At 56.0% G+C, this 54194-nt stretch carries 55 protein-coding genes (1 of these 55 running past the window's edge); 22 read left to right on the top strand and 33 right to left on the bottom strand.

Annotated elements, in window-relative coordinates; all coding sequences use genetic code 11:
• The 9 genes from INF77_RS12855 to fkpA all read right to left on the bottom strand — a co-directional run.
• Window positions 1-102, bottom strand: a 102-nt coding sequence (locus tag INF77_RS12855) for a GTP-binding protein (RefSeq protein ID WP_029364778.1), incomplete at its 3' end; no start/stop codon positions are given.
• Window positions 103-171: 69 nt separating this feature from the next.
• Window positions 172-2286: an elongation factor G gene (gene fusA / locus INF77_RS12850; RefSeq protein ID WP_028014637.1), complete on the bottom strand. Its 2115-nt coding sequence runs from the start codon at window positions 2284-2286 to the stop codon at window positions 172-174.
• A gap of 96 nt (window positions 2287-2382) precedes the next feature.
• Window positions 2383-2853, bottom strand: a complete 471-nt coding sequence (gene rpsG / locus INF77_RS12845; protein WP_003861706.1) for a 30S ribosomal protein S7 — start codon at window positions 2851-2853, stop codon at window positions 2383-2385.
• A 96-nt stretch (window positions 2854-2949) separates the two neighbouring features.
• Entirely contained in the window at window positions 2950-3324 is a 375-nt protein-coding gene (gene rpsL, locus INF77_RS12840; protein WP_000246815.1) for a 30S ribosomal protein S12, read from the bottom strand.
• Window positions 3325-3448: 124 nt separating this feature from the next.
• On the bottom strand, window positions 3449-3736 hold the full coding sequence (gene tusB / locus INF77_RS12835; RefSeq protein WP_193532534.1) for a sulfurtransferase complex subunit TusB: 288 nt from the start codon (window positions 3734-3736) through the stop codon (window positions 3449-3451).
• 7 nt (window positions 3737-3743) lie between these two features.
• Window positions 3744-4103 carry a sulfurtransferase complex subunit TusC gene (gene tusC / locus INF77_RS12830; RefSeq protein ID WP_028014639.1) on the bottom strand — a complete coding sequence of 120 codons (360 nt, stop codon included), beginning with the start codon at window positions 4101-4103 and terminating at the stop codon, window positions 3744-3746.
• Window positions 4103-4489 carry a sulfurtransferase complex subunit TusD gene (gene tusD, locus INF77_RS12825; RefSeq protein ID WP_028014640.1) on the bottom strand — a complete coding sequence of 129 codons (387 nt, stop codon included), beginning with the start codon at window positions 4487-4489 and terminating at the stop codon, window positions 4103-4105. Before tusD ends, tusC begins: the two co-directional genes overlap by 1 nt.
• A complete protein-coding gene (locus INF77_RS12820) occupies window positions 4489-5211 on the bottom strand; it encodes a transcriptional regulator (protein WP_014885489.1) in 723 nt (240 codons plus the stop codon). Before INF77_RS12820 ends, tusD begins: the two co-directional genes overlap by 1 nt.
• Window positions 5212-5376: 165 nt before the next feature.
• The gene (gene fkpA / locus INF77_RS12815; RefSeq protein WP_193532535.1) at window positions 5377-6198 is read right to left on the bottom strand and encodes an FKBP-type peptidyl-prolyl cis-trans isomerase; all 822 of its coding nucleotides are present in this window, start codon (window positions 6196-6198) and stop codon (window positions 5377-5379) included.
• A gap of 238 nt (window positions 6199-6436) precedes the next feature.
• On the opposite strand from fkpA, the gene INF77_RS12810 reads away from it, so the two are divergent.
• Entirely contained in the window at window positions 6437-6655 is a 219-nt protein-coding gene (locus tag INF77_RS12810) for a protein SlyX (RefSeq protein WP_028014642.1), read from the top strand.
• A gap of 51 nt (window positions 6656-6706) precedes the next feature.
• Here the strand turns inward: INF77_RS12810 and slyD are convergent, their stop codons facing one another.
• The 4 genes from slyD to kefG all read right to left on the bottom strand — a co-directional run bounded on the left by slyD (window position 6707) and on the right by kefG (window position 9956).
• Window positions 6707-7291: a peptidylprolyl isomerase gene (gene slyD, locus INF77_RS12805; RefSeq protein ID WP_022649596.1), complete on the bottom strand. Its 585-nt coding sequence runs from the start codon at window positions 7289-7291 to the stop codon at window positions 6707-6709.
• Window positions 7292-7385: 94 nt separating this feature from the next.
• A complete protein-coding gene (locus INF77_RS12800) occupies window positions 7386-7586 on the bottom strand; it encodes a YheV family putative zinc ribbon protein (protein WP_003861689.1) in 201 nt (66 codons plus the stop codon).
• A gap of 13 nt (window positions 7587-7599) precedes the next feature.
• Entirely contained in the window at window positions 7600-9405 is a 1806-nt protein-coding gene (gene kefB, locus INF77_RS12795) for a glutathione-regulated potassium-efflux system protein KefB (RefSeq protein ID WP_193532536.1), read from the bottom strand.
• Entirely contained in the window at window positions 9405-9956 is a 552-nt protein-coding gene (kefG, locus tag INF77_RS12790) for a glutathione-regulated potassium-efflux system ancillary protein KefG (RefSeq protein ID WP_006812200.1), read from the bottom strand. Before kefG ends, kefB begins: the two co-directional genes overlap by 1 nt.
• Before the next feature lie 132 nt (window positions 9957-10088).
• Here kefG and INF77_RS12785 point away from each other — a divergent pair, with 132 nt between their 5' ends.
• From INF77_RS12785 to INF77_RS12770, 4 genes are all read left to right on the top strand, one after another.
• On the top strand, window positions 10089-11993 hold the full coding sequence (locus tag INF77_RS12785; protein ID WP_028014644.1) for an ABC transporter ATP-binding protein: 1905 nt from the start codon (window positions 10089-10091) through the stop codon (window positions 11991-11993).
• 111 nt (window positions 11994-12104) lie between these two features.
• Window positions 12105-13127, top strand: coding sequence for a hydrolase (locus INF77_RS12780; protein ID WP_045259342.1), 1023 nt, complete (start codon window positions 12105-12107; stop codon window positions 13125-13127).
• Entirely contained in the window at window positions 13124-13342 is a 219-nt protein-coding gene (locus INF77_RS12775; RefSeq protein ID WP_013099053.1) for a YheU family protein, read from the top strand. The genes INF77_RS12780 and INF77_RS12775 overlap by 4 nt, the downstream gene beginning before the upstream one ends.
• 30 nt (window positions 13343-13372) lie before the next feature.
• Window positions 13373-14242, top strand: a complete 870-nt coding sequence (locus INF77_RS12770; RefSeq protein WP_028014646.1) for a phosphoribulokinase — start codon at window positions 13373-13375, stop codon at window positions 14240-14242.
• A 66-nt stretch (window positions 14243-14308) separates the two neighbouring features.
• Here the strand turns inward: INF77_RS12770 and INF77_RS12765 are convergent, their stop codons facing one another.
• A complete protein-coding gene (locus INF77_RS12765; RefSeq protein WP_008503018.1) occupies window positions 14309-14713 on the bottom strand; it encodes an OsmC family protein in 405 nt (134 codons plus the stop codon).
• 311 nt (window positions 14714-15024) lie between these two features.
• Between INF77_RS12765 and crp the strand changes: the two genes are divergently transcribed.
• Window positions 15025-15657, top strand: a complete 633-nt coding sequence (crp, locus tag INF77_RS12760) for a cAMP-activated global transcriptional regulator CRP (RefSeq protein WP_000242758.1) — start codon at window positions 15025-15027, stop codon at window positions 15655-15657.
• A 57-nt stretch (window positions 15658-15714) separates the two neighbouring features.
• Window positions 15715-17802 (top strand): YccS/YhfK family putative transporter, encoded by a 2088-nt coding sequence (locus INF77_RS12755; protein ID WP_193532571.1) that lies wholly within the window; start codon window positions 15715-15717, stop codon window positions 17800-17802.
• Here INF77_RS12755 and INF77_RS12750 read toward each other — a convergent pair.
• The 4 genes from INF77_RS12750 to ppiA form a co-directional block, all read right to left on the bottom strand.
• A complete protein-coding gene (locus tag INF77_RS12750; RefSeq protein WP_193532537.1) occupies window positions 17799-19019 on the bottom strand; it encodes an aspartate aminotransferase family protein in 1221 nt (406 codons plus the stop codon). The genes INF77_RS12755 and INF77_RS12750 overlap by 4 nt on opposite strands.
• 86 nt (window positions 19020-19105) lie before the next feature.
• Complete coding sequence (gene pabA / locus INF77_RS12745; RefSeq protein ID WP_182035562.1) at window positions 19106-19669, bottom strand: aminodeoxychorismate synthase component 2; 564 nt, start codon at window positions 19667-19669, stop codon at window positions 19106-19108.
• Window positions 19670-19699: 30 nt separating this feature from the next.
• Window positions 19700-20284, bottom strand: coding sequence for a putative adenosine monophosphate-protein transferase Fic (locus tag INF77_RS12740; RefSeq protein WP_028014650.1), 585 nt, complete (start codon window positions 20282-20284; stop codon window positions 19700-19702).
• Window positions 20285-20389: 105 nt separating this feature from the next.
• Entirely contained in the window at window positions 20390-20962 is a 573-nt protein-coding gene (ppiA, locus tag INF77_RS12735; protein ID WP_041911929.1) for a peptidylprolyl isomerase A, read from the bottom strand.
• Window positions 20963-21240: 278 nt separating this feature from the next.
• On the opposite strand from ppiA, the gene tsgA reads away from it, so the two are divergent.
• The 5 genes from tsgA (at window position 21241) to INF77_RS12710 (ending at window position 27375) form a co-directional block, all read left to right on the top strand.
• Window positions 21241-22425, top strand: coding sequence for an MFS transporter TsgA (gene tsgA, locus INF77_RS12730; protein ID WP_028014652.1), 1185 nt, complete (start codon window positions 21241-21243; stop codon window positions 22423-22425).
• Window positions 22426-22684: 259 nt separating this feature from the next.
• Entirely contained in the window at window positions 22685-25228 is a 2544-nt protein-coding gene (nirB, locus tag INF77_RS12725) for a nitrite reductase large subunit NirB (protein ID WP_028014653.1), read from the top strand.
• Window positions 25225-25551 (top strand): nitrite reductase small subunit NirD, encoded by a 327-nt coding sequence (nirD, locus tag INF77_RS12720; RefSeq protein ID WP_045259347.1) that lies wholly within the window; start codon window positions 25225-25227, stop codon window positions 25549-25551. The genes nirB and nirD overlap by 4 nt, the downstream gene beginning before the upstream one ends.
• Before the next feature lie 135 nt (window positions 25552-25686).
• Window positions 25687-27060 (top strand): siroheme synthase CysG, encoded by a 1374-nt coding sequence (cysG, locus tag INF77_RS12715; protein ID WP_193532538.1) that lies wholly within the window; start codon window positions 25687-25689, stop codon window positions 27058-27060.
• 144 nt (window positions 27061-27204) lie between these two features.
• A complete protein-coding gene (locus tag INF77_RS12710) occupies window positions 27205-27375 on the top strand; it encodes a YhfL family protein (protein ID WP_008503029.1) in 171 nt (56 codons plus the stop codon).
• 72 nt (window positions 27376-27447) lie between these two features.
• Here the strand turns inward: INF77_RS12710 and trpS are convergent, their stop codons facing one another.
• The 12 genes from trpS to INF77_RS12650 all read right to left on the bottom strand — a co-directional run bounded on the left by trpS (window position 27448) and on the right by INF77_RS12650 (window position 37416).
• Window positions 27448-28452, bottom strand: coding sequence for a tryptophan--tRNA ligase (gene trpS / locus INF77_RS12705; RefSeq protein WP_028014657.1), 1005 nt, complete (start codon window positions 28450-28452; stop codon window positions 27448-27450).
• A complete protein-coding gene (gene gph, locus INF77_RS12700) occupies window positions 28445-29206 on the bottom strand; it encodes a phosphoglycolate phosphatase (protein WP_041911923.1) in 762 nt (253 codons plus the stop codon). The genes trpS and gph overlap by 8 nt, the downstream gene beginning before the upstream one ends.
• Entirely contained in the window at window positions 29199-29876 is a 678-nt protein-coding gene (gene rpe, locus INF77_RS12695) for a ribulose-phosphate 3-epimerase (RefSeq protein ID WP_023333698.1), read from the bottom strand. Before rpe ends, gph begins: the two co-directional genes overlap by 8 nt.
• A gap of 41 nt (window positions 29877-29917) precedes the next feature.
• Window positions 29918-30730, bottom strand: coding sequence for an adenine-specific DNA-methyltransferase (gene dam, locus INF77_RS12690; RefSeq protein ID WP_028014659.1), 813 nt, complete (start codon window positions 30728-30730; stop codon window positions 29918-29920).
• A 67-nt stretch (window positions 30731-30797) separates the two neighbouring features.
• A complete protein-coding gene (gene damX / locus INF77_RS12685) occupies window positions 30798-32099 on the bottom strand; it encodes a cell division protein DamX (RefSeq protein ID WP_041911922.1) in 1302 nt (433 codons plus the stop codon).
• Window positions 32100-32191: 92 nt separating this feature from the next.
• The gene (gene aroB, locus INF77_RS12680) at window positions 32192-33280 is read right to left on the bottom strand and encodes a 3-dehydroquinate synthase (RefSeq protein ID WP_041911921.1); all 1089 of its coding nucleotides are present in this window, start codon (window positions 33278-33280) and stop codon (window positions 32192-32194) included.
• Between the two features lie 57 nt (window positions 33281-33337).
• Window positions 33338-33859 carry a shikimate kinase AroK gene (gene aroK / locus INF77_RS12675; protein WP_003861630.1) on the bottom strand — a complete coding sequence of 174 codons (522 nt, stop codon included), beginning with the start codon at window positions 33857-33859 and terminating at the stop codon, window positions 33338-33340.
• Between the two features lie 286 nt (window positions 33860-34145).
• Complete coding sequence (gene hofQ / locus INF77_RS12670) at window positions 34146-35384, bottom strand: DNA uptake porin HofQ (protein WP_193532539.1); 1239 nt, start codon at window positions 35382-35384, stop codon at window positions 34146-34148.
• Complete coding sequence (locus INF77_RS12665) at window positions 35296-35700, bottom strand: HofP DNA utilization family protein (protein WP_136344094.1); 405 nt, start codon at window positions 35698-35700, stop codon at window positions 35296-35298. Before INF77_RS12665 ends, hofQ begins: the two co-directional genes overlap by 89 nt.
• Window positions 35690-36145 (bottom strand): HofO, encoded by a 456-nt coding sequence (locus tag INF77_RS12660; protein ID WP_193532540.1) that lies wholly within the window; start codon window positions 36143-36145, stop codon window positions 35690-35692. The genes INF77_RS12665 and INF77_RS12660 overlap by 11 nt, the downstream gene beginning before the upstream one ends.
• A gap of 3 nt (window positions 36146-36148) precedes the next feature.
• Window positions 36149-36643, bottom strand: a complete 495-nt coding sequence (locus tag INF77_RS12655) for a PilN domain-containing protein (protein ID WP_048957368.1) — start codon at window positions 36641-36643, stop codon at window positions 36149-36151.
• On the bottom strand, window positions 36640-37416 hold the full coding sequence (locus INF77_RS12650; protein WP_193532541.1) for a DNA utilization protein HofM: 777 nt from the start codon (window positions 37414-37416) through the stop codon (window positions 36640-36642). Before INF77_RS12650 ends, INF77_RS12655 begins: the two co-directional genes overlap by 4 nt.
• Before the next feature lie 120 nt (window positions 37417-37536).
• Here INF77_RS12650 and mrcA point away from each other — a divergent pair, with 120 nt between their 5' ends.
• Window positions 37537-40089: a peptidoglycan glycosyltransferase/peptidoglycan DD-transpeptidase MrcA gene (mrcA, locus tag INF77_RS12645; protein ID WP_028014665.1), complete on the top strand. Its 2553-nt coding sequence runs from the start codon at window positions 37537-37539 to the stop codon at window positions 40087-40089.
• A 79-nt stretch (window positions 40090-40168) separates the two neighbouring features.
• On the opposite strand, the gene nudE is transcribed toward mrcA, so the two are convergent.
• Window positions 40169-40729: an ADP compounds hydrolase NudE gene (gene nudE, locus INF77_RS12640; protein ID WP_193532542.1), complete on the bottom strand. Its 561-nt coding sequence runs from the start codon at window positions 40727-40729 to the stop codon at window positions 40169-40171.
• A 322-nt stretch (window positions 40730-41051) separates the two neighbouring features.
• On the opposite strand from nudE, the gene INF77_RS12635 reads away from it, so the two are divergent.
• The 5 genes from INF77_RS12635 (at window position 41052) to pckA (ending at window position 47214) form a co-directional block, all read left to right on the top strand.
• Window positions 41052-43187 (top strand): intracellular growth attenuator family protein, encoded by a 2136-nt coding sequence (locus INF77_RS12635; protein ID WP_028014667.1) that lies wholly within the window; start codon window positions 41052-41054, stop codon window positions 43185-43187.
• Between the two features lie 67 nt (window positions 43188-43254).
• Entirely contained in the window at window positions 43255-43938 is a 684-nt protein-coding gene (gene yrfG / locus INF77_RS12630; RefSeq protein WP_028014668.1) for a GMP/IMP nucleotidase, read from the top strand.
• On the top strand, window positions 43935-44336 hold the full coding sequence (gene hslR / locus INF77_RS12625; RefSeq protein ID WP_028014669.1) for a ribosome-associated heat shock protein Hsp15: 402 nt from the start codon (window positions 43935-43937) through the stop codon (window positions 44334-44336). Before yrfG ends, hslR begins: the two co-directional genes overlap by 4 nt.
• Window positions 44337-44354: 18 nt before the next feature.
• A complete protein-coding gene (gene hslO, locus INF77_RS12620; RefSeq protein WP_161495995.1) occupies window positions 44355-45239 on the top strand; it encodes an Hsp33 family molecular chaperone HslO in 885 nt (294 codons plus the stop codon).
• Between the two features lie 355 nt (window positions 45240-45594).
• On the top strand, window positions 45595-47214 hold the full coding sequence (gene pckA / locus INF77_RS12615; RefSeq protein ID WP_193532543.1) for a phosphoenolpyruvate carboxykinase (ATP): 1620 nt from the start codon (window positions 45595-45597) through the stop codon (window positions 47212-47214).
• A 90-nt stretch (window positions 47215-47304) separates the two neighbouring features.
• Here pckA and envZ read toward each other — a convergent pair whose 3' ends face one another.
• Both envZ and ompR read right to left on the bottom strand, forming a co-directional pair.
• Window positions 47305-48651, bottom strand: coding sequence for a two-component system sensor histidine kinase EnvZ (gene envZ / locus INF77_RS12610; protein WP_028014672.1), 1347 nt, complete (start codon window positions 48649-48651; stop codon window positions 47305-47307).
• A complete protein-coding gene (gene ompR, locus INF77_RS12605; RefSeq protein WP_001157751.1) occupies window positions 48648-49367 on the bottom strand; it encodes a two-component system response regulator OmpR in 720 nt (239 codons plus the stop codon). Before ompR ends, envZ begins: the two co-directional genes overlap by 4 nt.
• 228 nt (window positions 49368-49595) lie before the next feature.
• Between ompR and greB the strand changes: the two genes are divergently transcribed.
• The 4 genes from greB to feoB all read left to right on the top strand — a co-directional run.
• Window positions 49596-50069 carry a transcription elongation factor GreB gene (gene greB, locus INF77_RS12600; RefSeq protein ID WP_014885539.1) on the top strand — a complete coding sequence of 158 codons (474 nt, stop codon included), beginning with the start codon at window positions 49596-49598 and terminating at the stop codon, window positions 50067-50069.
• 86 nt (window positions 50070-50155) lie between these two features.
• Window positions 50156-52486 (top strand): Tex family protein, encoded by a 2331-nt coding sequence (locus INF77_RS12595; RefSeq protein ID WP_193532544.1) that lies wholly within the window; start codon window positions 50156-50158, stop codon window positions 52484-52486.
• Window positions 52487-52786: 300 nt separating this feature from the next.
• The gene (gene feoA, locus INF77_RS12590; protein ID WP_006177893.1) at window positions 52787-53014 is read left to right on the top strand and encodes a ferrous iron transporter A; all 228 of its coding nucleotides are present in this window, start codon (window positions 52787-52789) and stop codon (window positions 53012-53014) included.
• A 30-nt stretch (window positions 53015-53044) separates the two neighbouring features.
• A protein-coding gene (gene feoB / locus INF77_RS12585; RefSeq protein ID WP_193532545.1) for a Fe(2+) transporter permease subunit FeoB crosses the window boundary here: on the top strand, window positions 53045-54194 show its start. The gene runs 1169 nt beyond the window's last position; 1150 of the gene's 2319 nt are visible here — the first part of the coding sequence; it begins with the start codon at window positions 53045-53047; its stop codon lies off the right edge, out of view.

Here is a 54194-nt window from a genome sequence, read left to right as displayed (position 1 = left end):
GGTAGTGATTGCAGCGGTCAGGGTAGTTTTACCATGGTCAACGTGGCCGATAGTACCAACGTTGACGTGCGGTTTTGTACGTTCAAATTTTTCTTTAGACACGGCTATATTCCTTACTATAGTGCTCTCCCCTCTGGAGAGAGCACGGGACTTAGGTTTTAATCCTGTGGATTACTTACCACGGGCTTCAATAACGGCCTGAGCAACGTTGTTAGGCGCATCATCATACTTCAGGAATTCCATGGTGTATGATGCACGACCTTTGGTCAGAGAACGCAGCTGAGTTGCATATCCGAACATTTCAGACAGCGGAACTTCAGCGTGGATCTTAACGCCAGTTACTTCGGATTCCTGACCACGCAGCATACCGCGACGACGGCTCAAGTCACCGATAACGTCACCGGTGTTCTCTTCAGGAGTTTCTACTTCAACCTTCATGATTGGCTCAAGCAGAACTGGTTTTGCTTTCTTAAAGCCTTCTTTAAAGGCAATAGACGCAGCCAGTTTAAACGCCAGTTCAGAGGAGTCAACGTCGTGGTAAGAACCGAAGTGCAGACGGATACCCATGTCAACAACCGGATAGCCAGCCAGAGGGCCCGCTTTCAGCTGTTCCTGGATGCCTTTATCAACGGCTGGGATGTATTCGCCAGGAATTACACCACCTTTGATGTCGTTGATGAACTCGTAACCTTTCGGGTTAGAGCCCGGCTCCAGTGGGTACATGTCGATCACAACGTGACCGTACTGACCGCGACCACCAGACTGCTTAGCGTGTTTACCTTCAACATCGGTAACTTTCGCGCGAATCGCTTCGCGGTAAGCAACCTGAGGTTTACCCACGTTCGCTTCAACGTTGAATTCACGCTTCATACGGTCAACGATGATGTCCAGGTGCAGTTCACCCATACCAGCGATGATGGTCTGGTTAGATTCTTCATCAGTCCATACGCGGAATGATGGGTCTTCTTTCGCCAGACGGCCCAGAGCCAGACCCATTTTTTCCTGGTCAGCTTTGGTTTTTGGTTCAACCGCGATGGAGATTACCGGCTCAGGGAATTCCATACGCTCCAGAATGATCGGGTGATCCGGGTCACACAGGGTGTCACCAGTGGTCACGTCTTTCAGACCGATAGCTGCAGCGATGTCGCCCGCACGAACTTCTTTGATCTCTTCACGTTTGTTAGCGTGCATCTGTACGATACGGCCAAAACGTTCACGCGCCGCTTTCACGGAGTTCAGGATGGTGTCACCAGAGTTAACCACACCAGAGTAAACGCGGAAGAAGGTCAGGTTACCCACGAATGGGTCGGTAGCAATTTTGAACGCCAGTGCAGAGAACGGCTCGTCATCACTTGCGTGACGCTCAGCCGGAGTATCTTTACCGTCGTCCAGGATGCCGTTGATCGCAGGAACGTCAACCGGGGATGGCAGGTAGTCAACTACCGCATCCAGCATCGCCTGAACACCTTTGTTCTTGAACGCAGAACCACAGGTTACCAGGATGATTTCGTTGTTCAGAACGCGCTGACGCAGAGCTTTTTTGATCTCTTCTTCAGACAGTTCTTCACCACCCAGGTATTTCTCCATCAGCTCTTCAGAAGCTTCAGCAGCGGATTCGATCAGGTTCTGGTGCCATTCGTCAGCCAGGTCCTGCATCTCAGCCGGGATATCTTCGTATTCGAAGGTAACGCCCTGGTCTGCATCGTTCCAGTTGATGGCTTTCATTTTCACCAGGTCGATAACGCCGGTGAAGCCTTCTTCAGCACCAATTGCCAGCTGCAGCGGAACAGGGTTCGCGCCCAGACGGGTTTTGATCTGGCCAACAACTTTCAGGAAGTTAGCACCCATACGGTCCATTTTGTTAACGAACGCGATGCGTGGAACTTTATATTTGTTCGCCTGACGCCATACGGTTTCAGACTGTGGCTGAACACCACCAACTGCGCAATAAACCATTACCGCGCCGTCAAGAACACGCATGGAACGTTCTACTTCGATGGTGAAGTCAACGTGGCCCGGGGTGTCGATGATGTTTACGCGATGCGGTTCGTACTGCTTAGCCATACCTGACCAGAATGCAGTAGTCGCTGCGGAGGTGATGGTAATACCACGCTCCTGCTCCTGTTCCATCCAGTCCATGGTGGCTGCGCCGTCATGAACTTCACCGATTTTATGGTTTACACCGGTGTAGAACAGAATACGTTCGGTAGTAGTGGTCTTACCGGCGTCGATGTGCGCACTGATACCGATGTTACGGTAGCGTGCGATGGGTGTTGTACGAGCCATTTGATTCCTCGTTTGTTTCTTTAGGCGTTCAGTTAAGTTACCCAGAGCGGGCAGCTTCTCTGAAGCGCCCGCCTGGTGACTAATACTCCGAAGGGATTACCAACGGTAGTGTGCGAACGCCTTGTTGGCTTCTGCCATACGGTGAACGTCTTCACGTTTCTTAACTGCAGTACCTTTGTTTTCTGCAGCATCAGAAAGTTCGTTCGCCAGACGCAGAGCCATGGATTTATCACCGCGTTTACGAGCAGCTTCAACGATCCAACGCATTGCCAGGGCATTACGACGAACCGGACGAACTTCAACTGGAACCTGATAAGTAGAACCACCAACGCGGCGGGACTTAACTTCTACAGTTGGGCGAACGTTGTCGAGAGCGACTTCGAAAGCTTCCAGTTCATTTTTACCAGAACGCTGAGCCAGGGTCTCCAGCGCGCTGTATACGATTGCTTCTGCAGTAGATTTTTTACCATCTACCATCAGGATATTTACAAATTTTGCCAGCAGTTCTGATCCGAACTTCGGATCTGGAAGAATTTTACGCTGACCAATGACGCGACGACGTGGCATGGGAATACTCCGTTGTTAATTCAGGATTGTCCAAAACTCTACGAGTTTAGTTTGACATTAAGATAAATCAGTTTGGCCTTACTTAACGGAGAACCATTAAGCCTTAGGACGCTTCACGCCGTACTTGGAGCGAGCCTGCTTACGGTCTTTAACACCTGAGCAGTCCAGCGCACCACGAACGGTGTGGTAACGAACACCCGGAAGGTCTTTAACACGACCGCCACGGATCAGGATCACGGAGTGCTCCTGCAGGTTGTGACCTTCACCACCGATGTAGGAAGTCACTTCGAAACCGTTAGTCAAACGCACACGGCATACTTTACGCAGTGCGGAGTTTGGTTTTTTAGGAGTGGTGGTATATACACGAGTACATACGCCACGTTTCTGCGGGCAGGCTTCCAGCGCAGGCACGTTGCTTTTTGCAACTTTGCGTGCACGTGGTTTGCGTACCAGCTGGTTAACTGTTGCCATTAAATAGCTCCTGGTTTTAGCTTTTGCTTCGTAAACACGTAATAAAACGACCTCATACAATATGAGGACGCGAAATTTTAGGGCTACGTCGAAAAGGTGTCAAGAAATATACAGCGATCTCAAATCACCAGTTCATTTGACTGGCGTGCGTCACAGTAAGATTGACGAAATCAGTATAGCCAACCACGTCAATTTTGGCTGAAATTTGACCAGAAAGACCCCGCGCATCCAGATCGTCCTTCAGCGCAGAGACCGTTATGGGGGCATTCGTGAGAATTTCAACGAAACGTCCACCTTCAAGTGCAGCGAGCACGCCATCCTGAATCAGCAGCAGATCGTCACCTTCGCGCAGCATGCTCAACAGCGTGTCGATATAACATTGCCATGGTGAATGGCTGAGAATATGGAGCATGGAAGCCTCAGAAAGTCAGAATGGTGTCGTAGTGGGATAGTTGTTCACGCAGTGCTGCGGCAGGTAAGGTCGTCACATCCAGCACAAAAGGCGTCTTATCGCTTAAACCGCGCGCCGTTAAAGAGTCGGCACAGACATAGCAGGTTTCGATATCGTAAAGCGGCAGCACTTTGAAGGTAGCGATGTAGTCGCGCGCCAGAATGGCCTGCGGCTGTTGGCCCGCCAGAAGCTGAAGCACGCCGTCCCCCAGAAAGAAGACACCGATATCTTCTGTTAACGCCGATGTCGCAAGCAGCGCATCCAGGCCTTCGCGGCCAGAGGTGCTGCCGTGCGGCGCAGAAGTAAAAACAAATGCCACACGCTTCATCAGAATTGCACCACTCTGTCGCAGGTTAACGCCGCCTGAGCCAATGCGCCCAGACCACTCAACGAAAAACCAGGCTGCAGGTTAGCGCCTGATAATCCCAGGCGCTCGGCTTCCGCTGCATCCGTCACGCCGCGACGCAGCGCCGCCGCCACGCAGATATGCAGCTCAACGCCCTGCTTTTCATTTAACGCCTGCCAGGCGCGGACCAGATCAAACTCGTCGCTCGCCGGCGACGTAAACTGGTTCGCGTTATACACCCCTTCCCGATAGAAGAAGACGCTCGCCAGTTCGTGTCCGGCCGCCAGCAGCGCATGCGCAAACTGCAGCGCGCTGCTGGCCTGTTGAGTCCCATACGCCGGGCCCGTCACCATTAATGCAAAACGCATTACTTATCTTGCCCCACGAAATCGCCGCTTTTGAACTGACGGATGTAGAGGTAAACCGTATGCTTGGAGATGTTCAAACGATCGGCCACCTGGTTGATGGCATCTTTAATGTCGAAAATCCCTTTCTCGTAGAGATTGAGTACGATCTGGCGATTCTTGGCGTTGTTCGATACGTTGCGGTCAGCATTGACCTCTTCAATGGTGAACTCAAGCGTCTGCGTGACGAGATCTTCAACGGAGGAGGCAAAGTTAACAGAAGAGCCAACGTCTGGCGTTTCTGGCGGAATAAAGGTGCTCATGATCTGCGAGAATGGCACATCAAGGTTCATGTTGATGCACAGCAGCCCAATCACACGATGCTCGCGATTTCGAATCGCGATGGTTTCTGATTTCATCAGCACGCCGCTTTTGGCGCGGGTGAAATAACATTTTGAGACGCTGCTGTCCGCGCCGGTCATGTCATGCAACATACGCAATGCAAGGTCGGTAATTGGCGAACCAATTTTACGGCCGGTATGCTCACCATTAGCAATGCGGATGGCGGAACACTTCAGATCTTGCAGGGAGTGCAATACGATTTCGCAGTGGGAACCAATGAGCATCGCTAACCCGTCCACTACCGCTTCATAGGATTTCAGAATATCGAAGTCGGTCTGGTCAAAAGGACGTTGATCCAGCAAATCAAGTTCACTGGTTTCGTTGGTTAAAAGCGACCTGGACATGAAAAAAACACTCCTTTTCAGGAGCCTGTCGTTAGGTTTTCAGGGCAGGCTCATTATCTACACGGACAACTAAATTAATACAGCGTGCCTAACGCTTTCCAGTGTTAATTATATCTGCCCCACAATAAAAAACCGCCGCCTTAAAAGGCGGCGGTTTGCATCACATTACTTCTTAGCGTCTGTCGCAGCTTTCTGATCTGCCTGCGCTTCCGGTTTCGCATCCGCTTTCGGCGCTGGTTTGATGTCCAGCAGCTCTACGTCGAAGACCAGCGTGGAGTTAGCCGGGATACCCGGGACGCCAGTTTTGCCATAGGCCAGATCCGGTGGGATAACCAGCTTGATTTTGCCGCCTTTTTTGATGTTTTTCAGGCCTTCAGTCCAGCCTGGGATCACACCGTCAAGACGGAAGGAAAGAGGTTCACCACGGGTGTAAGAGTTGTCGAACTCTTTACCGTCGATCAGCGTACCTTTGTAGTTCACCACAACGGTGTCGCTGTCTTTAGGCGCATCACCGGTACCTTCTTTCTCAACTTTGTACACCAGACCAGTAGAAGAGGTTTTCACACCCTTCTCTTTAGCAAAGGTCTCGCGGTAGGCTTTGCCTTTCGCTTCGTTGTCTTTAGCGTCCGCTTCCATCTTGGTCTGAGCGGCACCCTTCACGCGCGCTTCGAACGCCTGCAGAGTCTGTTCGATTTCCTGGTCAGACAGTTTGCTCTTATCAGCAAAGGCGTCCTGAACACCCGCGATCAGCTGGGCTTTGTCCAGTTTGATGCCCAGTTTCTCTTGTTCTTTCAGAGAGTTTTCCATGTAGCGGCCCAGAGATGCGCCCAGTGCGTAGGCGGATTTCTGGTCGTCATTTTTGAACGCCGCTTTGCTGTCTGCAGTGGCAGCAGGCTTCGCAGCAGTATCAGCAGCGAATGACAGCGGCGCGTTCAGTGCAACAGCCATCGTCGTCGCCAGCAGCGTTACTTTAAACAGTGATTTCATCCATATCTCCAGGGCCTGGGGACTCTCACCCCAGCGTTAAACGTAAATGAGTGACGTACTATAAAACGTTGCGGAAGAAATCTACAGACAGACACTTCCAATTCTCGCCACTTTTCAGACTATTTTTGTTTAAATAAGTTTCTTGCCAACGGGATAGAGACTGCACTTAAGGATAAACTCAGTTAAACTGCGCCGCCGCTGGGCCAATATGGCGTATCAGATATAAACGAGGTGAATGATGAAGGACACAATGATAGAAGCGAGAATGGCTGAGCTGGAAAGCCGCCTGGCTTTTCAGGACATCACCATCGAAGAGCTTAACCAGACCGTGACCGCGCACGAACTCGAAATGGCGAAACTACGGGATCATATGCGCCTGCTGACGGAAAAGCTGAAGGCGACGCAGCCGTCAAATATTGCCTCTCAGTCGGAAGAAACGCCACCACCTCATTATTGAGGCGTAAAAAAAGCGGGATTATCCCGCTTTTTTATTTTCCGCATGACGGAATTAGTGGCAACCGCAGCCGCCGTTGCCGCAACCACCTTTACCGTGGCCGTGGTCATGACCATGGTCGTGGCCGTGACCACCGCAGCAGCCGTCGTGGCCGTGATCATGGTCGTGACCATGCGCACCGTGAACGTGGCCATGAGCCAGCTCTTCTTCGGTCGCTTCACGGATCGCAACAACTTCTACGTTGAACTTCAGGTTCTGGCCAGCCAGCATGTGGTTGCCGTCAACCACGACGTGGTCGTCTTCAACTTCAGTGATTTCAACAGGAACCGGACCCTGGTCAGTTTCAGCCAGGAAGCGCATGCCAACCTGCAGCTCGTCAACGCCCATGAACACGTCTTTAGGAACGCGCTGAACCAGGTTGTCGTCATACTGACCGTAAGCGTCGTTCGCGCCTACAGCAACGTCGAATTTATCGCCAACTTCATGACCTTCCAGCGCAGTTTCCAGGCCGGAAATCAGGGAACCGTGACCATGCAGGTAGTCCAGCGGCGCACTCACCGGAGACTCATCAACCAACACACCGTCTTCTGTACGTACCTGATAGGCCAGGCTGACCACCAGGTCTTTTGCTACTTTCATGATATCTCCTGAGCGTGGGAAAATTGCTGGCGCAGATTGTAGCGGAAATCTGCACCCGTGTACCCTTAAGCTTAAAAAAACTCAGAGCATATCGCTAGTCTGGATGAAAAATGCCGATCACTTGCTCTTCTTTGCGAACGTGATCGCGTGCTTCTTTGTCGGCCTCACGCATCTGGTGACCGCACTTAACGCACTCAACTATATCAATATTATTTTCGCGCCACATGGCCAGCGTATCTTGAGCCTGGCAAGACGGGCACTTTGCACCCGCGATAAAGCGTTTACGTACAGCCATCTTTCGTTACCTTTTATTCAAATTCATCCCAGCCGTCGAGCTGGCGTCGTTCCTGCTGCATCTCTCGCTGAAAGATCTCCTCCAGCTCGCGCCGCGCTTCCCGCACGCGGGAGATCTGCGCCGTATCGCTATGTACAGGCATTAATTCGCGCAGCATGCGCATATCCAGCCGGCGGAAGTGCATCTGGGCGCGCTGCGCCTGGTGAGGATGCATCCCCAGGGAGATTAACGCCTTGCGCCCCAGTTCCAGCGCACTGGAGAACGTCTCACGGGAGAAGTGTTTCACACCTGCCTGCAACAATTCGTGAGCTTCAACACGCCCCCGGGCACGCGCCAGAATATTCAGGTGTGGGAAGTGCTGCTGACATAGCTCCACCAGCTTCATCGTATCTTCCGGATCGTTGCAGGTGATGGCGATAGACTCCGCGGCTTCCGCCCCGGCCGAGCGCAGAAGCTCAAGCTGAGTGGCATCGCCGTAATAGACCTTGTAGCCATATTTGCGCATCAGGTTGACCGCGCTGATATCGCGCTCCAGCACCGTAATGCGCATTTTGTTCGCCATCAACAGGCGGCCAATCACCTGCCCGAAGCGGCCGAAGCCCACGACGATCACCTGCGGCTTATCGTCTTCTACCCACGGCGCTTCATCTTCATCGTCTGCCGGATTCAGGCGGCGCGACAGGAGTTTATCCACCATCTTCATCAGCAGAGGCGTGGTCATCATCGACAGCGTTACCGTCACCAGCAGCAGCGCCATCTGGTCATCTTTAAACAGCTTCTGGGAGGAGGCGGTGGAGAACAGCACAAACGCAAACTCGCCACCCTGGCTCAACACGCTGGCAAACTGCATGCGTTCCGAACTGCGCAACCCGTAGATACGCGCCATGACGTACAGCACCAGCATTTTCACCGCCACCAGGATCGCAACACTCACCGCAACCCAGAGCAAATGGGTATAAAGCACGCCAAGATTGAGCGCCATTCCCACCGAAATAAAGAACAGGCCTAACAACAGCCCTTTGAAGGGATCGATGGCAATTTCCAGTTCGTGCCGATATTCACTCTCCGCCAGCAGCACGCCGGCAATAAAGGTGCCCAGCGCCATCGACAGCCCCAGCGCGTCCATAAACAGCGCCGAGCCGAGCACCAGCAGCAGCGTCGCGGCGGTAAACACCTCTCGCACGCCCGAGGCGGCAATAAAGCGGAACACCGGACGTAACAGGAAACGTCCGCCAATCAGCATGCCCGCGAAGGCCAGCACCTTCATGGAAATTTTTGCCCAGTCGAAGTGATCGTCGCCCGAGCCCGCCAGCAGCGGCACCAGCGCCAACGCCGGGATCACCGCTAAATCCTGGAACAACAGCACCGAAAAGCCCAGCTGTCCGGCCTCATTGCGGTTCATCCCCTTGTCGCGCATCAGCTGCAGCGCCATCGCCGTCGACGACATTGCGAGACCAATCCCGCCAATCACCGCCGCCTGCCAGGAAAAGTTGGTCAGCATTAACAGGCCAGCCAGAATCGCGGCGCTAAACAGCACCTGCGCGGCGCCCACGCCAAAGATAGAGCGTCGAAGCTGCCACAGCTTCGACGGGTTCAGTTCGAGGCCGATGATGAACATCAGAAACACCACGCCGAGCTCCGAGAAGTGGAGAATTTCATCCACGTCGCTGATGAAACCCAGTCCCCATGGGCCAATGGCGATCCCCGCAAGCAAATACCCCAGCACCGCCCCGATGCCGATACGGGCGGCAAGCGGCACCGCGACGACGGCGGCAAATAAAAACAGCACCCCGGCGAGGAGTAAATTCGATCCTTCCATTAACGACCTCCTGCCGGAATCGGTGATGCCAGCCATTCGCCGTAGGCTCTGGCGTGGCTTGCGAGCGCTTTCGGGTCCTGACGCCGTGCCCAGTAAACAATAATCGGGCTCATCCAGTGCATGCGGCACATGGCCGCCGTCAGCTCGAACGGCCTCAGGATGTCGCTCATGGGATAGCGGTTCAGCCCGTCGTGACGGTAAGCGCTTTCGGGTTCACCGGTGGTGATCACACTGCGCCAGTACTTTCCCGCCAGCTGGTTGCCCCCCACCCCGCTGGAGAAGCCCCGGCTCAGCACGCGGTCCAGCCACTCTTTCAGCAGCGCCGGACAGCTGTAGGTATAGAGCGGATGCTGAAATACAATCACGTCATGCTGACGCAGCAGTTCCTGCTCGTAAGGAATATCGATAAAGAAATCAGGATAGTGCGCGTAGAGATCGTGCACCGTGACGTTACTGAGCTGTGTGGCCGGCTTAAGCAGCACCCGGTTCGCCACCGAGTCCTGAGATTCCGGATGGGCATACAGCAGCAGCACTTTCGCTGTCTGAGACATCACTCCCCTCCCGGTTCTGTTTTTGTGTATTGTTGTCGTTTTGGGCTACCATGGCGGCCCGGTGGGGAAAATGGCCCACACCTTACATTATCATAATGACAAATTAACATAGTCGGAACATACGGCGCTTCTATGATTGTTTTCTCCTCGTTACAAATTCGTCGCGGCGTGCGCGTCCTGCTGGATAACGCCACTGCTACCATCAACCCGGGCCAGAAAGTGGGTCTGGTCGGCAAAAACGGCTGCGGTAAATCCACCCTGCTGGCGCTGCTGAAAAACGAGATTAGCGCGGATGGTGGTAACTTTACCTTCCCGGGGAACTGGCAGCTCGCTTGGGTAAACCAGGAGACGCCAGCCCTGAGCGAACCGGCACTCGACTATGTTATCGACGGCGATCGCGAGTACCGTAAGCTCGAAGCGGAACTCAACGCGGCCAACGAGCGCAACGACGGTCACGCCATCGCTACCGTTCACGGCAAGCTGGACGCCATCGACGCGTGGACCATTCGCTCCCGCGCCTCCAGCCTGCTGCACGGCCTGGGCTTCAGCAATGAACAGCTTGAACGCCCGGTAAGCGACTTCTCCGGCGGCTGGCGCATGCGCCTCAACCTGGCGCAGGCGCTGATCTGCCGCTCAGACCTGCTCCTGCTCGATGAACCGACCAACCACCTCGATCTCGATGCGGTTATTTGGCTCGAGAAGTGGCTCAAGAGCTATCAGGGCACTCTGATTCTCATCTCCCACGACCGCGACTTCCTCGACCCGGTGGTGGATAAAATCATTCATATCGAACAGCAAACCATGTTCGAGTACACCGGCAACTACAGCTCCTTCGAGCGCCAGCGCGCGACGCGCCTTGCTCAGCAGCAGTCGATGTATGAAAGCCAACAGCAGCGCGTGGCGCACCTGCAGAGCTTCGTGGATCGCTTCAAAGCTAAAGCGTCAAAAGCCAAGCAGGCCCAGAGCCGCATTAAAATGCTGGAACGCATGGAGATGATCGCCCCGGCACACGTGGATAACCCGTTCCACTTCAGCTTCCGCGCGCCGGAAAGCCTGCCGAACCCGCTGCTGAAGATGGAAAAGGTCAGCGCGGGTTATGGGGATCGCATCATCCTCGACTCTATCAAGCTTAACCTGGTGCCGGGTTCGCGCATTGGCCTGCTGGGGCGCAACGGCGCCGGTAAATCAACGTTAATTAAGCTGCTCGCGGGCGAGCTTAACCCAACCAGCGGTGAAATCGGCCTGGCGAAGGGCATTAAGCTTGGCTATTTCGCCCAGCATCAGCTGGAATTTTTACGAGCGGATGAATCCCCGATTCAGCATCTGGCGCGTCTTGCCCCGCAGGAAATGGAGCAGAAACTGCGCGACTACCTCGGCGGCTTCGGCTTCCAGGGCGATAAGGTGACCGAAAACACCGAGCGTTTCTCCGGCGGCGAAAAAGCCCGTCTGGTGCTGGCGCTGATCGTCTGGCAGAGACCCAACCTGCTGCTGCTCGATGAACCGACCAACCACCTGGATCTCGACATGCGTCAGGCGCTGACCGAAGCGCTGATTGAGTTCGAAGGCGCACTGGTTGTCGTGTCGCACGATCGCCACCTGATCCGCTCCACCACCGACGATCTCTACCTGGTACACGGCGGCAAAGTCGAACCGTTCGACGGCGATCTTGAAGACTACCAGCAGTGGCTGACGGACGTACAAAAGCAGGAAAACCAGCCGGAAGAGTCAGCGAAAGACAACGTCAACAGCGCACAGTCGCGTAAAGACCAGAAGCGCCGCGAAGCGGAACTGCGCACCCAGACCCAGCCGCTGCGTAAAGAGATTGCCCGTCTTGAAAAAGAGATGGAAAAGCTCAACGCCACGCTTGCCGCCGTCGAAGAGAAGCTGGGCGACAGCGACCTGTACGATCAGAGCCGTAAAGCGGAGCTAACGGATTGTCTGCAAACGCAGGCGAAAGCTAAATCCAGCCTCGAAGAGTGCGAAATGGCATGGCTGGATGCCCAGGAACAGCTGGAAGCGATGCTGCAGGCAGACTGAATTTTTACCCCGTTGTGCGAACGGAATCTATCTCTGGTTCGGAAATCCAGGCTAAACGGGGTACAATTCGGAAGGTATAGTGAATTTCTGACAAGAATCAGCATCGTCCTTATGACCCAAATCATTCCATCAGACTTCGACATTACAGCCGAAGACAGCACCGAGTTCGTGCCCATGCGCGGCGTGACCAACTGCCATTTGCAGACCATGCTGCCGCGGCTGATCCGCCGCAAGGTCCAGTTCACTCCGCACTGGCAACGGCTCGATCTGCCGGACGGTGATTTTCTGGATCTCGCCTGGAGCGAAGCGCCGGAACAGGCTCTTCATAAGCCGCGTCTGGTGGTTTTTCACGGTTTAGAAGGCAGCCTGCACAGTCCGTATGCGCATGGGTTAATTGAGGCCGCCAAAGCGCGCGGCTGGCTCGGCGTGGTGATGCATTTTCGCGGCTGTAGCGGCGAGCCGAATCGTCAGAAACGCATTTATCACTCGGGTGAAACCGAAGACGGCACGTGGTTTCTGCACTGGCTGCGGGAAAATTATGGCGCCGCGCCAACGGCCGCCGTGGGCTACTCGCTGGGCGGTAATATGCTCGCCTGTCTGCTGGCCAAAGAGGGTGACAGCGTACCGCTGAATGCAGCAGTGATTGTCTCCGCACCGTTTATGCTGGAGCAGTGCAGCTACCACATGGAAAAAGGCTTTTCTCGCGTCTATCAGCGCTATCTGCTCAACCTGCTGAAAGCCAACGCGGCGCGAAAGCTGAAGGCCTATCCGGATACCCTGCCGGTAAGTCTGCGCCAGCTGAAAAAGGTACGCTGCATCCGCGAATTCGACGATCTAATCACCGCCAAAATTCACGGCTTCGCCGATGCTATCGACTATTACCGACAGTGCAGCGCCATGCCGCTGCTCAGCAAAATCACGCAGCCGACGCTGATTATTCACGCCAAAGATGACCCGTTCATGGATCATCACTCTATTCCCGCGCAGGAATTCCTGCCTGACAACGTTCACTACCAGCTGACCGAACATGGTGGCCACGTGGGGTTCATCGGCGGCACGCTGCGCAGGCCGAAAATGTGGCTGGAAGCGCGCATTCCTGACTGGCTGACTCCTTATCTGGATGGTGCAAAATGATCATTCCCTGGCAGGATCTGGCTCCCGAAACGCTCGATAATCTGATTGAAAGCTTTGTATTACGCGAAGGCACCGATTATGGTGAACATGAGCGTTCGCTTGAGCAAAAGGTCAACGATGTAAAACGCCAGCTGAAAAGCGGCGACGTGGTGCTGGTGTGGTCAGAACTGCATGAGACGGTCAATATCATGCCCCGCAACGCGTTTCACGGCTGATCTTCCAACCTTTTCCGTCAGGGAGTTGCTATGTCTGCCAGACATCCCATTATTGCCGTTACGGGGTCGAGTGGTGCGGGAACCACCACCACCAGCCTCGCTTTTCGCAAGATTTTCGCCCAGCTGAATCTCCGTTCGGCGGAGGTCGAAGGCGACAGCTTTCACCGCTATACGCGGCCTGAGATGGACATGGCGATCCGCAAGGCACGCGATTTGGGTAAACACATCAGCTACTTTGGCCCGGAAGCCAATGATTTCGGCCTGCTGGAGCAAACCTTCCGCGAATACGGTCAGAGCGGTACCGGGCAGTCCCGTAAGTATCTGCACACCTACGACGAAGCCGTACCCTGGAATCAGGTGCCGGGCACCTTTACCCCCTGGCAACCGCTGCCGGAACCCACCGACGTGCTGTTTTATGAAGGATTGCACGGCGGCGTTGTCACACCTCAGCACGACGTGGCGCGCCATGTGGATCTGCTGGTCGGGGTGGTGCCGATCGTTAACCTGGAGTGGATCCAGAAGCTGACGCGCGACATGAGCGAGCGCGGCCATTCGCGCGAGGCGGTAATGGACTCGGTGGTGCGCTCCATGGAAGATTACATCAACTATCTCACGCCGCAGTTCTCCCGCACGCACATTAACTTCCAGCGGGTGCCGACCGTGGACACTTCCAATCCGTTCGCGGCGAAGAGCATCCCTTCGCTGGATGAGAGCTTTGTGGTGATCCACTTCCGCAATCTTGAAGGCATTGATTACCCCTGGCTGCTGGCGATGCTGCAGGGCTCGTTTATTTCCCACATGAATACGTTAGTGGTTCCCGGTGGAAAAATGGGGCTGGCAATGGAGCTGATCATGACGCCGCTGGTGGAGCGACTGATGGAAGGGAAGCAGATCGCGTGAACATGTTCCCTCTCCCCGTGGGAGAGGGTTAGGGTGAGGGCATCAACACGCACGATGCCCCAATAATTAGGCCTCGATCACTTCATACGAATGGGTGATTTTTACCGCTTTCTCCAGCATTAACGCCACAGAGCAGTATTTCTCCGCAGAGAGATCCACCGCGCGTGAGACCGCCGCGTCTTTCAGTTCTTTCCCGGTGACAACAAAGTGCAGATTAATGTGGGTGAACAGCCGTGGCGCCTCTTCGCGACGCTCTGAGGTGAGTTTAACCTCGCAATCCGTCACGTCATGACGGCCTTTTTGCAGAATCGACACCACGTCGATCGCGCTGCATCCGCCTGCCGCCATCAGCACCATTTCCATTGGGCTTGGAGCTTTATCGCCGGAGTTACCATCCATCAAAATCTGGTGTCCTGATGCGGACTCGCCCAGGAACGTTAAACCTTCAACCCACTTCACGCGCGCTTGCATATTCATTAACTCCAACGTTGCATTTTTGGTGACAGATTACGCGTGCGTTACATTTCTCGCAATGGAAGGCGACCTGCATCATGCTGAAGCGAGACACCAGGAGACACGCGGCAAAAGCTATGCTAAAACACTCAGGATGCTACAGTAATACATTGACGTTACACATGTATGCAGAGGACATCAAACTTTACTGGCTGCGAAACGTTACGACAGCCGACTTCCCAGGGTATGGGTAAGAATTCGATTGCAACCCCAGAGTCCGGATGCATCTGATGACTCTGGTGACAGCTTATAACAGAGGATAACAGCGCATGGTGCTTGGCAAACCGCAAACAGACCCGACTCTCGAATGGTTCTTGTCTCATTGCCACATTCATAAGTACCCATCGAAGAGCACGCTGATTCACCAGGGTGAAAAAGCGGAAACGTTGTATTACATCGTCAAAGGCTCGGTGGCAGTGCTGATCAAAGATGAGGAAGGCAAAGAGATGATCCTTTCCTATCTGAACCAGGGCGATTTTATCGGTGAACTGGGCCTGTTTGAAGAAGGCCAGGAACGTAGCGCCTGGGTTCGCGCAAAGACAGCATGTGAAGTGGCTGAAATTTCTTATAAGAAATTCCGTCAGTTGATTCAGGTAAACCCTGACATCCTGATGCGTCTTTCTTCCCAGATGGCGCGCCGTCTGCAGGTGACGTCAGAGAAAGTGGGTAACCTCGCCTTCCTGGACGTGACTGGCCGTATCGCGCAGACTCTGCTGAACCTGGCGAAACAGCCAGACGCGATGACCCACCCAGACGGCATGCAAATTAAAATTACCCGTCAGGAAATCGGTCAGATCGTCGGTTGCTCCCGCGAAACAGTGGGCCGTATTCTGAAAATGCTGGAAGATCAAAACCTGATCTCCGCCCACGGTAAAACCATCGTGGTTTACGGAACCCGTTAATCCTGCCTAAACGGCGTGCCATCGCGGGGTGTCACGCCGTTTTTGTCTCTATTCCCCATGTGGCGCAGGCTGATCTATCACCCGGAAGTTAACTATGCACTACGACAAACGCTGGTGCTGTGTCTTCCCGTGGCCGTGGGCCTGATCCTGGGACATCTTCAGCAGGGCCTGCTGTTTTCTCTCGTCCCCGCCTGCTGCAACATTGCCGGTCTGGACACGCCCCATAAACGCTTTTTCAAACGTCTGATAATTGGCGGCTCGCTGTTTGCTGGCTGTAGCCTCGCGGTGCAGCTTCTGCTGGCTCGCGATATTCCCCTGCCGCTGATCCTGACCGTGCTGGCGATGACCCTCGGCGTCACCGCCGAAATCAGCTCGCTCCATGCCCGGCTGCTTCCCGCGTCACTCATTGCGGCCATCTTCACCCTGAGCCTCGCCGGTAATATGCCCGTGTGGGAGCCGCTGTTGATCTACGCCCTCGGCACGCTGTGGTACGGGCTGTTTAACTGGTTCTGGTTCTGGCTGTGGCGGGAGCAGCCGCTGCGCGAATCTCTGAGCCTGCTCTACGTGCAGCTTGCGGATTACTGTGAAGCCAAATACACCCTGCTCACCCAGCATACGGATCCGGAAAAATCCTTACCGCCATTGCTGACGCGCCAGCAAAAGGTGGTAGACCTGATAAGCCAGTGCTATCAGCAGCTGCATATGCTCGCCGCCAACAAGAACCACGAATATAAACGGCTGTTGCGCACCTTTCAGGTGGGGCTGGATCTTCAGGAGCATATCTCCGTTAGCCTTCACCACCCGCAGGAGGTGCAAAAGCTGGTTGAGCGCAGCCATGCCGAAGCGGTGATCCGCTGGAACGCGCAGACCGTCTCCGCGCGCCTGCGGGTGCTGGCCGATGATATTCTCTACCACCGCTACCCCACGCGCTTTAACATGGACAAACAGCTCGGCGCGCTGGAGAAAATCGCCCGTCAGCACCCGGATAACCCGGTCGGCCAGTTTGCCGCCTGGCACTTCAGCCGCATCGCCCGCGTGCTGCGCACCCAGCGCCCGCTTTATTCCCGTGACCTGATGGCGGATAAACAGAAACGTCTGCCGCTGCTGCCGGCGCTGAGAAGCTACCTGTCTCTGAAATCTTCCGCTCTGCGCAACGCTGCAAGGATTAGCGTCATGCTCAGTATCGCCAGCCTGATGGGCATGGCGCTCCAACTGCCGAAACCGTACTGGATCTTAATGACCGTGCTGTTTGTTACCCAGAACGGCTATGGCGCCACGCGGGTGCGCATTCTGCACCGGGCAGGCGGCACGATGGCGGGGCTGATTATTGCGGGCGTGACGCTGCATTTTCACGTGCCCGAAGGCTATACCCTGGCGGGCATGCTGGCGATCACCCTGGTAAGCTATCTAATCATTCGCAAAAACTACGGCTGGGCGATGGTGGGCTTTACGGTGACGGCGGTATATACCCTGCAGCTGCTGACGCTTAACGGCGAACAGTTCATCGTTGCCCGCCTGATCGACACGCTGATTGGCTGCCTGATCGCCTTTGGCGGCATGGTCTGGCTGTGGCCGCAGTGGCAGAGCGGGCTGCTGAGGCAGAACGCCCACGACGCGCTGGAGGCCGATCAGCAGGCCATTCGTCTGATCCTGAGCGACGATCCGCAGCCTTCCCCGCTGGCGTATCAGCGGATGAAGGTCAACCAGGCGCACAACGCACTGTTTAACTCGCTCAACCAGGCGATGCAGGAGCCGGGCTTTAACTCACACTATCTTGCCGATATGAAGCTGTGGGTCACGCACAGCCAGTTTATCGTCGAGCACATCAATGCCATGACCACGCTGGCGCGCGAACACACCATGCTGACGCCGGATCTGGCGCAGCGCTATTTGCAGTCCTGTGAAATTGCCCTGCAGCGGTGTCAGCAGCGTCTGGAGTATGACGCGCCGGGCGAGTCGGGGGATTCGAACATTCTGGAGGCACCGGAGACGCTGACCCACGGGCCGATGAGCACCCTGGAGCAGCATTTGCAGCGCGTGCTGGGACATCTGAACACCATGCACACCATTTCGTCGGTGGCATGGCGTCAGCGCCCGCATCACGGCATTTGGTTAACGCGGCGGTTAAAGCGAACCGAGTATTAGCCTTTTACGATCTTCTCGACCGCCGCGGCAAAGCGGGTTAACCCGTCGTCAATATCTTTCTCTTCCACCACCAGCGATGGCGCAAAGCGCATCACGTCAGGCCCGGCATTTAGCACCATCACCCCTTCGCGAGCGGCGGCATGCAGAAAATCACGCGCACGGCCTTTGTACTGCGGCTTAAGCTCCGCACCAATAAGCAGCCCCATGCCGCGGATCTCGCTGAATACGTCGTACTTATTGTTAATCTGCTGGAGATGCTGCACAAACAGCTCGCGCTTCGCGCTAACACCGTTCAGCACCTCTGGCGTGTTGATGATGTCGAACGCGGCACCTGCCACGGCGCTCGCCAGCGGGTTACCGCCATAGGTCGAGCCGTGAGACCCGACGTGGAACGCAGAGGCAATCTCCTGCGTCGTCAGTACCGCACTCACCGGAAAACCGCCGCCGAGCGCTTTGGCGCTGGTCAGAATATCCGGCGTCACGCCGTAGTGCATGTAGGCAAACAGCTCTCCGGTACGCCCCATCCCGCACTGCACTTCATCAAACACCAGTAGCGCCTGATGTTCGTCGCACAGTTCGCGCAGCCCTTTCAGGAATTCCGGGGTTGCCGCGGTCACGCCGCCTTCGCCCTGAATCGGCTCCACCACCACCGCGCAGGTGTGGTCGTCCATCACCGCTTTCACCGCGTGCAGATCGTTAAACGGCACGTGGATAATGTCGGCTGGTTTCGGACCGAAGCCGTCGGAATACTTCGGCTGGCCGCCAACGGAGACGGTAAAGAAAGAGCGTCCGTGGAAGGCGTTATGGAAGGCGATGATTTTAGTTTTGTACGGGCTGTGGCGCGTGGTGGCGTAGTAGCGCGCCAGCTTAAAGGCGGTTTCGTTAGCTTCGGTGCCGGAGTTCATAAACAGCACGCGCTCGGCAAACGTGGCATCAATGATCTTGCGGCCCAGGCGCAGCGCAGGTTCGTTGGTGAACACGTTGCTGGTGTGCCACAGGGTTTCGCCCTGGGTTTTCAGCGCGTCCACCAGCGCAGGATGGCAGTGGCCCAGCGCCGTGACCGCAATACCGCCCGCGAAATCCACATACTCCTTGCCCTGCTGATCCCAGACGCGGCTGCCTTTCCCCTTCACCGGGATAAATTCAGCCGGTGCATAAATCGGCAGAATCACTTCATCGAATGTCGCGCGGGTAATTGCTGGTTGTTCAGTTGCCATGTCATGCCCATCCATTTTATGTCACATTCATTGTGAAAATGTAATCACAAAATATGCATAAAAACTCACAACAAGGCAACAGATATTCAGCGATTGAGGAAATTTGCCAGCAGTGCGTGCCCCTGCTCGCTGAGGATACTTTCAGGGTGGAACTGGACGCCTTCGAGATCCCACTCGCGGTGGTGAATCCCCATGATCTCCTGCGTATCGCTCCAGGCGGTCACGTCAAAGCAGTCGGGCAGCGTCGGTGGGTCAATCACCAGCGAATGGTAGCGCGTCACGGTTAGCGGGTTATTGAGCCCTGTGAATACGCCCGTGCCGGTGTGGGTGACCGGCGAGGTTTTGCCGTGCATCACTTTCGCGGCACGCACGATGGTAGCCCCAAATGCCTGGGCAATCGCCTGATGACCGAGACAGACGCCCAGGATCGGCAGCCTGCCGGCATAGTGGTGAATAACCTCCAGAGAAATGCCCGATTCCGACGGCGTACACGGTCCCGGCGAAATGACGATTTTCTGCGGAGCCAGCGTCTCAATATCAGACAGGCTAAGTTCGTCGTTGCGGCGGACAACCACCTCTGCACCCAGTTCACAAAAATACTGGTAAAGGTTCCAGGTGAAGGAATCGTAGTTATCAATCAGCAGAATCATGGCGGCTCCCGAAAAAAATGCCGCCCTATTCTACTCAGATTCCCGCGCTTCGCTCACTACTTTGGCAAAGATAGCGCTCAGCGCGGTCAAATCGCCCGTGGCACCGCTTCGGTTCGCCGCCACCCACTGCTCGGGATCAATATCCCGCCAGTCCAGCGCGTAATTCGCGTGGATGGCCAGCTGCTCAAAGAAGACGCGCTGAGCTATGCCATTACCGCGCATAAAGGGATGCAGCATATTGATTTCACAGTAGTAATGGCTCACTTTTTCAACAAACGCCGCTTTTTCAAGACCCACAAGATACTTATCACTTTCCAGAGCCGCCATCAGTTCGTTACCCATCGTCTCGATGTACTCAAAATGGCAGAAGGGAATGTCACCCTTAAAAATATCGTCGGTACGGAATTCGCCTGCCTGCTTCATCTCTCTGTGATACAGATGGCGATGAATGAGGCACAGATGCGGTAGCCCGGGCGCTGAAGGCCCAAGCTCCAGCGTCTCAATGCCGGGCTCTGAAGGACCATTACCTTTTTCAAGGAGACAACTGGCCTGAAAATTGACGTTACGCTGTTGCTCCCAGAGACGGGATTTTTGCTTATCGGTGAGTTTTTTCACTTAACGCCTCCCTGAATAGTCCGTTTGCCACAAGTATAAGCAGCAAAACGCGCTTTCGCAGGGAGGGGTCACAACACGGGCGAGGATCGCCCGTGTCAAAGAGGATTACGGCAGAACTTTTGCAGAGATGATAACGACAGGTTTAGACGGCACATTCTGGTATGGACCGACATCGTGGGTCTGAACCTGAGAGATTTTGTCCGCCACGTCCATCCCTTTCACAATTTTACCGAAGACCGCATAGCCGAAGTCGCGCTGGCCGTGGTCGAGGAAAGCGTTATCCGCCACGTTGAGGAAGAACTGGCTGGTGGCGCTGTCTTTATCCGCCGTGCGCGCCATGGAGATGGTGCCGCGCTTGTTCAGCAGGCCGTTGTCCGCTTCGTTTTTGATGGGTGGGTTAGGCTGTTTCTGCTGCATCTGCTCGTTGAAGCCGCCGCCCTGAATCATGAAGCCAGGGATCACGCGGTGGAAGGTGGTGTTGTTATAGAAACCACTGTTCACATAGTCGAGGAAGTTTTTCACAGAAACCGGAGCTTTCTGGCTATTCAGTTCCAGCTCAATGTTCCCGGCAGAGGTGGTCAGCAGAACGTGAGGGTCCCCTTTGGCTGCCAGCGCAGCAGGGGAAACGGCAGAAAGAGCAAACACAGCTGCGACAGCCGCCAGTGTTGATTTGAGCATGAGAATTCCTTAACAAAGCGCAGTATAAAAAGCGAATGGCTTGATTCTAAAGAGCAGTATGAACCGAGACCAGCCTTTTACCTAATTTTACGAAATTGAAACAATTATTACTGCGCAAACGATTGGTTATACCGCCATTTAGTGTGACTTGGATCACACTAAAACCTGCAATGGCATATTCATTTCCCTTAAAAGATAGGAATAGATCACTTTAGCGACTAAAATCTGCCCGCTCTCAGCGCCCTCCCGGCGCTTTTCTTTTTCTGAACAGGCCAGACATGACTAACAGCAATCGCATCAAGCTCACATGGATAAGCTTCTTCTCCTACGCCCTGACCGGCGCGTTGGTGATCGTCACCGGGATGGTGATGGGAAATATCGCAGACTACTTCCAGCTGCCCGTTTCCAGCATGAGTAACACCTTCACCTTCCTCAACGCGGGGATCCTGATCTCAATTTTCCTGAATGCCTGGCTGATGGAAATCGTCCCGCTGAAAACCCAGCTGCGCTTCGGCTTCGTGCTGATGGTTGCCGCCGTGGCGGGCCTGATGTTGAGCCACAGCATCGCCCTGTTCTCTGCCGCCATGTTCGTGCTGGGCCTGGTCAGCGGGATCACGATGTCGATCGGTACGTTCCTTATTACGCACATGTATGAAGGCCGCCAGCGCGGCGCGCGCCTGCTGTTTACCGACTCCTTCTTCAGCATGGCCGGGATGATTTTCCCGATGGTCGCCGCGTATCTGCTCGCGCGCAGCATTGAATGGTACTGGGTATACGCCTGTATCGGTCTGGTCTATGTCGCGATCTTCATTCTGACCTTCGGCTGTGACTTCCCGGTGCTGGGCAAAAAAGCGCAGACCACCTCAGAGCCGGTGGCGAAAGAAAAATGGGGTATCGGCGTGCTGTTCCTCTCCATTGCCGCCCTGTGCTACATCCTCGGTCAGTTGGGCTTTATCTCGTGGGTACCTGAATACGCTAAAGGTCTGGGGATGAGCCTGAACGACGCGGGCAAACTGGTGAGCGATTTCTGGATGTCTTACATGTTCGGCATGTGGGCCTTTAGCTTCATCCTGCGCTTCTTCGACCTGCAACGTATTCTGACCGTCCTGGCGGGTCTGGCGACCGTGCTGATGTATCTGTTCATCAACGGTTCCCCGGAGCATATGCCATGGTTCATCCTGACCCTGGGCTTCTTCTCCAGCGCGATTTACACCTCAATCATCACCCTGGGCTCCCTGCAGACCAAAGTGGCTTCGCCAAAGCTGGTGAACTTCGTGCTGACCTGCGGCACCATCGGCACCATGCTGACCTTCGTGGTCACGGGCCCGATTGTGGCGCACAGCGGCCCGCTGGCCGCGCTGCACACCGCTAACGGTCTGTATGCCGTGGTGTTTATCATGTGTTTCATTCTAGGCTTCGTGACCCGTCACCGCCAGCACAATACGGCAACGGCTACCCACTAATCGTCAAAACCCCTTTGCGTTCTGCAAAGGGGTTTTACCCTGCCTACCCGCTCTGAATGCCGATTCGTAAAAACCCCGTCAAATTTGTGCGAAAAGCAAGCAAGCACAAAAATCAAACAATATCCGTTACTTATAAAAAACCTGATAAATCATAGATATACCCACTAAGGGGTAGGTGAAGGCGTATTTGATTTGCATCAATAAGTGCCCCTGCTGAATCGTTAAGGTAGGCAGTAATAGAAAAGAAATCGAGGCAAAAATGAGCAAAGTCAGACTCGCTATCATCGGTAACGGCATGGTCGGCCACCGCTTTATTGAGGATCTTCTCGATAAAGCCGATGCTGACCAGTTCGATATTACCGTGTTCTGTGAAGAACCCCGCAAGGCGTACGACCGTGTGCACTTGTCTTCCTACTTCTCTCACCATACCGCCGAAGAGCTCTCTCTGGTGCGCGAAGGTTTCTACGAGAAGCATGGCGTAAAAGTGCTGGTGGGCGAACGCGCTATCACCATCAACCGTCAGGAGAAAGTGATCCACTCCAGCGCCGGGCGTACGGTTTTTTACGATAAGCTGATCATGGCGACTGGCTCGTATCCGTGGATCCCGCCGATTAAAGGGTCGGAAACCCAGGATTGCTTCGTTTACCGTACCATTGAAGACCTCAACGCCATTGAATCCTGCGCACGTCGAAGCAAACGCGGTGCGGTTGTTGGCGGTGGCCTGCTGGGCCTGGAAGCGGCAGGCGCGCTGAAAAACCTCGGCGTTGAAACCCACGTTATCGAATTTGCCCCGATGCTGATGGCGGAACAGCTGGACCACATGGGCGGCGACCAGCTGCGTCGTAAAATCGAAAGCATGGGTGTGAAGGTTCACACCAGCAAGAACACCAAAGAGATCGTGCAGGAAGGCACAGAAGCGCGTAAAACCATGCGCTTTGCCGACGGCAGCGAGCTGGAAGTGGACTTCATCGTCTTCTCCACCGGTATTCGTCCGCGCGACAAGCTCGCCACGCAGTGCGGCCTGGCCGTAGCCCAGCGCGGCGGGATCATGATTAACGATACCTGCCAGACCTCCGATCCGGATATCTACGCCATTGGCGAGTGCGCCAGCTGGAATAACCGGGTATACGGTCTGGTGGCACCAGGATACAAAATGGCGCAGGTCGCCGTGGACCATATCCTCGGCAGCGAAAACGCCTTCACCGGCGCAGACATGAGCGCCAAGCTGAAGCTGCTGGGCGTGGACGTAGGCGGTATCGGCGATGCGCATGGCCGCACCCCGAACTCCCGCAGCTACGTCTATCTGGACGAAAGCAAAGAGGTCTACAAACGCCTTATCGTCAGCCAGGACAACAAAACCCTGCTCGGTGCGGTGCTGGTGGGCGATACCAGCGACTTCGGTAACCTGCTCCAGCTGGTGCTGAACGCCATTGAGCTGCCGGAAAACCCGGACGCGCTGATCCTGCCGGCGCACGCCTCCAGCGGTAAACCATCTATCGGCGTAGATAAACTGCCGGACAGCGCGCAGATTTGCTCCTGCTTCGACGTCACCAAAGGCATGCTGATCTCCGCCATCAATAAAGGCTGCCACACCGTTGCGGCGCTGAAGGCCGAAACCAAAGCCGGTACCGGCTGCGGCGGCTGTATTCCACTGGTGACTCAGGTGCTGAACGCTGAACTGGCGAAACAGGGCATCGAAGTGAACAACAACCTGTGCGAGCACTTCGCCTACTCTCGGCAGGAGCTGTACCATCTGATCCGCGTGGAAGGCATCAAGTCCTTCGACGAACTGCTGGAGAAACACGGCCAGGGTTACGGCTGTGAAGTGTGTAAACCGACCGTCGGCTCCCTGCTGGCGTCCTGCTGGAATGAGTACGTGCTCAAACCAGAACACACGCCGCTGCAGGACACCAACGATAACTTCCTGGCGAACATCCAGAAAGACGGTACTTACTCCGTCATTCCGCGTTCCGCCGGTGGCGAAATCACCCCGGAAGGGCTGGTCGCCGTGGGCCGTATCGCCCGTGAATTTAATCTGTACACCAAAATCACCGGTTCCCAGCGTATCGGCCTGTTTGGCGCGCAGAAGGATGATCTGCCGGAAATCTGGCGTCAGTTGATTGAAGCGGGCTTCGAAACCGGTCACGCATATGCCAAAGCGCTGCGTATGGCGAAAACCTGCGTGGGCAGCACCTGGTGCCGCTACGGCGTGGGCGACAGCGTGGGATTCGGCGTCGAGCTGGAAAACCGCTACAAAGGCATCCGTACCCCGCACAAAATGAAGTTCGGCGTCTCCGGCTGTACCCGTGAATGTGCGGAAGCGCAGGGTAAAGATGTAGGGATCATCGCCACCGAGAAAGGCTGGAACCTGTACGTGTGCGGCAATGGCGGGATGAAACCACGCCACGCGGATCTGCTGGCGGCGGATCTCGATCGCGACACGCTGATCCAGTATCTCGACCGCTTCATGATGTTCTACATTCGTACCGCCGATAAGCTGACCCGTACCGCTTCCTGGCTCGATAACCTGGAAGGCGGTATCGACTACCTGAAGTCGGTCATCATTGACGACAAGCTGGGTCTGAACGAACAGCTTGAGTCCGAGATGGCTCGCCTGCGCGAGGCGGTGATCTGCGAGTGGACCGAAACCGTCAACACCCCGGCGGCGCAGACGCGCTTCAAACACTTTATCAACAGCACCCAGCGCGACCCGAACGTGCAGGTGGTGCCGGAGCGCGAACAGCATCGTCCTGCAACCCCGTATGAACGCATTCCGGTGATGCTGGTGGAGGAAAACGCATGAGCCAGTGGGTAAACATCTGCAACATTAACGACATTCTGCCAGCAACCGGCGTCTGTGCTTTGCTGGGTAACGAGCAGGTAGCTATTTTCCGCCCTCGCCACGATGAACAGGTCTTTGCCATCAGCAATATCGATCCGTTCTTTGAGGCCAGCGTGCTCTCCCGCGGTCTGATTGCTGAACACCAGGGTGAGCTGTGGGTCGCCAGCCCGCTGAAAAAGCAGCGTTTCCGCTTAACCGACGGGCACTGCATGGAAGATGAAAGCTTCTCGGTGAAGCACTACGACGCCCGCGTGAAGGACGGCAAGGTGCAGCTCAAAGCGTAACCCTCCGCCTTTCCAATAGGAAAGGCTTATGACCCCTTATGGGTAACGGCAGGAAAAACCGTATGTTCTGTACGATTCCTGCTGTTATCCTGACGTCAATTCTTACCCCCTCCTTGAATGCTGTGAGGTAACGTCGTGGACCACCTGCCGATTTTCTGTCAATTACGCCATCGCGACTGCCTGCTTGTAGGCGGCGGCGATGTGGCTGAACGCAAAGCGCGCCTGTTGCTGGAAGCCGGAGCCCGACTGACCGTCAATGCCCTCACCTTCGCTCCGCAGTTTGACGTCTGGGCTCAGGAAGGGATGCTCACGCTGGTGCAGGGGGAGTTTGATGAGTCCCTGCTGGATACCTGCTGGCTGACGATTGCCGCGACGGATAACGATGAAGTGAACCAGCGCGTCAGCGACGCCTGCGAAGCGCGCCGGATCTTCTGCAACGTGGTGGATGCGCCGAAAGAGGCCAGCTTTATCATGCCGTCGATTATCGACCGTTCACCGCTGATGATCGCGGTGTCTTCCGGCGGCCGCTCGCCCGTACTTGCCCGCCTGCTGCGGGAGAAACTGGAAGCTATTTTGCCGCAGCATCTCGGCCAGATAGCCCACTACGCCGGGCAGCTTCGCTCCCGCGTGAAGCAAACCTTCTCAACCGTGGGTGAGCGTCGTCGCTTCTGGGAGAAATTTTTCGTTAACGACAGGCTGGCGCAGTCGCTGGCGAATCAGGACGCGAAAGCGGTTGAAGAGACGACCGAGCAGCTGCTGAGCGAGCCGCTGGATCACCGTGGTGAAGTGGTGCTGGTCGGGGCTGGTCCGGGAGATGCGGGTTTACTGACCCTGAAAGGGCTCCAGCAGATCCAGCAGGCGGATATCGTGGTGTATGACCGCCTGGTCTCCGATGACATCATGAACCTGGTGCGCCGCGACGCCGACCGCGTCTTCGTCGGTAAACGGGCAGGCTACCACTGCGTGCCGCAGGAGGAGATTAATCAGATCCTGCTGCGTGAAGCGCAAAAGGGAAAACGCGTGGTGCGCCTTAAGGGCGGCGATCCGTTTATCTTTGGCCGCGGCGGCGAAGAGCTGGAAACCCTGTGCAATGCAGGCATTCCGTTCTCCGTGGTGCCGGGCATAACGGCGGCATCCGGCTGTTCAGCCTACTCAGGCATTCCGTTGACACATCGCGACTACGCTCAAAGCGTGCGTCTGGTCACGGGCCACCTGAAAACCGGCAGCGAGCTGGACTGGCATAACCTGGCCGCTGAAAAGCAGACGCTGGTGTTCTACATGGGGCTGAACCAGGCCGCCACCATCCAGGCGAAACTGCTGGAACACGGCATGGAGGCTGATATGCCCGTTGCGCTGGTGGAAAACGGGACGTCAATCAAGCAGCGCGTGGTGAATGGCGCGCTGACGCAGCTCGGTGAGCTGGCGCAGCAGGTCGAAAGCCCGGCGCTGATTGTGGTGGGTCGCGTGGTTGAACTGCGCGATAAACTGAACTGGTTCTCGAATCACTAACGCATATTCTCCCTCCTTCGAGTAGTCCTTAAGCGGACTACTCCCTTCATACCTCAGTCGATAACATACCGCCCGCATAATGGAACTTTTCCATTTATTCCCTCATGTTACATCCATTTTAAGATTTTTAGACAAGGAATGCGTATGTTCAAGCTGGCAAAAGCCGCCGTTCTGGTTGGCCTGTTATCGACTCTGACCGCCTGCACCGGTCACGTTCAAAATACTAAAAATAACTGCAGCTACGATTACCTGCTGCACCCGGCGATCTCCATTTCGAAGATCATCGGCGGTTGCGGCCCGGCGGCACAGCAGTAAGCGTTTTTCAGGCGTAAAAAAACCGGGGATTTCCCGGTTTTTTTATTGAGTCCGTATTTGTCGGGTGGCGGCTTAAGGTTTCGCCACAAACCCAATCGCCTCGTACACCGCTTTCAGGGTTTCGGACGCGCGCGCGCTGGCTTTTTCCGCACCGTCTTTCATCACCTTCTGCAGGAAGGCTTCGTCGTTACGGTAGCGGTTGTAGCGCTCCTGCAGCTCGGTCAGCATGCCGGAAACGGCCTCTGCCACTTCACCCTTCAGGTGGCCGTACATCTTGCCTTCGAAGTGTTTTTCCAGCTCGGGAATGCTCTGGCCGGTCACGCCGGAGAGAATGTCCAGCAGGTTGGAGACGCCCGCTTTGTTCTGCACGTCGTAGCGCACCACAGGCGGCTCGTCGGAGTCGGTGACCGCGCGCTTGAGCTTTTTCACCACCGATTTCGGATCTTCCAGCAGGCCGATAACGTTGTTGCGGTTATCGTCAGACTTGGACATCTTCTTGGTTGGCTCCAGCAACGACATCACGCGCGCGCCGGATTTCGGAATAAACGGCTCTGGCACTTTGAATACGTCGCCGTAAAGCGCGTTAAAGCGCTGGGCGATATCACGGCTCAGCTCCAGGTGCTGCTTCTGGTCTTCACCCACCGGCACCTGGTTGGTCTGGTACAGCAGGATGTCGGCCGCCATCAGCACCGGATAGTCGAACAGGCCAGCGTTGATGTTTTCAGAGTAGCGGGCAGACTTATCCTTGAACTGGGTCATGCGGCTCAGCTCGCCGAAATAGGTATAGCAGTTCAGCGCCCAGCCCAGCTGCGCATGCTCCGGCACGTGAGACTGAACGAAAATGGTGCTCTTTTCAGGATCGATACCGCAGGCCAGATAGAGGGCCAGGGTGTCCAGGGTGGCTTTGCGCAGCTTCTCAGGATCCTGACGCGCGGTGATAGCATGCAAATCTACAATGCAGTAAATGCAATGGTAGTCATCCTGCATGCTGACCCACTGACGCAACGCACCCATGTAGTTACCAATGGTCAATTCACCTGAAGGCTGTGCGCCACTAAAAACGATGGGCTTAGTCATTATTCAATTCCTGATGTTCACTGTGCGAAAGCCCGAGTGCGGGCAACAAATCTTTGAAGTGATCGAACACAACATCCGGCTCACTCAGCGTAATGGCCTCACCGTAGTTGTAGCCATAGGTTAATCCGACGGAAGGACACCCCGCCGCTCGGGCAGCCAGAATATCATTACGCGAATCCCCGACAAAGAGCAGCTCCGCAGGCGTTAAGGATAATTTTCCTGCCACCAGCAACAGCGGCTCCGGATGCGGCTTTTTGTTCTGCACGTCATCCCCGCCTACAATCACGGAGAAATATTTCGCGATATTGAGCGCTTCCAGCAGCGGCGCAACAAACGGCGTCGGCTTGTTGGTCACCAGCCCCAGCGGGATGCCTTTTGCGTGCAGCGCGCTCAGGGTTTCCTGGACGTCCGGGAACAGGAAACTCCCCTCCTCGACGGCCTCTTCGTAGAAGCGATCGAACAGCTTGCGCAGAATACGCAGCTGCTCATCCTGAGGGATATCGGCGTGATCGACGCTTGGTTTCCCCTGCGCGGAACGCTGCGACGCGCGTTCCTGACGAGCCCACGTCAGCGCGCGCTCCATCAGGACATCGGCACCGTTGCCAATCCACGTAATCACACGATCTTCGCCCGCAACGGGCAGTTCCAGTGCATACAGCGCCTGATCGACGGCGCTCGTTAAGCCCGGCGCGCTGTCCACCAGCGTGCCGTCGAGGTCGAATGCCACACCCCGAATTGCCTGCAATTTATCCATGACTTACCTTCGCCAGCTCGCGGCGCATTTCATCAATGACTTTTTTGTAATCCGGTTGGTCGAAAATTGCCGAACCTGCAACGAACATATCCGCGCCCGCTGCCGCAATTTCGCCAATATTATTCACTTTCACACCGCCGTCCACTTCCAGACGAATATCATAGCCAGACTCGTCAATGCGACGGCGCACTTCGCGCAGCTTATCCAGCGTGTGAGGGATGAACGACTGGCCGCCAAAGCCCGGGTTAACGGACATCAGCAAAATCACGTCCAGCTTGTCCATCACGTAATCGAGATAGCTCAACGGTGTTGCCGGGTTAAACACCAGCCCCGCCTTACAGCCGTTCTCTTTGATCAGTTGCAGCGTGCGGTCAACGTGCTCGGAGGCTTCCGGATGGAAAGTGATAATGCTGGCGCCCGCTGCGGCGAAGTCAGGCACGATGCGGTCGACAGGCTTCACCATCAGGTGAACGTCGATCGGTGCGGTAATGCCGTAGTTACGCAGGGCCTTGAGCACCATCGGACCGATGGTCAGATTGGGAACGTAGTGGTTATCCATAACGTCGAAATGGACGACATCTGCGCCAGCTGCGAGAGCTTCCGCCGTGTCTTCACCCAGGCGGGCAAAATCGGCCGACAGAATTGAGGGGGCAATCAAAAACTGTTTCATCCGCATCTCCTTGAAATGTGTTTACCGGCGGGCAAAACGGCTCAGGGGCGATAAAGAGCCAGGAGTTCGTCCACCTTTTTACGTGTGCCGCCGTTGCTGCTAATGCTACGCCGCACCTTAACCTGAAAATGCTTCGCGGCTTTATACCATTCGCGCGTATCAGGGGTATCGTGATTTGAAATTAACACCGGAATTCTTTTGCTGACCAGTTTTTCCGCCATCTCCGCCAGGCGGGCCTGTTCGGCCGGGCTGAAGCTATTGGTGTGGTAGGCGGTGAAGTTCGCCGTCGCAGACAGCGGCGCATAAGGCGGATCGCAGTAAACCACCGAGTTTACGCCTGCCAGTTCCATGCACTCTTCATAGGAGAGGCAGTGGAACTCTGCATTCTGCGCTTTCTTCGCAAAATGATACAGCTCGTCCTGCGGGAAGTACGGGCGCTTATAACGACCAAACGGCACGTTAAATTCGCCGCGCAGATTGTACCGGCACAGGCCGTTGTAACCATGACGGTTGAGGTAAAGGAACAGCAGCGCGCGGCGGAACGGATCCTGGCTCTGATTAAATTCCGTGCGGAACTGATAGTAGACGTCAGGGCTGTTGTTCTCTGGCGTAAACAGCTTGCGCGCCTCTTCCACATACTCATCGGTACGCAGCTTAACGATGTTATAAAGGCTGATAAGGTCGCTGTTGATATCCGCCAGGATATAACGAGAAAAATCGGTGTTCAGGAACACCGATCCCGCACCCACGAAGGGCTCGATAAGACACTCGCCTTTTGGCAGGTGCTTTTTAATATCATCGAGCAGGGGGTATTTCCCCCCTGCCCATTTCAGAAAAGCGCGATTTTTTTTCATGCTGACTAACTGATTACACCTTCTCCGGCTGTGGAGAAAGCTCCGACAGCATCCTGCGCTTTAAACATTACTTCAGATCGGCCTGCACCTGATGAATCGGCTTCGCCCACGGGTTTTTCGCCTGAACGTCTGCTGGCAGTGTCGCCACGGCGCGCTTCGCTTCATCTTTAGAAGCATACACACCGCTCACCAGCACGTACCACGGCTGTCCGTTACGGGTTGTCTGATAAACCACGTAGTTTTTCAGATTCGATTTCTTCGCCCAGCCGTTGAGGTTGTCATAGTTAGACGAACTGCTCAACTGCAGCGTGTAGTTGCTGGACGGTGCAGATTTCAGCGAACCGACGTTGCCAGCTGTTTTACCTGCTGCAGCACTGGAAGCCGTCGCCGTTGCGGCAGGCGCAGCGGTGGCAGCAGGTGCCGTTGTGGTTGCCGTCGCTTTCGGCGCAGTCTGCGTGACTGGCGCTTTAGCCGGCTCGCTCACGGCAGCCGTTTCAGTGCGTTTCGGCTGTGCCGGTGCGGCTTTCACTTCAGGCGCTTTTACCACGGCCTGAGGCTTGGTTTCACGCTTAGGCTCAATGACCGCCTGCTTACGTTCAGGACGCGTCGCAGTTTGCGTCTGGCGCGGTTTAGTTTCCGTTGCTGCCGTCTGCGGCTGCGCGGTAGCACCGTGGATCGGCGCGACGGTTGCAGGTTCAGTTGGCAGCGTAGAGTTAACCACAACGTTATCAACCTGCTGCTGGTTTTGCGGCTGCATCAGCGCATTGTTCAGGTCTCCCTGAACTTCAACACGCTGCTGGCCTTCGGGCGTGACAGGTGCCTGGCCCTGAGCAGGCGTTGATGAAACGGGCGGCAGAGAAACATCCTGCGGCGTCGTTGTGTTGCTGGCAGTCTGCTCAGCGGAAGTGGTGCCCGGCGCTGGCTGTGCACCATTCGCCTGATCCGTCGCATCATTACCGGAGAGGTTGATGCTCTTCTCTGCGGAGGCGGTTTGTTCGGTTGAGTTGGTGGACGGTGCTTTCAGCGCGGAGCCAATGCCAACAATCAGCAGCACAAGCACCAGAACGCCAAGTCCCATCATGATGTACTGACGGGAGGCCGGTTTCTGCGCAGCGGCTTTTTTACGTTTACGCGGGCGACGCTCTACAGGCTGTTCGTCCATTGAATCTTCTTCGGACTCATAATCCTCTTCTTCTCGCTCATCACGCGCGTTGCGGCTGCGCGAAGGGCGACGATCGTCTGCATCCAGATCAACATCGTCAAAGTTGATCTGCGGCTCGTTATCACGTTCTGAAGATTGACGAGAACGACCAGTACGACGATCGCTGGGATCGGGTTTCAGCTCGTCTTCTGGTTTGAATTCATCCATTTAACACCCCACTCAAAGGCTTATGCCTACGTCTTTGCATTTCGCCTGAAGCTAAACGACCACCGATAACAGTGGCCTGACCTTTCTAGTTGTTACGCCTGCTGGCAATCAGCAATGGCGCCAAGAACGACATCGTGCGACACTCCGCCGCGCACTTCACTCTTCCCTATTGCAAGCGGGAGTACAAGACGCATCTCACCTGCCAATACTTTTTTATCGCGCATCATGTGGGGTAAATACGCCTGCGCCGACATCTCCTGCGGCCCGGTGACCGGCAAACCTGCACGTTCAAGTAGCGCAATGATACGTGCCGTCTCTTCCGGTTTAAACTGCCCAAGACGTTCAGAGGTGCGGGCTGCCATGACCATGCCAGCCGCGACGGCTTCACCGTGCAGCCAGTTGCCGTAACCCATTTCGGCTTCAATGGCGTGGCCAAACGTATGCCCAAGATTCAGTAAAGCACGTAAGCCGGTTTCACGCTCGTCTGCCGCGACAACTTCTGCTTTCAGCTCACAACAACGACGAATGCAGTATGCCAGTTTCGCCTCATCCAGGCGCAGCAGCGCATCCATATTCTCTTCAAGCCAGTTAAAGAACTCGCCATCCAGAATAATGCCGTATTTGATCACTTCAGCCAGGCCAGAGGCCAGCTCGCGTTTCGGCAGGGTTTTCAGGCAGTCGAGATCCACCACCACCGACGCAGGCTGGTAGAACGCGCCAATCATGTTTTTGCCGAGGGGATGGTTGACTGCCGTTTTGCCACCGACAGAGGAGTCGACCTGAGACAGCAACGTGGTCGGGATTTGAATAAAACGGACGCCACGCTGATAGCTTGCGGCCGCAAAGCCGGTCAGATCGCCCACAACACCGCCGCCCAGGGCAAGCAGTGTTGTATCGCGACCGTGCGGTTTTTGCAGCAATGCGGTAAAGACGGTATCGAGTACCGTCAGGCTTTTATACTGCTCGCCATCGGGCAGAATCACACTGTCGACTTTTACGCCTGCCTGCTCAAGCAGGTGGCGCACGCGGTCGAGATAAAGCGGAGCCAGCGTCTCATTGGTGACCAGCATCGCCTGATCACCCGCTTTTAGTGGTAAAAAGGAAGCTGGGTCGTTAAACAAACCAGCCGCGATGGTGATAGGGTAACTACGTTCCCCGAGAGTAACTGTAATCCTCTCCATGACGCGACATCCACCTTTAATGCTTTTACCCGCAGGCGAGTGTATATAAAGCCAGAATCAGTTGCTTTCCAGCATATGAATAATCTGGTTTGCAACCACTTTAGCGCTCTGATCGTCAGTACGAATGGTCACATCAGCAATCTCTTCATACAGGGGATTGCGTTCGTCGGCCAACGCTTCCAGAACTTCGCGTGGTGGCGTTTCAACCTGCAGCAGCGGGCGCTTTTTATCGCGCTGCGTACGTGCCAGCTGTTTCTCAATGGTCGTCTCAAGATAGACCACTACGCCACGGGCGGAGAGACGGTTGCGGGTTTCGCGAGATTTCACAGAGCCGCCGCCTGTTGCCAGTACGATGCCCTGTTTTTCCGTGAGTTCGTTGATCACTTTTTCTTCTCGGTCACGGAAACCTTCTTCGCCTTCTACATCGAAAACCCAGCCCACATCAGCTCCGGTTCGTTTCTCAATCTCTTGATCAGAATCGTAAAATTCCATATTGAGTTGTTGAGCTAACTGACGCCCAATAGTGCTTTTGCCGGCACCCATAGGCCCAACCAGAAAGATATTGCGTTTCTCTGCCATTTTATCGGTACTACTAAGACTATTCGTTAATGGTAATCCCCGCTTCGCAGACACCCGGCGTAGCAGGACATGAACTGAAACCTCATATGCAATAGAGCGAGAGTCAGACTAAAAATTATCTCAATACTCCGGCTTGTTTGGCAACTGATTAAATCACCGCGCCGGACGCATAAGGTAATAAGACGTAAGTCCAACTCAAATCGGTACTCCTTGTATGCTAATTCATGCCCCACGTCAAACATCTGCAACAAACTGAATGCAAAATCATTGCGGGGATCGTTACCCGTTAGTGAATACCGACCAGACGTGGCGTAATAAACACCACTAACTCACGCCGCTCATTATCTTTTCCATCATGGCGAAAAAGGTGTCCCAGCCAGGGGATGCTCCCAAGCCCGGGCACGCTGTCACTGCCGGTTTTGTTCTTTTGCGAGAAAATTCCCCCCAGCGCCAGCGTTTCTCCACTTTTTACCTCCACCTGGGTTTCTATCTCCTGCTTATCGATGGCAAGCGTTTCGCCATCGGCCTGCTGCAGCACCTGTCCCGGCATGTTTTCACTGATGTGTAGTTTCAGGCGCACGCGCCCACCGGGCAATACTACCGGCGTGACCTCCATTCCGAGTACCGCCTCTTTGAACTCCACCGAGGTCGCCCCGCTTTCACCGCTTGAAACCTGATACGGGATCTCACTCCCCTGCTTAATGCTGGCCGGTTGCATGTGCGAGGCCAGCAGCCGCGGGCTGGCAATGATATCGACCTGCTGTTTTTGCTCCAGCGCAGAGAGCTCCAGATCCAGCAGCCTGCCGTTAATCCGCCCGATGTTAAACCCCACATGCGTGGTAGCACTGGCTACAGAAAGATCGCTGCCAAGCGTCGTTAGCTGTCCAACCTTGCCCGCCTCAGTGGCCTCGGCAAGATTCCACTTCACCCCCAACTCCCGCAGGCTTTTTTCATTAATGGTGACAATGTGCGCCGCGAGTTCGACCTGCTCGACGGGAATATCCATCTGAGCCGCCCACTGCTGCAGCGCCTCCAGTACCACCTGGTTATCCCTGATGAGCAGACGGTTGGTGCGTTTGTCGACAGATAAACTCCCCTTTGGGCTCAGGAGCTTTTCAGCCGCGTTTTGCAGTTCTCCGGCATCCGCATAAGAAAATGGGATGCTGTGCGAGACCAGCGGAGCATCAAGCTGTCGACGCGCTCGCTCCTGCTCTAAACGTTCCCGCTGTTCACGCTGCCAGGCCGCGGTATGGACATAATAAATACCGCCCTCCTCTCGTAAAACGAGTCCGGCGCTGGTGACTACCGTCTGTAACGCCTGCCGCCAGGGAACGCGCGTCAGGTTAAGCGAGAGCGTGCCGCCGACATCCGGCGATACCACCAGGTTACGGTTCTCCTGCGCAACCAGCGCCTGTAGCACCTGAACCACCGGCACGTCATCCACCACCAGCGTGACCGGCTTTGGCGCGACTGCCCACAGCGGGCGGCTGAACGCCAGCAGCAACAGCACTATCCTTAACTTCATTTTTATCCTTTCCTTCTCGTTGCCACGCCCATTCTTCGGGATCGCATGTGTTACCCACATCAACAACCAGTTCCGTTTCATTGATGGCCGTTATCCGCCAGCCCGCCGGGAAACGATCGTGCTCTTTCAGACGATGCCAGCGCCGTTGCCCATCCAGCAAAATACCAACGCGCTGCTGCCCTCCCACCATTCCGCGGTAGTGCCACTGTGCCAGTTCGGCTGTGGCGCAGGGGTCGTCCGGCGGGCGAAACGGATCGCGCATGCCGGTCAACAGCAGCGCCGAGCAAACCAGCAGGTATCTCGCGCTATTTCGCATGTTCCAGCTCCAGCCTCAGGCGTAACGCCGTACTTTGTGGCGCAAGCGTGAAAGTAGCGACCCGCACATCCCGCTGCGCCAGCCGGGAAAAAAGAGGCGGGATCGCCTGCCACTGCGCCTCCAGCGCCAGTTCACCGCCGTTTTGCAACGGCTTCCAGTGAAGGAGCCTTGTACCCTCCCCCTGAAAATCGAGCGGTGAAAAGGGCTTTATCTCCAGTGCCGTCCGGGTTTGCGGGCTAAACGGCACCTGACTGGCGGTGGGCCACAGCGACGCGTTAGTCCGCGCCGCCTGGCTCAACTGCTGCCGCTGATCCGCACACTGTTTCTCTGCTGGCCGGAGCAATACACCCCATGCTGTCAGGCCCATCAGGAGAATACACAGCCCCCCGCAGACCAGCCGACACCAGGGACGACTTTCACACCAGCGCTCTAGCAAGGTCTCCACGCATTACCCCTCGCTTTTCAGGTGCAAAGTGAACATCCAGCGCCCCTGGCTATCCTGCCGGAGTTCCCCCTCAGAACCGGGCGTAAAGCCGTCTATGTGCTCCAGCCCATTACGCAAGGCAGAGAGCGCCTGCAGGGTAGTGGCATATCCGATCAACATCAGAGCAGGAGGCTGATAACGCAGCTCTGTCAGCCATACCTGCGCAGGCATGGCCTCAGAAAGTGACTCCAGCACCGGTTGCCATGCGCGGTGCTGCGGCGTGCCCGCAGGGTTCTGCACCTCTGCGGTGGGTCGCTGGCGAGACACAAGACCACGCTGCACGGACTGCGTACCCGCCAGTTGAGCCTGCAGCGCGCGCAGCGTTACCAGATAATTCATCCTTACGCTAAAAACGGTCACCAGCATGAGCAGCAATGCGCCGAAAAACACGGTTCCCCAGAAACGCAGGCATCGCGCGCGCCGCTGCTGGCGCCAGGGCAGGAAGTTGGTCACGTTCATTCAGGCACCTCGCTCATGGCCAGCGCCAGCGCGACGGTATAGTCAGCCCCGCATTCGGGAAGAGGCGCATGCCAGCGCTGCAGCGTTTCCCATGGGGTTCGTTCGGCATCAAAGAACGCGATGTCATTCTGATTGAGGGCCAGCAGCGCCGCCAGCTCAGTGACGTTTTCTGCTTCAGTGGTATAACGACGCCCCCACTGATGGCGCATAGCCCACAGCCAGTAATGCGCATCCCGCCAGGCGACGCACAGCGTCGGCGCTACCGCAGGCAGCAGGTTCGTCAGCGCGCTGGCATCCGGGGTGATGGTCGCCAGCCGCAAACGTAGCGTTTTCGCCAGGTCAAGAAGCGTTTCAATCTCTTTGTTTTGTGCAGCAGTCACGTGAAACGTATTGCTGAAGGTGTCCTGGGTGTAGTCGAAACAGAGGGACTCTGTCGACATCTCCAGTTCGCGCGAAAGCGCCGCCCCCATCCACGAGAGCTGCTCGCTGTCGCGCAATGCAAGAGCCGGTCGGGGCAACGTTTTTTGCAGAGTCCGTGCAGCAGGAAAGGAGAGAAATACCCGGTGGTAGTGCGGGAGCGCTTTTCGCCAGTCGCGTAAGGCATCGGCCAGCGCTTCTGGCTGACAAATTTTGCCGTCACGAATGATGCCTTCGGCCAGAGAAATGGCCCACCAGCGGCGTAAGCACCAGCCGCCTCTCTCCCGGACCAGTGCCGTAATCAGCACCTTATCCTGTTGAATATGAACGCCCGTTTGCCATGTTTTGAAATCCATGCTTCACGATCTCCTTATCGCCCGTCGCCTTGACGGCTATATCAATGAATCAGGCTTGCCTTTATACTACCGCGCGATTGTTTAGAAACTGCCCAAGTGAAACCAAATGGGAAATCTCCGGTGAAGTTCGTAAAGTATTTATTCATCCTTGCAGTCTGTTGCATTCTGCTGGGAGCAGGCTCGATTTACGGTTTGTACAAATATATTGAGCCACAGCTACCTGATGTCGCCACGCTCCGCGATGTGCGTCTCCAGATCCCAATGCAGGTCTATAGCGCCGATGGCGAGCTGATGGCGCAGTATGGCGAGAAGCGTCGTATCCCGCTGACCTTAAACCAAATTCCCCCCGTGATGGTGAAAGCTTTTATCGCCACGGAGGACAGCCGTTTCTACGAGCATCACGGTGTCGATCCGGTCGGGATTTTCCGTGCCGCAAGCATTGCGTTGTTCTCCGGTCACGCCTCCCAGGGGGCGAGCACCATTACGCAACAGCTGGCGCGAAACTTCTTCCTCAGCCCTGAAAAGACGCTGACGCGTAAGATCAAAGAGGTGTTCCTGGCGATCCGTATTGAGCAACTGCTGAACAAGGACGAGATCCTTGAGCTGTACCTCAATAAAATCTATCTGGGCTACCGTGCCTATGGCGTGGGGGCAGCCGCGCAGGTGTACTTCGGTAAGCCTGTTGAACAGCTCACCTTAAGTGAAATGGCAACCATTGCCGGTCTGCCAAAAGCGCCGTCCACGTTTAACCCGCTTTACTCGCTCGATCGCGCTACCTCACGCCGTAATGTCGTCCTGTCACGTATGCTGAGCGAAGGCTATATCAGCCAGAGCGAGTACGACCAGGCGCGTAACGACGTCATTGACGCCAATTACCACGCCCCGGAGATCGCCTTCTCTGCCCCTTATCTGACCGAAATGGTGCGCCAGGAGATGGTGAGTCGTTATGGCGACAAGGCCTATGAAGATGGCTATCGCGTGTACACCACCGTTACCCGTAAAGTGCAGCAGGCGGCTCAGGACGCGGTGCGCAATAACGTGATGGACTACGATATGCGTCACGGCTATCGCGGACCGTCGAACGTGCTCTGGAAAGTGGGCGAAAGCGCATGGGACAGCAAAAAAATCACCAGCACGCTGAAAGCGCTGCCAACCTATGGTCCGCTCCTTCCAGCCGTAGTGACGCAGGCCGATCCTCAGGAAGCCGTTGCGACGCTGGCGGACGGCACGTCCGTCTCCCTGCGCATGGACGGTATTCGCTGGGCGCGTCCATACCGTTCGGACACCCTGCAGGGGCCAACGCCGCGCAAAGTGACCGACGTGGTACAGGCCGGGCAGCAGATTTGGGTGCGCAAGTCAGGCGATGCCTGGTGGCTGGCGCAGGTACCGGATGTGAACTCGGCTCTGGTCTCCATCAACCCACAGAACGGGGCGGTAATGGCGCTGGTCGGCGGGTTCGATTTCAACCAGAGCAAATTTAACCGCGCCACGCAGGCGCTGCGTCAGGTGGGTTCCAACATCAAGCCGTTCCTCTACACGGCAGCGATGGATAAGGGACTGACCCTTGCCAGCATCCTAAACGACGTGCCGATCTCCCGCTGGGATGCCGGTGCCGGTTCCGACTGGCAGCCGAAGAACTCTCCTGCGGAGTATGCCGGTCCTATTCGTCTTCGCCAGGGTCTGGGGCAGTCGAAAAACGTGGTGATGGTGCGTGCCATGCGCGCGATGGGCGTCGACTATGCGGCAGAGTACCTGCAGCGCTTCGGCTTCCCGGCGCAGAACATCGTTCGCACCGAGTCGCTGGCGCTGGGTTCAGCCTCCTTTACGCCGCTTCAGGTCGCCCGCGGATACTCGGTGATGGCCAACGGCGGCTTCCTGGTTGACCCGTACTTCATCAGCAAAATCGAGAACGACCAGGGCGGCGTGCTGTTTGAAGCGAAGCCGAAAATTGCCTGCCCTGAATGTGATATTCCGGTCATTTACGGCAATACGCCGAAATCCGAGGTGCTCGAAAACAAGGACATGGAAGACCCTGCCGTTTCTCAGGAGCAGCCAAATATCGTCTTGCCGCAGCCGCAGCTGGAGCAGGCTAACCAGTCGCTGGTGGCGCAGACCGGCGCGCAGGAGTATGCCCCGCACGTGATCAACACGCCGCTGGCGTTCCTGATCAAGAGCGCGCTGAACACCAACATCTTCGGTGAACCCGGCTGGCAGGGTACCGGCTGGCGAGCAGGGCGCGATCTGCAGCGCCATGATATCGGCGGTAAAACCGGGACAACTAACAGCTCGAAGGATGCGTGGTTCTCCGGTTATGGGCCGGGCGTGGTGACGTCAGTCTGGATCGGTTTCGACGATCATCGCCGTGATTTAGGCCGTACCACGGCATCCGGCGCGATTAAAGATCAGATTTCCGGCTACGAAGGCGGCGCCAAAAGCGCGCAGCCGGCCTGGGATGCCTACATGAAATCCGTTCTTGAAGGCGTGCCGGAGCAGCCGCTGACGCCGCCACCGGGCGTGGTGACGGTCAATATTGACCGCAGCACCGGCCAGCTCGCTAACGGCGGTAATAGCCGTGCCGAGTATTTCATCGAAGGTACGCAGCCAACCACACAGGCGGTGCATGAGGTGGGAACAGAGATTATTGATAACGGCGAAACACACGAGCTGTTTTAAGCATAAAAATGCCCGGTAAAAACCGGGCAAAGAATTGCAGGCCGGGTAAGGCGAAGCCGCCACCCGGCTTTTTTATAGCCTACAGCCGCCCTTGCCCTTTCAGCCACTCGCGAACCAGGAACAGTGCGCTCACGTTGCGAGCCTCGTTAAAGTCAGGGTCTTCAAGCAGATCCATCAGATGCGCCAGCGGCCAGCGAACCTGCGGCAGCGGCTCTGGTTCATCTCCCTCCAGCGATTCAGGATAGAGATCTTCAGCCACCACAATGTTTATTTTGCTGGAAAAATAGGACGGCGCCATGCTCAGCTTTTTCAGGAACGACAGTTCGTTCGCGCCAAAACCCACCTCTTCTTTCAGCTCGCGGTTTGCTGCTTCAAAGACCGTTTCACCCGGATCGATGAGCCCTTTCGAGAACCCAAGCTCGTAAGATTCCGTCCCCACGGCGTATTCGCGGATCAAAATCAGATGATCGTCGACGATAGGGACAATCATCACCGCTTCGCGCGAAGAGGGGCGCATACGCTCATAAACACGACGCACACCGTTGCTGAACTCCAGATCCACACTCTCGACGTTAAACAGGCGCGATTTGGCGACAGTTTCAACGTGCAGAATGGTGGGTTTTTGTAGTGGTTTGCTCATCTTGATGGGGTCTTAGCAGTGTGAACTGGCGTTATTGTGCGATATGCCGCACGGTTTCGGCAATGTCAATTGTTCTTTATTTACATTTATGCAACGCAGCAGGGATCAATCCTCAATTCAAAACAAATGTCAAGAGGTTGAAATGTTTCCAGGAATTTGCTGATATCGCGCCATGACAGGCTTTGCTATCATCACCGGTCACTGGGATGCGCTTTAGAATGCTCAAGTTCGACTCCATACTTGCCGATAGCCAGCCACAGACTCTCATTCAATGTAAAGGTGCTACTGACTACACCTGTAAGATAAGTAAGATGGGGAAAGCATGAGCACCATTTTGATTGTTCTCGCTGCTATGCTGGTCAGCGCATTGATTGCAGGGTGGCTGTACAGGCGACGCATACAGCGCCGTTACCGGCTGCCCTTTTTAAATGCCTTCGCGGGTGCGACAACGCGTAAACTCACGCAAGACGAGCGCGATGCAGTTGAAAACTATCTCGAAACGCTGAACCGTTCTCAGTTAACGCCTGGGCCGACGGGAGCCACGACTGCGCCTGTCGCGCTTAAGCTTAACGCGCAAAGTGACACCGTGCTCTGCGTGACGCGCTCCATCACGCGCTACGGCATTACGACTGACGACCCCAACAAGTGGCGCTACTACCTGGATTCGGTTGAGGTGCATCTGCCTCCGTCCTGGGAGCAGTACATTAACGACGAAAACAGCGTTGAGCTGATTCACACCGATTCGCTGCCGCTGGTAATCTCGCTCAACGGCCATACCCTGAATGACTATCTTCACGAAGCCCCGCGCTTTGCGCTGGAACGCGCGAGTTCAACGCAGGCCTCTATTCGTGGTGAAGAGACCGAGCAGATTGAGCTGCTGAATATTCGTCAGGAGACGCATGAAGAGTACGCCCTGAGCCGTCCGGACGGTATTCGTGAAGCCATCCTGATCGTTGCCGCTTTCCTGCTCTTTTTTGTCTGCCTGCTGACGCCGGACGTCTTTGTCCCATGGCTGGCGGGTGGCGCGGTGTTGCTTCTTGCGGCCGGGCTGTGGGGGCTCTTTGCCCCGCCGGCCAAAACCTCGCTGCGGGAGATCCACTGCCTGCGCGGCACGCCAAAGCGCTGGGGCCTGTTCGGTGAGAACGATCAGGAGCATCTCAACAATATCTCACTCGGGATTATCGACCTGATCTACCCGCGCCACTGGCAACCGTGGATTGCGCAGGATTTAGGGCAGAAAACCGATATTGATATCTATCTTGACCGCCACGTTGTGCGACAGGGGCGCTTCCTGTCTCTGCATGATGAAGTGAAAAATTTCCCGCTTCAGCACTGGCTCCGCAGCACTGTCATCGCCGCCGGCGCCGGGCTGGTGTTTATCATGCTACTGCTTTTCGTGCCGCTGGATATGCCCATCAAATTTACCCTGTCGTGGATCAAAGGCGCGCAGACCATCGAGGCGACCAGCGTCAACCAGCTCGATGAAGCGGGTGTACGGGTGGGCGATACGCTGCGCCTGAAAGGCACCGGAATGTGTAATATCCATACCCCGGGGGCGTGGAACACGCGCCAGAATTCACCGTTCACGCCGTTCGACTGTTCGCAAATTATCTGGAACGACGCGCCGCCGCTGCCGCTGCCGGAATCCGAAGTGGTGAATAAAGCCACGGCGCTGACCCAGACGGTCAACCGCCAGCTGCACCCGAAACCGGACGATGATTCACGCGTCAGCCCCGCGCTGCGTTCCGCCATCCAGAAATCAGGCATGATTCTGCTGGATGATTTTGGCGACATTGTCCTGAAAACCCAGGACTTATGCTCCTCGCAGGATGAGTGCATACGCCTCAAGAACGCGCTGGTTAACCTCGGGAACAGTAAAGACTGGGACTCGCTGGTGAAACGCGCCGAGGCGGGACGACTTGATGGCGTCAACGTGCTGCTGCGTCCGGTCAGCGCGGAATCGCTTGATAACCTGGTCGCCACCTCGACATCGCCGTTTATGATGCGCGAAACCACCCGGGCGGCTCAGGCGCTCAACAGTCCGGCACCGGGCGGCTTTGTGATTGCCAGCGATGAAGGCAGCGACCTGGTCGATCAGCCTTACCCGCAGGTAGCGCTTTATGACTACCCGGCCCAGGAGCAGTGGAGCCAGTTCCAGCGTCTGGCGCAGATGCTGATGCAAACGCCGTTCAGTGCCGAAGGGATTGTCACAAGCATCTACACCGACGCCAACGGCACGCGCCATATCGGCCTGCACCGGATGCCGGACAGCGCAGGATTGTGGCGTTACATTGGCACCTCTCTGCTGATGATCGCCATGCTGATCGCTATTTTCTGGAACGGTTTTATGGCCCTGCGCCGCTACCAGCGCTCCCGCACGCGTCTGGCTGAGATCCAGCAATATTATGAGAATTGCCTCAATCCTAAGCTGATCCCCTCCTCTGAGAGCCTGATCTGATAACGTCGTTGCGCGACAAGATGTGCTACCCTGTCGCGCACGTTTCTTCTGGCTGGAGTTCCCCCCTATGCATCTTGATATCGACTGGCAGCAGGTCGACACCGTTCTGCTGGATATGGACGGCACGCTGCTCGATCTCGCCTTTGATAACTATTTCTGGCAAAAGCTGGTGCCGGAAACCTATGGTGAGCAGCAGGGTATCTCCCCGGCAGAAGCGCAGGCGTTCATTCGTTCGCAATATAGCGCGGTGCAACATACGCTAAACTGGTACTGTCTGGACTACTGGAGCGAGCGCCTCGGTTTGGATATTTGTGCCATGACCACTGCCCAGGGACCACGCGCCGTGCTGCGCGAAGATACGGTTCCCTTCCTGGACGCGCTGAAAGCAAGCGGCAAGCGCCGTATTTTGCTGACTAACGCGCATCCACATAACCTGGCCGTGAAGCTGGAGCATACGGGACTGGCGTCGCACCTTGATTTATTACTTTCCACCCACACATTTGGTTATCCGAAAGAGGATCAGCGGTTGTGGCATGCGGTGAAGGAAGAGACCGGCCTGCAGCCGGAGCGCACGCTGTTCATTGACGACAGCGAGCCTATTCTGGATTCTGCGGCAACGTTTGGCATTCGCTACTGTCTGGGCGTCACTAATCCTGACTCTGGCCTGGCTGAAAAAAGCTATCTGCGCCATCCGGGACTGAATGACTACCGCCAGATGATCCCCTCACTGACCGTGAAGGAGACGCCATGAAAGAAAAGCCCTCAGATGGGGTAAGACTGGATAAATGGCTGTGGGCAGCCCGTTTTTATAAAACGCGCGCCCTTGCCCGTGAAATGGTTGACGGCGGTAAAGTGCATTACAACGGCCAGCGCAGCAAGCCGAGCAAGCTGGTTGAGCTGAACGCCACCTTAACGCTGCGCCAGGGCAACGACGAACGTACGGTTGTGATTAAAGCCATTACCGAACAGCGGCGGCCCGCATCGGAAGCCGTACTGCTTTACGAAGAGACGGCTGAAAGCGTTGAAAAGCGCGAGAAGACCGCGCTGGCGCGCAAAATGAATGCGCTGACCATGCCCCACCCGGACCGGCGACCGGATAAAAAAGAGCGCCGCGATCTGATGAAATTTAAACACGGTGAGAGCGAGTAACCCTCACCCGCACGAGAGATGAAAATGGCCCAACACGACCAATTACACCGCTATCTGTTTGAACAATTCGCCGTGCGCGGCGAGCTGGTCACCGTATCCGAAACCTGGAAACAGATTCTGGAAAACCACAACTACCCGCTGCCGGTGAAGACCCTGTTGGGCGAACTGCTGGTTGCCACCAGCCTGCTGACCGCAACGCTGAAGTTTGCCGGTGATATCACCGTGCAGCTGCAGGGTGACGGCCCGATGACGCTGGCGGTGATCAACGGCAATAACCAGCAGCAGATGCGCGGCGTAGCGCGCGTTCAGGGCGACGTTCCTGAAAATGCTGATCTCAAAACGCTGGTGGGCAATGGCTACCTGGTGATCACCATCTCCCCGGAGGAAGGTGAACGCTATCAGGGCGTGGTCGGTCTGGAAGGCGATACCCTGGCAGCCTGCCTGGAAGATTACTTCATGCGCTCCGAACAGCTGCCGACGCGTCTGTTCATCCGTACCGGTGAAGTGGACGGCCAGCCTGCTGCGGGCGGCATGCTGCTGCAGGTTCTGCCAGCGCAGGACGCGCAGACCAATGACTTTGAGCATCTGGCGACGCTGACCGAAACCATCAAGGCGGAAGAGCTGTTCAACCTGTCGGCGACCGACGTGCTGTGGCGTCTGTACCACGAAGAAGAAGTGACCGTGTACGATCCGCAGTCCGTGGAGTTTAAGTGCACCTGCTCGCGCGAGCGCTGTGCTGGCGCACTGAAAACTCTGCCGGATGAAGAGATCGACAGCATCATGGCTGAAGACGGCGAAATTGATATGCACTGTGACTACTGCGGTACGCACTACGTGTTCAATTCAATGGATATCGCTGAAATCCGCAATAACGCCTCTCCGGCAGATCCGCAGGTTCATTAATACGCTACCCCTCGCCCTGCCCTCTCCCCCTTGCGGAGAAGGTTAGGGTGAGGGCAAAAATCCCCCAAAAGCTGAATCGTTTTCCCTATGTAACTCTTACGTAATTTTCTTACATGTATGCGATTACATTCACATTCTCTCCGATAAAATCACCACCTCTTAACCTTTTCGGAACATTTTCCCCAACCAAAAAGCGATTCCTGCGATAATCCGCCTGCACTGTGACTGGAGTCGCAGCGTTTTCCGTTAGTAAGGGTTTTATCCAGATGCACAAATCTATGAGCCCCGTCGCGGTTAACATCCCCAGAAAAACCCTACAATTTCAGGCAGTACATATTGGCTAAGGAGCAGTGATATGCGTGTTACTGGTTTAACCCCGCAAGATCTCAAGGCTTATGGTATTCACGACGTCCAGGAAGTGGTCTACAACCCCGATTACGATACGCTGTATCAGGAAGAGCTCAATCCAGCACTGGAAGGATACGAGCGCGGTGTGTTGACGAACCTTGGTGCTATCGCCGTCGATACCGGTATCTTTACCGGTCGTTCGCCGAAAGATAAGTATATCGTCCGAGACGAAACTACCCGCGATACGCTGTGGTGGGCTGACAAGGGCAAAGGGAAGAACGACAACAAACCGCTCTCCCCGGAAACCTGGCAGCATCTGAAAGGGCTCGTCACCCATCAACTTTCCGGTAAGCGTCTGTTCATTGTCGACGCTTTCTGCGGCGCTAACGCCGACACCCGCCTTTCCGTGCGTTTCATTACCGAAGTGGCCTGGCAGGCGCATTTCGTTAAGAATATGTTTATTCGTCCGACCGACGAAGAGCTGCATGACTTCACACCTGACTTCATCGTGATGAACGGTGCGAAATGCACTAACCCACAGTGGAAAGAGCAGGGTCTGAACTCCGAAAACTTCATTGCCTTCAACCTGACCGAACGTATTCAGCTGATCGGCGGTACCTGGTATGGCGGCGAAATGAAGAAAGGGATGTTCTCGGTCATGAACTACCTGCTGCCGCTGCGCGGTATTGCCTCTATGCACTGCTCGGCGAACGTCGGCGAGAAAGGCGACGTAGCGGTGTTCTTCGGTCTTTCCGGCACCGGGAAAACCACGCTCTCCACCGATCCAAAACGCCGTCTGATTGGCGATGACGAACACGGCTGGGACGATGACGGGGTGTTTAACTTCGAAGGCGGTTGCTACGCGAAGACCATTCGCCTGTCTGAAGAGGCCGAGCCGGATATCTTTCACGCGATCCGCCGCGACGCGCTGCTGGAAAACGTCACCGTGCGTGCCGACGGCTCTATCGACTTCGACGATGCGTCAAAAACCGAAAACACCCGCGTCTCTTACCCGATCTACCACATCGACAACATCGTGAAGCCAGTGTCAAAAGCGGGCCATGCCACGAAGGTGATTTTCCTGACGGCGGATGCGTTCGGCGTGCTGCCACCGGTTTCCCGCCTGACCGCCAGCCAGACGCAGTACCACTTCCTCTCTGGCTTTACCGCCAAGCTGGCGGGTACCGAGCGTGGCGTCACGGAGCCAACCCCAACCTTCTCCGCCTGCTTCGGTGCAGCCTTCCTGTCGCTTCACCCGACGCAGTACGCTGAGGTGCTGGTGAAACGCATGCAGGCATCCGGCGCGCAGGCCTACCTGGTGAATACCGGCTGGAACGGTACCGGCAAACGTATCTCCATCAAAGATACCCGCGCCATTATCGACGCCATTCTGGATGGTTCTCTGGATAATGCCGAAACCTTCACGCTGCCGATGTTCGATCTGGCCATTCCGACGGAACTGCCGGGTGTGGACACGCGTATCCTCGACCCGCGCAATACCTACGGATCGCCGGAACAGTGGCGCGAGAAGGCGGAATCGCTGGCGAAGCTGTTTATCGAGAACTTCGAGAAGTACACCGATACCCCGGCGGGTGCTGCGCTGGTGAGTGCGGGTCCGAAGCTGTAGGTAAAAGCAAAAAGGCAACGAAAGTTGCCTTTTTTAATGTTTTCTCCCTCTCCCCGTGGGAGAGGGTCGGGGTGAGGGCATCAGACCGCACTATCCCTCTTTCACCTGCCCCCGCGTCACCGGCACCGGCAACCAGGCGCGAATGCTCAACCCGCCCCGCTCGCTGGTACCAATCTCCAGCAATCCGTTATGGTTATCCACAATACGCTGCACAATCGCCAGGCCTAAGCCCGTACCGCTGGTGCTGCGCGCGCTATCGCCGCGCACAAATGGCTGGAACAGATGCTTACGCTGCTCGGGCTTAATGCCCGGGCCGTCGTCTTCCACCTGGAACCAGGCGCGGTTGAGTTCAGACCCGCTGCTAACCTTAATCCAGCCGTTACCGTAGCGCGCCGCGTTAACCACCATATTGGCCACCGCACGCTTAATGGAAAGCGGGTGCATACGAACCTGAATTTCACCGTCCTGAAGGTCAGTATCAATTTCACGCTCATAACCACTTTCTGCGGCCACCACTTCGCCCAGCACCGCGTTCAGATCGGCCATTTCCATCGGCATCTCCTGACCGGTGCGCAGGTAGTCGATGAACTGCTCGATGATGGCGTTACACTCTTCGATGTCCTTGTTAATAGACTCGGCGAGATAACCGTCCTCTTCACCCATCATCTCCGTCGCCAGACGAATACGCGTTAGCGGAGTACGCAGGTCATGACTGACGCCGGCCATCAGCAGCGTACGGTCATCCGCCAACTGCTTAACGCCTGCCGCCATATGATTAAACGCGCGCGTTACTGAACGCACTTCAGAGGCACCATATTCACGCAGTGGAGGAGGAATAATGCCTTTACCGACCTGCAGCGCCGCGTGCTCCAGGTCGACCAGCGGTCGGTTCTGGATACGGATAAACAGCCACGCGCCGCCTATCGCCAGCAGCATAATGGCAAGGGTGTAGCGGAACAGCGGCGAGAAATCGCCCTGATGGATTTCAGTCAGCGGAACGCGTACCCAGATGTTGGGTGACAGCCAGGTTTTCAGCCAGACGACGGGCGAGCTTTTGTTGACCTCAACGCGCACTTCCGTCGGGCCACCCAGCTGTTGCGCCATCTGCTGGCTGAGGAATTCATAGTGCTGCGCCCAGCGCAGGCCAGCATCTTCCGCCGCTTCATTGGAGTAAAGCGAAATGCCCAGTTCACGGTAGATTTCACGGCGAAATGCCGGGGGAACAACCAGCTGCGTGCCGTCCTCCAGCTGCAGCTTATCGGTCATCAGCATACGCACTTCGTAGGCCAGGACCTTATTAAACTGCTGGAGGCTCGGCAGAATCGCAAAGTTCAACACCACCAGGTAGGTCGTCACCAGGCTGACGAACAGCAGGGTGACGATCAGTAAGAGGGTGCGGGCAAACGAGCTTCGCGGCGAGAAGCGCATTCGCCTCATGCTTTAGAGCCGTCCGGAACGAACACGTAGCCCAGACCCCATACGGTCTGAATATAACGAGGATGCGCCGGATCTTCTTCCACCATGCGGCGCAGGCGGGAGATCTGCACGTCGATGGAGCGTTCCATTGCGGAGTATTCGCGACCGCGCGCCAGGTTCATCAGCTTGTCGCGGGAAAGCGGCTCGCGCGGGTGGCTGACCAGCGCTTTCAGTACGGCAAACTCGCCGCTGGTGAGCGGCATTGGCTCATCTTCACGGAACATCTCGCGCGTGCCGAGGTTCAGCTTGAACTTGCCGAAGGCAATGACGGCTTCTTCCTGGGACGGCGCGCCCGGCAGTTCATTCGCCTGACGGCGCAGCACGGCACGAATACGCGCCAGCAGCTCGCGCGGGTTAAACGGTTTTGGAATGTAGTCATCGGCGCCGATTTCGAGGCCTACGATACGGTCAACTTCTTCGCCCTTCGCCGTCACCATAATGATCGGCATCGGGTTGCTCTGGCTGCGCAGACGGCGGCAGATAGAAAGCCCGTCTTCACCCGGCAGCATCAGGTCGAGAACCATCAGATGGAAAGATTCGCGGGTCAGCAGACGGTCCATCTGCTCAGCGTTCGCGACGCTACGAACCTGGAAGCCCTGCTCGGTCAGATAACGCTCAAGCAGCGCGCGCAGGCGCATGTCGTCATCCACGACCAGAATTTTGTAGTTTTCTTGCATTGTGTGTACTCCCAAAGGTTCGGATAGTCTTTGTAACAGCGTATTCTAAAAAAGTGCACGTATTCGACCAGTTAATTCTGGTATAAATTCTAGTCGAAATTGTTACAAAGCATATTTAACAGCAGCTTATCTGTTCATTTCATCACATAAATCATTATTAATCCTGTCTGTTACACTGTGTGGTACGTATTGTGCGCAAAACAGAGAACCGGCAGCAAAGGCAGCACCATGAAAACGCCCCTGATCACCCGCGAAGGGTACGAAAAGCTCAAAAAAGAGATGGATTACCTGTGGCGCGAAGAGCGTCCTGAAGTAACCAAAAAGGTGACCTGGGCGGCAAGCCTGGGCGATCGCAGCGAAAATGCTGATTATCAGTACAACAAGAAGCGGCTGCGCGAAATTGACCGCCGGGTACGCTATCTGACGAAGTGTCTCGAAAATCTTAAAATTGTCGATTACTCCCCGCAGCAGGAGGGCAAAGTGTTCTTCGGCGCGTGGGTGGAGATTGAAAACGACGATGGGGACACCCTGCGTTTTCGCATCGTCGGTTACGATGAAATTTTTGGTCGTAAAGATTACATTTCTATCGACTCCCCGATGGCCCGCGCGCTGCTGAAAAAGGAAGTGGGCGATTTAGCCGTCGTTCAGACCCCAGCCGGTGAAGCCAGCTGGTACGTCAATGAGATCGTCTACGTAAAATAGTCCGAGAGCGCCCTCCCCGGCTGGCATTTTGCCGTGTCAGCCCGTATAACTATCCCCTGATTTTTGACCCACAAGATGATAAAGCCATGATGAAAGATTCGCTCTGCCGCATTATTGCGGGTGAACTTCAGGCCAGAGCCGAACAGGTAGAAGCTGCCGTTCGCCTGCTTGATGAAGGGAACACCGTGCCGTTTATTGCACGTTATCGTAAGGAAGTCACAGGCGGTCTGGATGACACGCAGCTGCGTAACCTGGAGACCCGCCTGGGTTATCTGCGCGAGCTGGAAGAACGTCGTCAGGCGATCCTCAAATCCATCGGCGAACAGGGCAAGCTGACCAGCGAGCTGGAAAGCGCCATTAACGGCACCCTGAGCAAAACCGAACTCGAAGATCTCTATCTGCCGTACAAACCGAAGCGCCGTACCCGCGGGCAGATTGCGATTGAGGCGGGCCTTGAGCCGCTGGCAGAGCTGCTGTGGAATGAGCCATCTCACGACCCGGAAACCGAAGCGGCAAAATTCGTCGACGCCGACAAAGGTGTCGCTGACACCAAGGCCGCTCTGGACGGCGCGCGCTACATTCTGATGGAGCGCTTCGCGGAAGACGCCGCCCTGCTGGCCAAAGTGCGTGATTATCTGTGGAAGAACGCCCACATCGTCTCTACCGTCGTCGCGGGCAAAGAGGAAGAAGGCGCGAAGTTCCGCGACTACTTCGATCACCACGAACCGATTTCGACCACCCCGTCTCACCGCGCGCTGGCGATGTTCCGCGGCCGCAACGAAGGCGTGCTCCAGCTCTCCCTGAACGCCGACCCGCAGTTTGACGAGCCGCCGAAAGAGAGCCAGTGCGAGCAGATTATCATCGACCATCTCGGCCTGCGCCTGAACAACGCCCCGGCGGACAGCTGGCGCAAAGGCGTGGTGAGCTGGACGTGGCGCATCAAGGTGCTGATGCACCTGGAAACCGAGCTGATGGGCACCGTGCGCGAGCGAGCGGAAGACGAAGCGATCAACGTCTTCGCCCGTAACCTGCATGACCTGCTGATGGCCGCTCCTGCGGGCCTGCGCGCCACCATGGGGCTCGATCCGGGCCTGCGTACCGGCGTTAAGGTGGCGGTCGTTGACGGCACCGGCAAGCTGGTCGCCACCGATACCATTTACCCGCACACCGGCCAGGCAGCGAAAGCCGCCGTCGTGGTGGCGGCGCTGTGCGAGAAGTACAACGTGGAGCTGGTTGCCATCGGTAACGGCACCGCATCACGCGAAACCGAGCGTTTCTACCTCGACGTGCAGAAGCAGTTCCCGAAAGTGACGGCACAGAAAGTGATCGTCAGCGAAGCGGGCGCATCGGTCTATTCCGCCTCTGAGCTGGCGGCGCAGGAGTTCCCTGACCTGGACGTTTCCCTGCGCGGCGCGGTCTCCATCGCCCGTCGTCTGCAGGATCCGCTGGCGGAGCTGGTGAAGATCGATCCGAAATCCATCGGCGTGGGCCAGTATCAGCACGACGTGAGCCAGACGCAGCTGGCGCGCAAACTGGACGCGGTCGTGGAAGACTGCGTAAACGCCGTCGGCGTGGACCTGAACACCGCCTCCGTTCCCCTGCTGACCCGCGTGGCGGGCTTAACCCGCATGATGGCGCAGAACATCGTCGCCTGGCGCGATGAGAACGGCCAGTTCCAGAACCGTCAGCAGCTGCTGAAAGTGAGCCGTCTGGGGCCGAAAGCGTTTGAGCAGTGCGCGGGCTTCCTGCGTATCAACCACGGCGATAACCCGCTGGATGCCTCTACCGTTCACCCGGAAGCGTATCCAGTGGTGGAACGCATCCTGGCCGCCACCCAGCAGGCGCTGAAGGATCTCATGGGCGACAGCAGCGCTCTGCGTAACCTGAAAGCCGTTGATTTCACCGACGAAAAATTTGGTGTACCAACCGTTACCGACATTATCAAAGAGCTGGAAAAACCGGGCCGCGATCCGCGTCCTGAGTTCAAAACGGCGACCTTTGCTGACGGCATCGAGACCATGAACGATCTCCTGCCGGGCATGGTGCTTGAAGGCGCGGTGACCAACGTCACCAACTTCGGCGCGTTTGTGGATATCGGCGTGCACCAGGACGGTCTGGTGCATATCTCTTCCCTTGCCGACAAGTTCGTTGAAGACCCGCACACCGTGGTCAAAGCGGGCGACATCGTGAAGGTGAAAGTGCTAGAGGTGGATCTGCAGCGCAAGCGTATCGCCCTGACCATGCGTCTGGATGAGCAGCCGGGCGACACCAGCGCGCGCCGTGGCGGCAACGGCGGAGGCCGCGAGCAGCAGCGTCCGGCCACGAAAGCCACAAAACCGCGCGGGCGTGACGCGCAGCCTGCGGGCAACAGCGCGATGATGGACGCGCTGGCAGCGGCGATGGGTAAGAAACGCTAAGGTAACCCCCCTCACCCTAACCCTCTCCCCAATGGGGAGAGGGCCGGGGTGAGGGGAATAAAATCCTCTCAAATATATGAAACCGATTGCACACCCATATTTAAACCGCTATTTATCACTCCATTAACAAATACGCTTTTTATTCCTTCCCGGGTAATTCTGCAAATATTGAGCAAGGTCAATCAGACCGCAAATTAATACGATTAACAACATCCCGTCACATTTTTATTATTGCTGATAAAAACTATTCTCATTATCATCGCAGTGTAGATTATTTAACCTCTCGTGGAATCAGGCATTATGCAATTCACTCCAGACAGTGCATGGAAAATTACCGGTTTTACCCGCGAAATTAGCCCGGCCTATCGGCAGAAGCTGCTGTCACTTGGCATGCTGCCCGGCTCATCATTCCAGGTTGTGCGTGTGGCGCCGTTGGGCGATCCTGTTCATATCGAAACCCGGCGCGTAAATCTGGTTCTGCGCAAAAAAGACCTCGCATTAATTGAAGTTGAATCTTTATCCCGTTAACAAGCCAGCGGTTTCGGTGGGTCTAATACAATGAAAAAATTAACTATTGGCTTAATTGGCAATCCTAATTCCGGCAAGACAACCTTATTTAATCAGTTAACCGGCGCACGCCAGCGCGTGGGAAATTGGGCAGGCGTAACGGTTGAACGTAAAGAAGGCCAGTTCGCGACAACGGACAATCAGGTCACCCTCGTTGACCTTCCCGGCACCTACTCCTTAACCACGATTTCATCCCAGACTTCGCTCGATGAGCAAATTGCCTGCCACTACATTCTTGGCGGCGACGCGGATCTGCTGATCAACGTGGTCGACGCTTCGAACCTCGAGCGAAACCTTTACCTGACGCTACAGCTGCTGGAGCTGGGGATCCCCTGCATCGTGGCGCTCAACATGCTCGACATTGCGGAAAAACAAAAGCTGCGCATCGACGTCGATGCGCTCTCCGCGCGCCTGGGCTGTCCGGTGGTTCCGCTGGTCTCGACCCGCGCTCGCGGTATCGACGCCCTTAAGCTGGCGATTGACCGCCACGCGGGAAACCGCGACGTTGAGCTGGTCCACTACGCCCAGCCGCTGCTGCGCGAAGCCGAACTGCTGGCGCAGGAGATGGACAGCAGCATGCCTGCAAAACAGCGCCTGTGGCTCGGCCTGCAGATGCTGGAAGGGGATATCTACAGCCGCGCTTATGCCGGACATGCGGCGGATAAGCTGGACGTGGTCCTCGCCCGTCTCAGCGACGAGCTGGACGATCCGGCGCTGCACATCGCCGATGCGCGTTATCAGGCCATTGCGTCAATTTGCGACGTGGTCAGCAACGCCCTTACCGCAGAGCCCAGCCGCTTCACGGCGGCGGTGGATAAGATTGTGCTCAACCGCTTCCTCGGTTTGCCCATCTTCCTGCTGGTGATGTACGTGATGTTCCTGCTCGCGATTAACATCGGTGGCGCGTTGCAGCCGATTTTTGACGCCGGTTCTGTCGCGGTCTTCGTACACGGTATTCAGTGGGTAGGTTACACCCTGCACTTCCCGGAATGGCTGACCATCTTCCTTGCCCAGGGGATTGGCGGCGGTATCAACACCGTGCTGCCGCTGGTACCGCAGATCGGCATGATGTATCTGTTCCTCTCGTTCCTCGAAGATTCAGGTTACATGGCGCGCGCCGCCTTCGTGATGGACCGCCTGA

The sequence above is a fragment of the Enterobacter cloacae complex sp. P1B genome, from assembly GCF_014982345.1.
Taxonomy (GTDB): domain Bacteria; phylum Pseudomonadota; class Gammaproteobacteria; order Enterobacterales; family Enterobacteriaceae; genus Enterobacter; species Enterobacter bugandensis.
This window is presented reverse-complemented; position numbering and strand designations above follow the sequence as displayed.

Coding starts and splice junctions, on each gene's coding strand:
- rpe (WP_023333698.1), bottom strand. CDS start 29,876: ATGAAACAGTTTTTGATTGCCCCCTCAATTCTGTCGGCCGATTTTGCC.
- crp (WP_000242758.1), top strand. CDS start 15,025: ATGGTGCTTGGCAAACCGCAAACAGACCCGACTCTCGAATGGTTCTTG.
- tusB (WP_193532534.1), bottom strand. CDS start 3,736: ATGCTCCATATTCTCAGCCATTCACCATGGCAATGTTATATCGACACG.
- dam (WP_028014659.1), bottom strand. CDS start 30,730: ATGAAAAAAAATCGCGCTTTTCTGAAATGGGCAGGGGGGAAATACCCC.
- fkpA (WP_193532535.1), bottom strand. CDS start 6,198: ATGAAATCACTGTTTAAAGTAACGCTGCTGGCGACGACGATGGCTGTT.
- trpS (WP_028014657.1), bottom strand. CDS start 28,452: ATGACTAAGCCCATCGTTTTTAGTGGCGCACAGCCTTCAGGTGAATTG.
- hslO (WP_161495995.1), top strand. CDS start 44,355: ATGAAAATGGCCCAACACGACCAATTACACCGCTATCTGTTTGAACAA.
- fusA (WP_028014637.1), bottom strand. CDS start 2,286: ATGGCTCGTACAACACCCATCGCACGCTACCGTAACATCGGTATCAGT.
- nirD (WP_045259347.1), top strand. CDS start 25,225: ATGAGCCAGTGGGTAAACATCTGCAACATTAACGACATTCTGCCAGCA.
- aroB (WP_041911921.1), bottom strand. CDS start 33,280: ATGGAGAGGATTACAGTTACTCTCGGGGAACGTAGTTACCCTATCACC.
- aroK (WP_003861630.1), bottom strand. CDS start 33,859: ATGGCAGAGAAACGCAATATCTTTCTGGTTGGGCCTATGGGTGCCGGC.
- pckA (WP_193532543.1), top strand. CDS start 45,595: ATGCGTGTTACTGGTTTAACCCCGCAAGATCTCAAGGCTTATGGTATT.
- INF77_RS12650 (WP_193532541.1), bottom strand. CDS start 37,416: ATGGATTTCAAAACATGGCAAACGGGCGTTCATATTCAACAGGATAAG.
- pabA (WP_182035562.1), bottom strand. CDS start 19,669: ATGATTCTGCTGATTGATAACTACGATTCCTTCACCTGGAACCTTTAC.
- tusD (WP_028014640.1), bottom strand. CDS start 4,489: ATGCGTTTTGCATTAATGGTGACGGGCCCGGCGTATGGGACTCAACAG.
- INF77_RS12770 (WP_028014646.1), top strand. CDS start 13,373: ATGTCTGCCAGACATCCCATTATTGCCGTTACGGGGTCGAGTGGTGCG.
- nudE (WP_193532542.1), bottom strand. CDS start 40,729: ATGAGCAAACCACTACAAAAACCCACCATTCTGCACGTTGAAACTGTC.
- feoA (WP_006177893.1), top strand. CDS start 52,787: ATGCAATTCACTCCAGACAGTGCATGGAAAATTACCGGTTTTACCCGC.
- INF77_RS12800 (WP_003861689.1), bottom strand. CDS start 7,586: ATGGCTGTACGTAAACGCTTTATCGCGGGTGCAAAGTGCCCGTCTTGC.
- INF77_RS12755 (WP_193532571.1), top strand. CDS start 15,715: ATGTGGCGCAGGCTGATCTATCACCCGGAAGTTAACTATGCACTACGA.
- gph (WP_041911923.1), bottom strand. CDS start 29,206: ATGGATAAATTGCAGGCAATTCGGGGTGTGGCATTCGACCTCGACGGC.
- hofQ (WP_193532539.1), bottom strand. CDS start 35,384: ATGAAGTTAAGGATAGTGCTGTTGCTGCTGGCGTTCAGCCGCCCGCTG.
- INF77_RS12775 (WP_013099053.1), top strand. CDS start 13,124: ATGATCATTCCCTGGCAGGATCTGGCTCCCGAAACGCTCGATAATCTG.
- INF77_RS12810 (WP_028014642.1), top strand. CDS start 6,437: ATGAAGGACACAATGATAGAAGCGAGAATGGCTGAGCTGGAAAGCCGC.
- nirB (WP_028014653.1), top strand. CDS start 22,685: ATGAGCAAAGTCAGACTCGCTATCATCGGTAACGGCATGGTCGGCCAC.
- INF77_RS12820 (WP_014885489.1), bottom strand. CDS start 5,211: ATGTCCAGGTCGCTTTTAACCAACGAAACCAGTGAACTTGATTTGCTG.
- INF77_RS12785 (WP_028014644.1), top strand. CDS start 10,089: ATGATTGTTTTCTCCTCGTTACAAATTCGTCGCGGCGTGCGCGTCCTG.
- greB (WP_014885539.1), top strand. CDS start 49,596: ATGAAAACGCCCCTGATCACCCGCGAAGGGTACGAAAAGCTCAAAAAA.
- rpsL (WP_000246815.1), bottom strand. CDS start 3,324: ATGGCAACAGTTAACCAGCTGGTACGCAAACCACGTGCACGCAAAGTT.
- INF77_RS12655 (WP_048957368.1), bottom strand. CDS start 36,643: ATGAACGTGACCAACTTCCTGCCCTGGCGCCAGCAGCGGCGCGCGCGA.
- INF77_RS12710 (WP_008503029.1), top strand. CDS start 27,205: ATGTTCAAGCTGGCAAAAGCCGCCGTTCTGGTTGGCCTGTTATCGACT.
- ompR (WP_001157751.1), bottom strand. CDS start 49,367: ATGCAAGAAAACTACAAAATTCTGGTCGTGGATGACGACATGCGCCTG.
- INF77_RS12750 (WP_193532537.1), bottom strand. CDS start 19,019: ATGGCAACTGAACAACCAGCAATTACCCGCGCGACATTCGATGAAGTG.
- envZ (WP_028014672.1), bottom strand. CDS start 48,651: ATGAGGCGAATGCGCTTCTCGCCGCGAAGCTCGTTTGCCCGCACCCTC.
- tusC (WP_028014639.1), bottom strand. CDS start 4,103: ATGAAGCGTGTGGCATTTGTTTTTACTTCTGCGCCGCACGGCAGCACC.
- INF77_RS12635 (WP_028014667.1), top strand. CDS start 41,052: ATGAGCACCATTTTGATTGTTCTCGCTGCTATGCTGGTCAGCGCATTG.
- kefG (WP_006812200.1), bottom strand. CDS start 9,956: ATGTCTCAGACAGCGAAAGTGCTGCTGCTGTATGCCCATCCGGAATCT.
- slyD (WP_022649596.1), bottom strand. CDS start 7,291: ATGAAAGTAGCAAAAGACCTGGTGGTCAGCCTGGCCTATCAGGTACGT.
- tsgA (WP_028014652.1), top strand. CDS start 21,241: ATGACTAACAGCAATCGCATCAAGCTCACATGGATAAGCTTCTTCTCC.
- ppiA (WP_041911929.1), bottom strand. CDS start 20,962: ATGCTCAAATCAACACTGGCGGCTGTCGCAGCTGTGTTTGCTCTTTCT.
- rpsG (WP_003861706.1), bottom strand. CDS start 2,853: ATGCCACGTCGTCGCGTCATTGGTCAGCGTAAAATTCTTCCAGATCCG.
- INF77_RS12665 (WP_136344094.1), bottom strand. CDS start 35,700: ATGCGAAATAGCGCGAGATACCTGCTGGTTTGCTCGGCGCTGCTGTTG.
- INF77_RS12595 (WP_193532544.1), top strand. CDS start 50,156: ATGATGAAAGATTCGCTCTGCCGCATTATTGCGGGTGAACTTCAGGCC.
- kefB (WP_193532536.1), bottom strand. CDS start 9,405: ATGGAAGGATCGAATTTACTCCTCGCCGGGGTGCTGTTTTTATTTGCC.
- yrfG (WP_028014668.1), top strand. CDS start 43,255: ATGCATCTTGATATCGACTGGCAGCAGGTCGACACCGTTCTGCTGGAT.
- INF77_RS12765 (WP_008503018.1), bottom strand. CDS start 14,713: ATGCAAGCGCGCGTGAAGTGGGTTGAAGGTTTAACGTTCCTGGGCGAG.
- damX (WP_041911922.1), bottom strand. CDS start 32,099: ATGGATGAATTCAAACCAGAAGACGAGCTGAAACCCGATCCCAGCGAT.
- hslR (WP_028014669.1), top strand. CDS start 43,935: ATGAAAGAAAAGCCCTCAGATGGGGTAAGACTGGATAAATGGCTGTGG.
- INF77_RS12780 (WP_045259342.1), top strand. CDS start 12,105: ATGACCCAAATCATTCCATCAGACTTCGACATTACAGCCGAAGACAGC.